Source organism: Clostridium sp. YIM B02551 (genome assembly GCF_022324735.1).
Classification (GTDB): Bacteria; Bacillota; Clostridia; order Clostridiales; family Clostridiaceae; genus Clostridium_T; species Clostridium_T paridis.
In genome coordinates this window covers 115,343-173,013 of sequence record NZ_JAKGTF010000005.1, presented here as the reverse complement: position 1 = coordinate 173,013, position 57,671 = coordinate 115,343, and the positions used below count along the sequence as shown (strand labels likewise).

The window sequence follows — 57,671 nt, the reverse complement described above, 5'->3', positions numbered from 1 at the left end:
AAAGCAATAAGCACAATATCTCAAGGTATGGAAAAGAAGGAAGATAAATTACATATGCTTTCAGAACGAGAAAAAGAGATAGCTAGGCTAATTGGAGAAGGGTTTACCAATAAACAAATTGCATGTGCATTATTTATATCAGATGGTACGGTGAAAAATTATGTTTCATCGATATATGCTAAAACAGGAATAGATGATAGGACTAATCTTGCACTATTTATAAATGATAAATAAATAAGTAACTGTGGTCATAGTTAAATATGACTACAGTTACTTATTTTAATTTTACACTTAATATAAAATTAAAATAAGAGTAGAAGAAGGGGGATGGATTTATGATAAAAGGTGAAGCATTAAATCACGTTTTTGATATAGGAAAACCAGGACAATTTCATGCTATTAAAGATATTAATATAACTTTTAACTCAGGTGAATTATATGGAATACTAGGACCATCAGGATGTGGCAAAAGTACACTGTTATATTTACTAAGTGGACTTAGAAGACCAACCTCAGGAAAAGTACTATTTGATGATATAAATATAGGAGAATTAAATGATAAAGAATTGTCTTCTTTCAGAATGAAGAATTTTGGATTTATATTTCAAAGACACTTTTTAGTGAATTATCTTTCAACTTTAGATAATGTATTAGTTCCAGTAGATAAAGAAGCAAACAAGTATAGAGAATTCGCCCAAGAAATGTTATGTGATTTAGGATTAAAAGAATTAATGAATAAGAAGCCTTATGAAATATCAGGTGGACAAAGGCAAAGAGTTGCTATTGCAAGAGCACTGATTAATAGGCCAAAAGTTATTTTTGCAGATGAACCTACAGCCTCGTTAGATCATCAGAATGCTCAGTCAGTAATGAATTTTCTTAGTAAGCATAAGAAAAATGCAACCGTAATAGTAGTTACACATGATGAAGCAATTTTAAGTAAAGATTATGAAAAGATTCATATTTGGGATGGAAAGCTAAAGGATGGTGATGAGTAGTGTCACCATTAAGTTCTATTAAATATTTAATGTCTCATAAAAGAAGAACTTTTAGTATAGCTTTATCAATAGCTTTATCTATCTTAATAGTATTTATATTTCAATTAGAAATACGAAATATGGTCGATGGTTTTTATTTATCATCTAATAGATTAAAAAGTTTTTCAGAAGTTAAAGCTTTAAATGGAAATGATGCAGAAAAGTTAGTAAATAAAATTGAACAGCAAGGGAATGTAGAAAAGATAATAAATACAGTAGAAAGAAGTAGCTCATATAGAACAGGAATAGGAACTGATGCCGAACTCATAGTTTATAATATGACAAATAAAGATATTGAGTATACTATGAAAAAATTAAGTCTAAAGCTTAAAGAGGGATATATAGATAGTACTAAAAAAGATGGATTAATAATTAGTGAGCAAGTAGCCAGAAATAAAAAAGTTAAACTAGGTGATAGAATTTCAAAGGATACAGATGACTTTTTTAGAATAGATGGAGAATATGAAATCCAAGGAATATATGAAGGGAATATTAATGTAGCGTTTATTCCAACAGATCAAAAAGAAATAGATATGATCCAAAATAAAAACTTTTTGTTGTACTTTAATGAATCAAATAAAAGTCAAATAAATTCTAGTTTACTATCAGAGAAAAGTAAAAAGTATACCGTAACTACCTATGAAACAGATATAAATGATATTGAGAGTTTCTTTTCATCCTTCACAATTATCACAAATATAGTAGTATTTATTTTGGTTATGGTACAAGGGATAATATTAGGATTTATAAATTACTCCGCTTATTATCAAAGAAAAAATGAATTTGGAGTATTAAAAGCTTTGGGATATAGTATAACGGATATATTTATAAAGATTATAAAGGAAATTTTTGTAACTACAATAGTTGGCGTGTTATTTGCAGTAGTTCTTATAATACTTTATGTAGTAGCAAGAAATATTCATGGTTTTTATAGTGGAATGCCGGCATACAGAGTAGAATTATCAGATTCATTAAAAATAATCCCTTTTCCAATGTTCATAACTTTATTTTCAATTTTCCCAATAATAAATCTAATAAGAAACGCAGATACAATAGCTATAATTGAGGGGGGAAGATAATGAATATATTTAAGTACTTTAGTAATAATATTGGAAGTCTCATATCTATAATAATATCAGTAGCACTAGGAGTTGCAAGTGTTTATCTGATTTTTGGCATTGGGGGAAACTTTATAAAAATTATTGATAGATTAAGTGTAGAACCAATAAAAAATCAAAGTTTTTATTATGATAGCAGTGAACATGATTCTAAACTTTATATAGATAAAATGTATACCGAGTTAACAAATTTAGATTCTGTTGATTATTTATTTAAGGGAGAATTAAATAATACATCAATGAGAACAATTTTAGGATCAATAGGTTCTAGAGTATTTGGAGTAAGTAGCCAAGATTTAATTAAAATAATGAAAGCTAAAGACTATGAGATTAGTGAAGGCAGAATGCCAGTAAATAATGATGAAATTATTTTAAACGAGGATTATGCAAAAGCTAATGGATATAAAGTGGGAGAATTTATAGGAAATGATGTAGATGATTATGAATCTCTTACTGGAAAGAAAAAAGTTACTGGCTTTATAAAAAGTAATGAGATAATAAACTACTATATAAATAATGATATAAAAGAAGACGCAAGAAATACTGGATATATTGTAATCTTTAATAATGAAGATGGGTTAAATAAGATTGTTGAAAAATATAAAAATAATATTCAAGCTATCGATGAAAAAACTTATAGTGGATTTGTTAATTCTTTTAATAACAGTTTTAAAGGATTAGGCATATTTATAATGATTTTCTTCATAATACTTGAATGGATAGTACTTGGAAACTTATTTTATATAAATATGTTATCAAGAAAAGAAGAGTTAGCACTAATGAATGCATTAGGAAGAAGTAAAAGTTGGATTATATTAAACCTACTCAAAGAAAACTTTTTGGTTGTAGTATGTGCATTTGTACTAGGCGCAATACTTGGCTTATTTGGCACTGTAGTAATAAATGAGGTGTATTTAAAAGCTCACGGACAAGGAATAGATATAGTAAATGGAAGGCATTTGTTCTATTCTAGTCTATTACCAATAATATTAGGATTAACAGTAATAGTACCTATAAAAAGATTTTTCCGAAAAGTTGATTTGATTGAGATTTTAGAAGGTAGATAATAGATGTATAAATCATTCTGACATTAGCTGCATCTTAAGATGATGATTAATAAAATTGTCCTCTCAAGATACAGCTTTTTAATATTATATAAACTTCATGTTAGGAAATATTTTACGTAAGTAAATATCGTTAAATTCTTTATCTAAATGTTTATAATATATATTGTTAGTTTGAGTAAATGAGGATCTTTCTACTGATCTAAGTATAGCTGAAACAGAAATAAATACATCAAAGCAAATATAAATAAAAAGAAGTGATGCTATTAGCTCCCCTTCAGGTCTAGGAATTAAGCAGATTAGCAGCGCTACGTTAGGATATAGATATCTGATAAACAATATTCCAGATAAAGTCCAGAAGAGGGAATACATAAGACATACTCTGCCGTTTATGTTAAAGGGAATATTGCTATAATCCCAGGAAACACTACCAAAAAATTTTTCTTGTAAAAAGCTAAATATATATTCAACTAAAGAACCATAGAAAAAACTACCTAGAGCTAATTTAAGTAGATTTGCTCTAAAGGAATTGAGTAAGAAGAGAAAAACAACAGCGCCAACACCATATATGGGGCAGAAGGGACCAAAGAGCAGTCCTTTTCTACTCTCTATATACCCATTTTTTATAAAACACCAAAAACTTTCTATTAAAAAACCACCGATACTAAATAAAATAAGAATCCAGAATAATTCATAAAGTTCGAAGCCTTTTACTTGCCTAGTCCATATAGATTTTGTTTTATCACTATCTTGATTAGAATAAAATAGAAGCATTTTACTATCAATTTTAATATTCTGCATTTTATAATCTCCAATACGCTTATTGCAATATGTATAGGATTTTTTATAGGAAGTTGAACTTAAAATCCTATAAAAGGTAAGCTTCTATAAATATATTATTTGAAAATATATTTAATGAATTAAAAATATTTTATCTCTACTATTTTATTAATGTGAAAATTGATGGATTTATTCAAAACATATGGATATAATTTAAATGTGAAATTACAGGTGCTAATAAAAAGTTAAAGGTGGAAACATATGAGAAACTTAAAAATATCATTACAATATGATGGAACAAGATATAAAGGATGGCAAAGACAGAAGGAAAATTCGCCAACTATACAAGAGAAAATTGAATCTGTTTTGTCTAAAATGACAGGAGAAGAAATTCAAGTAATAGGTTGTGGAAGAACTGATTCAGGAGTACATGCTGAAAACTATGTAGCTAATTTCCGTACAAATAGTAATATGTCTATAGATGAAATGCTTGATTATTTATATGAATATTTGCCAGAAGATATAGTTGTTAAAAGTATGAAAGATACAACAGAAAGATTTCATGCAAGATATAATGTCAAATCAAAAACTTATGTATATAGAATATATAATGGCAGGTTTAGAAATGTATTTAATAGAAAGTATACATATCATACAAATGAGAAACTAAATTTAGATGATATGAAAAAAGCATCAGAGTTCTTAATTGGGACTCATGATTTTCAAAGTTTTACAAGCTTAAAATCCAATTCTAAATCAACGGTAAGAACCATTAATTATATTAATATAACTGAGAATGATGGAATGATTGAGGTAGAGGTAAATGGTAATGGATTCTTATGGAATATGGTAAGAATAATTGTTGGAACCCTATTAGAAGTTGGAGTAGGAAAGCTTAATGTTAAGGATGTAGAAAGAATATTAGATGAGAAGAAAAGAGCAGAAGCAGGACCTATAGCTCAAGCCAAGGGATTATGCCTAAAAAGTGTTCAATACTAATTAAGATAAGAGGGCTAGTTAAAATCTTTTAAATAGATTTTAGCTAGCCCTTTAAAACATTACTTGCGTGGACTTAATTGTGTTAAGGTCTTGCTTAATTTTTTGAAATTATCATAAGAGTCCACAAATCTTGCTCTAACTATAAAAGTTTTATTTTTTTTATATTTAATTTTTATCCTATCTTTGTCAGCGATTATTTCTTTAATTTCATTTACGGTAAATTGCTTTTTTGAAATACCTATAGTATTTATTGTTATATTTGAGTCTTCTATAATAACAAACTCACAGTTTTTCCTTATAAGTACTCCAGAAGAACTTATTATTCCAGGAAGAAAAATGGCATAAATACCTAAAAGATAAAAAATAAAAAAGCTGCTTTTTGATTGTAGATAAAATATAATACTTAGCACTGTAAGTGCAATTAAACCAGATCCTAAAATTAAAGAATTTTTGGTTAATAAACTTTTATTATAATAAAAACTAGATTTTCTCATATAATTCGCCCCTTATACTTCAGAATATATAAATATGCTACTTAACTCATTATATATAATGTAGCATTAATGGCAAGTATAGTAAATATTAAAAATATACAAAATAAATTACAATTTTCATAGATTTTAATATTTATTTATAAAGATTAAAATTCATGAGAGTTGGCGAAAACAATAGAAAATCAAAGATAAAGATAGAAATTTTGCAGAATTCAAGAAATTAATAAATTGTAAAAATTACTATTGACCAATTATAATGTCGAAGTATATAATAAGTTGGAAGTTAAAACAATATAGTCTAGATAGAGGCGCGAAGTTTAAGAGTAAAATTGCTGAGGTAAGCACAATGAAGCAATTTGAAAGGAAACTTTGCCGAAGTGTACAACCGATGCTTTAAGGTTGTAATGCTGGGCTTGCATAAAATATATGCAAGACTGTCACAAAGTCGTTTGTGGAGAGCTATCACTGATGCGTGTTTAATATATTTTCGTATTTACCTTTATGTATGAATATATTGATGCCCTGAGTGAATGCTCAGGGTTTTTTTAATTTTTAAAAGAAAATTATTTTTAAGGAGGACAAAATGAGTAACTCAAATTCTCAAATAGAGGGAAACAATCAAGAACTTAAAAGAAGTTTAAAGGCAAGACATTTAAATATGATAGCCTTAGGTGGTTCAATTGGAACAGGTATATTTGTAGCTTTAGGAGCAACAATTAATCAAGCAGGACCAGGAGGAGCGTTAGTAGCTTATGGATGTATTGCAGTTATGGTATATTTCCTAATAACGAGTTTAGGAGAAATGGCAACTTTCATGCCTGTATCAGGATCATTTAGTGTATATGCAACTAAATTTGTTGATCCAGCATTAGGCTTTGCGCTTGGTTGGAATTATTGGTATAACTGGGCAATAACTGTAGCAGCTGAATTAGTTGCTGGATCGTTATTAATGAAGTTTTGGTTCCCTAACGTACCAGCAGTATTATGGAGTGCAATATTCTTAGTTATAATAGTTGCATTAAACATATTATCAGCAAAATCTTATGGAGAATCTGAATTCTGGTTTGCTGGAATTAAGGTAGTTACAGTAATAGTATTTTTAGTTATAGGAGTTGCAACTATATTAGGAATTCTTGGAGGAAATGCAGTTGGATTCAAGAATTTTACTGTTGATGGAGCACCATTTGTTGGTGGATTTAAATCAATATTTATGATATTCTTAATAGCTGGTTTTTCATTCCAAGGAACTGAGCTTATTGGAGTAGCAGCTGGAGAAAGTGAAAATCCAGAAAAAACTATTCCTAAAGCTATTAATTCTGTATTTTGGAGAATATTAATATTTTATATAGGAACAATCTTTGTAGTTGGAGCAATAATTCCTTATACTCAAGCTGGTGTTGATACAAGCCCATTTACACTAATATTTGAAAAAGCAGGAATTGCAGCAGCAGCATCATTAATGAATGCAGTTATATTAACTTCTGTACTATCTTGTGGGAATTCAGGTATGTATGCATCTAGCAGAATGCTATTTGCTATGGCAAAAGAAGGTATGGCACCTAAGTGGTTAGGTAAAGTTAATTCAAAAGGTGTTCCTATAAATGCAGTACTTTTAACAACATTAGTAGCAGCAGCTTGTTTCTTAACTGGTATATATGCGGAAAGTACAGTATATGTATGGTTAGTTGCAGCATCAGGTTTGGCAGGTTTTGTTGCTTGGCTTGGTATAGCACTTTGTCATTTCCGTTTTAGAAGAGCATATGTTGCACAAAAGCAAGATATGAGTAAGTTAAAATATAAAGCTAAGTTATTCCCGATAGGACCAATAATAGCATTAGCTCTATGTACCGTTGTTGTTTTAGGACAAGGAGTTAGCTATATTGAAGCCGAAAATATTGATTGGGGTGGACTAATTTCTTCCTATATTGGACTACCTTTATTCTTAGGAATATGGATTGTTTACAAATTGAAATACAAAACAAAGGTAGTAAAGTTAGAGGATGTAGAGTTCGATAATGTTGAACCACAGGAATTAGAAGAGTCCGTAGGATAAACTACTATAAATATTAAAATGTAATTAGAGCAGTAAGCAATAAATAATATGTAAACATAAATAAATATAATAGGTTTTAGGGGCATTGACGTCTCAGTATGCAATAATAGGCATGCTGAGACGTCTTAATTTATTTTAAAACAACAAATTTAAACACGAGTTGTGTAAATGTTTAAATTTGTTATATAATTTTTCTATTAGTAATATTTTTGAGAAAAATTCATTCATAGTAAGGGTGTATCATTTTATGAAAAGGATAGATAAGGTATATAAAACGTTATATGAGTTTTGTTTAAGGCAATATAAAAGTGGAGAAAATATAATAGGAATATCAGCCATAGAGCTTTCTAAAACTCTAGAGATACAAAGAACAAATGCATCTAGTGACCTTAATAAACTATATAGCCAGGGAAGAGTGGAAAAGATTGAAGGTAAGCCTGTATTATACAAGGTCTTAGATGAATCAATCTTTAAACATAGTGAAACAAGTATAGATGTATTTGAAAATGTATTAGGAGCAAGCGTATCTTTAAGAAACTCAATATTGCAAGCTAAATCAGCTATAGTATATCCGCCAGATGGGCTTCATACTATTTTGCTTGGAGAAACTGGCACAGGTAAGTCTATGTTTGCAGAAACAATGTTTAAGTATGCTAAAGAAATAGGAAAGTTTACGGAAGATAGCCCCTTTGTAACATTTAACTGTGCAGATTATTCTAATAATCCACAGTTGTTAATGGCTCAGTTGTTTGGGGTAAAAAAAGGATCATATACAGGTGCAGATAAAGACAGAGATGGACTAATTGAAAAAGCTAATGGAGGAATTTTATTTTTAGATGAAGTACATAGACTTCCTCCAGAAGGGCAGGAAATGCTTTTTTATATTATCGATAAGGGGGTATATAGGAAGCTCGGAGAAACACAAGTTGAAAATAGCATAAAGGTTTTAATTATATGTGCAACAACAGAGAATACACAATCTGGGTTATTAAAAACATTCACTAGAAGAATTCCTATGACAATAAAGCTGCCTTCGCTTAGGGAAAGAAGTCTAGAAGAACGATATGATTTGATAAAAACCTTTTTGAAAAATGAAGCCAAATGTATAAAGACAGATATTACTGTAACATCAAACACCCTTAAGGCATTATTATTATACGATTGTCCTAATAATATTGGACAATTAAAAAGTGATATAAAACTATGTTGTGCAAAAGCTTTTTTGAATAATATGCTAAATCGTGAAGAATCCTTATATATAAACAGTCAAGATCTTCCGGACTATATAATTAAAGGAGCTTTAAAATATAAAAACAATAAAGAAGAAGTAGATAAGTTTTTAAATGAAGATGCATTGAAGTTTACATCCAGTGGAATAAATACATGGGAGACAGAAGAAAAATCAAATTATAATTTTTATGATGCCCTTGAAGAAAAGAAAAAGGTTTTAGAGACAAAGGGAATGAATGAAAAAGATATTAAGCTTATCATGAGCTTAGATATGGATAGATACCTTAAGAAGTATATTTTAACTATAGGAAATGATAATTTAGAAGAATTATATAAAGTAGTGGACAAAAAGGTAGTAAGTATTATTGATAGGTTTCTTAAAGAGGCGGAGAGAAAACTAAATAGAAAGTTTAATAATAAAATATTATACGGACTATCTATGCATATTGTTAGTACAATTGAGAGAATTAAAACTGGAAGAAATATGGAGAATCATCAATTGGAGGACATAAAATATAATTATAAGAAAGAATTTGAAATAGCAAATGTTCTTAAAGAAAGCATTGAATGTTATTTTAATGTAATTTTATCTGAGGATGAAGTTGGCTTCATTACAATGTTTCTATGCATGGATAATAATGAAGTTGTTAAAGAAGAAAAAGTGGGTGTTGTAGTAGCTATGCATGGAGAATCAGCGGCTACATCAATTGTAGATGTAGCGAATAGGTTGCTTGGAGAAAATCATGCCATAGGGTATAACATGCCTCTTGATCAAAAACCAGAAGTCGCTTTAGAGAATTTAATGGATATTGTAAGAAATGCTAATAAAGGTAATGGAGTAATACTGCTTGTTGATATGGGTTCACTAGTTTTTTTTGGAGACATGATCAGTGAAAAAACTAAAATACCTATAAAGAGTGTAGATATGGTATCAACCTTAATAGTTTTAGAGGCAACAAGAAAAGCTTTGCTAAATTATTCATTAGAAGAGATTTATGATGCATGTACAAGCAGTAGTCCTTATAAAGGTAAGATATATAAAGAAAGTTATGAATTTAATGAGAGGTTAAAAAACAATGTAATAGTTACTGCTTGCATTACTGGACAAGGTGCAGCACTTAAGCTTAAAGATATTCTTGAGCAGAAGTTGAATTTAAGTAGACATAACATTGATGTAATTCCAATAGAAATAACAGATAGCACTAAGTTCAAGAGAAATATAGAAAAAATAAAGAAGAATAAAAATGTGATTGGAGTTGTTAGTGCAAGCAACCCTAAGGATAGAGAAGTAATTTATTTATCAACCTCAGATATATTTAAAGGGGAAAAGATAAATGATTTATCAGAAGTTATTGCACTTATACAAACTATTGATAGTATGCAGAAAGTGATAGAAGAAAATACTGATATTAATAGTAGTAAGTTTATAGAGGGATTTAGAAAGTTTATAATTATATTAAGAAATAACAATGTACAAATAGGTGAGAATCCTATGCTTGGACTAATATTGCATATCGCATGTGCTATAGAACGTGTATTAAAAAATGAAAAAATAATACACATTAATTCAAATGGAGATATTGTTAAGAAGAATATGGACAAGATAAATTTGATAAGAGATGCTTTAGAGTCTCTTGAAAGTAGCTTTGGTGTTAAGTTCCCTATAGAAGAGTATGCCAATATTGTGAAAATTGCGTATTATTTATAGATTTCTAGTGTATCATTTGTATATTATTTAACCAATAAAAAGATACACGTTGATACAGTTTGTTTGTGCCACTCTAGAACCCTCATTTTATAAGGGTTTTAGGGTGGTGTATTATTTTGGCATGGTAGTTGCTTTATAAAAATACGTAATTATATTTTAAGGAGTTGAGAAGTATGGAGAAATTCATGAAGTTTTTTGAAGCTAAATTGATTCCGCCATTAGTCAAGGTTGGTAATCAAAGACACTTAGTAGCAGTTCGTAATGGACTAGCAATCACTATTCCATTTATTATTGTGGGTAGTATTTTCTTAATAATTGGCAACTTACCATTTGATTGGTGGCCAGATTTTATTGGAGGATACGCTGATAAACTAAATGTAGTTGTTAACAGTTCATTTGGTGTATTAGGAGTATTGGCAACACTAGGTATAGGGTATAACTTAGCTAAAACCTACAAGCTAGATCCTATAACTGGCGCAGTTATATCGTTTTTTGGATTTTTAATAACTCAAATAACACCAGAATTTGCATTAGATACTAGTAAGTTTGGAGCTGAAGGTCTATTTACAGCAATATTAGTTTCAATATTTGCAGTGGAAACGTTGAAATTCTTCGTTAAAAGGGATATAGTAATTAAGCTCCCAGCAGGAGTCCCTCCAGCAGTAGGTAATTCATTTATAGCATTAACACCAGCTTTAGCAGTAGGAATTGTATTATGGATAATTAGGGTAATGTTAGGCTTTGATGTTACATCATTTATAACTTGGATATTCTCACCAATAGTATTCGCATTAAATACTTTACCAGGAATATTAGTGTATAGTGCATTAGTTACATTATTATGGTCAGCAGGAGTACATGGAGATATGGCTCTTGAAGGGATTGCAGATCCAATATTCCTTCAATTTTTAACAGTTAATACAGCAGCATTTGCAGCTCATAAGGAGATTCCTTATGTTACAGCATCAGGGTTCTATTCATTGTTTGTTAATGTTGGTGGAACTGGAGCAACATTAAGCTTAGTAATCTTAATGTTAGGGTCAAAAAGTAAACTATATAAATCCCTTGGAAAAGTTGCATTCCCATCTGCATGTTTTGAAATTAATGAACCTATAATATTTGGATTCCCAGTGGTATTAAATCCATTGGTTATAGTACCTTTTACTCTAGTACCATTAGTTCTTACAACATTAAGTTATATATTAATGAGTTTAAACATAATTGGAAGACCAGTTGCATTAGTTCCATGGACAATGCCACCAATAATAGGACCATTTATTGCAACAGGCGGTGATTGGAAGGCAGGAGTTTGGTCAGCATTAGAAATGATCATAGCAGCATGCATCTACTATCCTTTCTTTAAAAATGCAGAGAAACAACAGTTGCAAAATGAGGCAATTGAAGAATTAGAAGCAGCAACTATATAGAAAAGGTTGAAGGAGGAATTAAAATGAGAATTTTGTTAATGTGTGCAGCAGGAATGTCAACTAGTCTATTGGTTAGTAAGATGGAAAGTTGTGCAAAAGAGAGAGGAATTGAAAATATAATAATAAAAGCAGAGCCAGTAGAGGATTTAGATAAATTTGTTGATGATTATGATGTTTTTTTATTAGGACCACAAGTAAAGTTTAAGGAAAAGTGGGTAAAGGAAGTAGTTGAGAGTAAGGGAAAAAGATACGATAATATACCAGCTCAAGTTTATGGATTAGTTGACGGAAAAAAGACATTAGATATGGCACTAAAACTTTTAGATAAATAATGGAGGAGAAGTATATGGAGCTAGAAGAAATAGTATTTACAATAATAAGTCATGCAGGAAATGCAAAATCTATTTGCTTTGAAGCATTACATGAAGCAAAGAAAGGAAACTTTGAAGAGGCTCGTGTACTTATTAGTAAATCTAAAGAAGAATTATATAAAACTCATGATATTCAAAATGCAATGATACAAAAAGAAGCAAGTGGGAATAAGCAAGAAATAAGTTTGCTCCTTATGCATGCTGAAGATCATTTAATGAGTGCGATGCTGGCCAAAGATCTTATAGAAGAATTAATAGATATGTATAAAGAAAATTATAAATATAGAGAAATGTGCAATTCAAATTACAAGGAACACATTATTTAAAAAAATAGAATATAAAAAATCCAGCCTATAGGCTGGATTTTTTGTTTATTATAACTAACTAACAAACTCTAAAATATAAGAGCATTCAAAAGTTTTTCCAACTTCTAAAACTTCTACTCCTTCTTTATCTTTAAAGTCTCCCTTAAAATTTTCATAGTCTGCATGACCAAACCAAGGTTCAATACACACGAAAGGAGCACCTGTAGCTTTTGACCATAAACCTAGATATGGAAAACCAGTGAAATCCATTGACATATATTTATTATGATTTCTTGATCTTAAATATATTTTATTGGAATTTAAGTTTCTAAACACTAGAGCATCATTATTAAATACTTCTTTAGAAAGGGGAATTTTATTTTCATTATTTAAGAAAGGAATATCCTTCCCTGTATAAAGTCCAGTTATTGTTGATAGCTCCATTAATGAAGCATCTTCATTTTCACTAAACTCAAAGTAGTAATCATTAATAGTTTCTCCAGATTCTAGAGTACATGAAAATGCAGGATGAGCGCCTATTGAAAAATATATAGCTTCATCATCTAAATTAGTAACAATGTAAGAAACTTTTACATTGTTGTCTATAAGTTTATAGTTAACTTTTAAAGAAAACTTATAAGGATATACTTTTATAGTTTCAGAATTGAATTTTAATTCAAAGGTCAATGAATCTTGTGTTTGTTCTATTAATTCATACTCAGAAATTCTTCCAAAACCATGTTGAGGAAGTTCATAGGTTTTTCCTTGAACTGAATATTTATTGTTTGCCACTTTCCCTACAATAGGAAAAAGTATTGGTGCATGATATTTCCAATATTCTTCATTTCCATTCCATAAAAACTCAGTGGGATTATTTTTGGTTTTTATGCTATGAAGTTCAGCTCCATAAGTATCAGCTTCAATTTCTAAAAATTTATTTTCTATTTTATAATTCATAGGAATATCTCCCTTCAAAAATATTATACGAGTCTATTATATCATTACAATATGGTTAAAAATATTTTATTTCTATTTTTATTTGTGATAAAATGAGGTTTGTAACAAAAGTAAATTTAAGGGAGTTGTATTTAATGAATATTCCATTAATTGATTTAAAAGCTCAATATAAATCTTTAGAAAAAGAACTAAACGAGGTAACTATAGATGTTTTATCCTCAGCTAACTACATAATGGGTAAGAATGTATCAGAGTTTGAAAAAGAATTTTCTGATTATATAGGTGTAGAACATTCAATTTCAGTTGGAAATGGAACTGATGCTTTAGTAATTGCACTTAAAGCTATGGGAATAGGAGAAGGAGATGAAGTTATCACATCAACTTTTACATTCTTTGCATCAGCAGAAAGTATTTCAGCAGTAGGTGCAACACCAGTTTTTGTAGATGTTAAAAAAGATACTTTTAATATAGATCCAGATAAAATTGAAGAAAAAATAACAGATAAAACAAAAGCAATTATACCAGTGCATATATTTGGGCAATGTGCAGATATGGATGAAATAAATAAAATAGCTAAGAAACATAATCTCTATGTATTAGAAGATGCATGTCAAGCTATTGGAGGAGAATACAAGGGAAGAAAAGTTGGAACATTAGGGGATATGGCTTGTTTTTCATTCTTCCCAACTAAAAACTTAGGTTGCGCAGGTGATGGGGGTATGATAGTTACTAATAATCATAAACTTGCAACAATAGCAACTGCATTAAGAACTCATGGTAGTGGCGAAAATGGACAAAAGGCGTATAATCTTTTAAATAATATTCAAGAAGAAGTTAAGAAGGCTGAAGGAGCTAATGATACAGTATATAATCCATTAAAATACTATAATTATTTAATAGGTTTTAATTCTAGATTAGATGCAATGCAAGCAGCGATTTTAAGAGTTAAGCTTAAAGAAATCGATAAGTGGAATAATAAAAGAAGAGAAGTTGTTGATATATATAATGAAAATTTTAAGGGATTAAATGTTCAAACACCAATAGCGAGAGAGGATATAAAGCATGTATATCACATGTATATACTTCAAAGTGAGGAAAGAGAAAGTGTCTTAGAAGAACTAAAAGAAAAAGGAATAGCTACAGGAGTATATTATCCAGTGCCACTTCATCTTCAAAAAGTTTATAAGAACTTAGGATATAAAGAAGGGGATTTCCCTAATGCAGAATATCTTTCACATAGAACATTTGCAATACCTGTTTATCCAGAATTAACAAGTGATCAAGTAAATTATATAATTGATTCAGTAAAAAATTCATGCAAATAAAGGAGAAGAAAATGAGTAAGGATTATTTTTGTCATGAATCTAGCTATTTAGATGAGGGAGTAGTAATAGGCGCAGGAACTAAAGTATGGCACTATTCTCACATAATGGGTGGTTCAATAATAGGAGAAAATTGCAATATTGGACAGAACGTAGTTATTTCTCCAGGAGTAAAGTTAGGGAATGGAGTAAAGATTCAGAATAATGTTTCTGTTTATACTGGAGTTGAATGTGAAGATGGAGTGTTTTTAGGACCATCTTGTGTATTTACAAATGTAATTAATCCAAGAAGCTTTATTGAGAGAAAGAGTGAATATAAGCCAACAAAGATAAAAAAAGGTGCATCTATAGGAGCAAATGCAACAATAGTGTGTGGTCATGATATAGGAGCATATGCATTAATTGGAGCAGGTTCTGTTGTGACTAAGACAGTTCCAGACTTCGCTTTAGTTGTTGGAAACCCAGGTAGAGTAGTTGGTTATGTATGCAAATGTGGTGAAAAAATTCACTTTGATAAGGGTGAGGCAAAGTGCTCTGCCTGTGGTGAAGAATATATAAAAGATAATAATGGAGTTAAAGCTCTTGAAAAATAGGAGGTATCTTTATGAGCGAACTTAAAGAAACTTTACTAAAAAAAATAAATTCAAAAACTGCAAAGGTTGGAGTTGTAGGACTTGGTTATGTAGGGCTACCATTGTCAGTTGAAAAAGCAAAAGCTGGATTTGAAACTATTGGTTTCGATGTTCAGGATGAAAAAGTTAGGATGGTAAATGAAGGCCACAACTATATCGGGGATGTAGTAGATGAGGAATTAAATGATTTAGTTAAGGCAGGTAAGTTAAAAGCTACAAGCGATTTTTCATTTGTAGAAAATGTTGATACTATTTGTATTTGTGTTCCTACACCATTAGATGAATATAAGCAACCAGATTTATCTTATGTAGTAAGTTCTACAAGGAGTGTATCAAAATATCTTCATAAAGGAATGCTTGTAATATTAGAAAGTACTACTTACCCAGGTACTACAGAAGAAGTACTTAAGCCTATACTTGAGGAAAGTGGATTAGTTTGCGGGAAAGATTTCTTTTTAGCATTTTCTCCAGAACGAGTAGATCCAGGAAATAAGACATTTAATACTAAAAATACACCAAAAGTTGTTGGGGGATGCACAGAAGAATGTACAGAGCTTGCAGCTGCATTATATAGAAATGTATTAGATGGTGAAATTCATACGGTATCATCACCAGCAGTGGCAGAGATGGAAAAGATACTTGAGAACACTTTTAGAAATATAAATATTGCATTAGCAAATGAGATGGCAATATTGTGCAATAGAATGGGAATTGACGTTTGGGAAGTAATTGATGCTGCAAAAACTAAACCTTATGGATTTATGCCATTTTATCCAGGACCAGGACTAGGCGGACACTGTATACCACTTGATCCATTTTATTTAGAGTGGAAGGCAAAGGAATATGATTATCATACTAGGTTAATTGAGACATCTGGTGAAATTAATGATTCAATGCCTGAATTTGTTGTTGATAATGTAATGAAAATATTAAATAAACATAAGAAGGCTATGAATGGCTCAAAAATATTAGTGATGGGATTAGCTTATAAAAATGATATTGATGATTATAGAGAATCTCCATCATTTAAAGTTATAGAGAACTTAGAAAAACATGGAGCAGAAGTAATTGTAAATGATCCATATTGTCCAGAAGCTAAATATAAGAAAAAGATATATAAGTCAGTTGATTGGAATGAAGTAATAGATGATGCTGATGCTGTAATTATAACAACAAATCATAGCTGTTATGATTATGAAGAGATAGCACGTAGAGCAAAAGTAATATATGATACAAGAAATGCTACAAAGAATGTGAAAAATAATAGAGACAAGATATTTAAATTATAGTATACATTAAATTAGTATTATAAAGGCTTGTAAAAGAATCTAATTACAAGTCTTTTTTCATTTAGGTATAATATGTGATAAAAAAGTGTAAATATATAATTATGTAAGTAAAAGTTTCGTAGAAAAGTAATAGAAGGGAAGTGAAAGCATGAGTAAGATATATATAGGCAACACTTGGACACCATGGAAGTTTTGTAAAAGGCTTGTAACTAAAGTAAATGATGACGATATATTTGCACTTTCAGCTCAATTGGCCTACTACTTACTATTATCATTTTTCCCTTTTCTCATGTTTATAATGATAATGATCGGATTTAGCCAGCTTAAATCTGATGAGGTTTTAGTGTACCTATCAACAATATTGCCTCAAAATGTATATCAATTAGTTGAGTCTACAGTAGTAGAAGTAATTAATGGACAAAAAGGACAATTAATTTTACCTACAGCACTTTTAGCTATTTGGACTTCATCATCAGGATTTTCTGCAGTAAATAGAGGGCTTGATAAAGCATATGAAGTTAAAGAGACAAGATCTTATATCAAGAGGACAATTTATGGAATTATTGGCACAGTAGGTTTGGGAATAATAATAATACTAACATTGTTATTAATTGTCTTTGGGGGAGTAATAAGAGCATATTTAATAGCAAAGTTCCCATTTGACGATATAATAACCTTCGCATGGAACAGTGTGAGATTTGCAGTTATTATGTTAGTAATGATTTTTGCTTTTGCTGCCAGTTACTATTTTATTCCTGCAAAAAAAGTAATGTGGAAAGAATGTTTTCCGGGAGCTATAATAAGTGCATTAGGTTGGATTGTTGTATCTTCATTATTCTCTTTTTATGTAAATAATTTTTCAAATTATTCGAGGCTCTATGGGAGCTTGGGAGCTGTAATAGCATTAATGACTTGGTTATATATTTCTTCATTTATAGTCCTTTTAGGGGGAGAAATAAATGCTATCTTACTAGAATAGTTGATAAAAATAAGTTCATAATATAATGCAAAAATCTTTTTGGTTGTTATGGAAATAATGTATATTTCATTGAAATATGGTTAGAATTAACAATGAAGAATTTCAGGAGGTTGTATATATGAACAAAATTGTGTTAATGGGAAGAATAATAAAAGACCCTGAACTTAGAGTACTTGAGGAAAGCGAAAAGATGGTTACTAAATTTATTATCGCAGTTGAAAGGAACTTTAAAGGATCCGATGGTACCAGAAAGTCTGACTTAATTCCTGTAGTAATGTGGGGAAGAAAAGCAGAAGTTCTTTGTGAATATGGGAAAAAGGGTACTTTATTAAGTTTAAGTGGCAGATTGAGAACTGGAAGCTATGAAGACAAAGATGGGAGTAAGAAATACATAGCAGAAGTTATTGCTGAAGATTTTAAGTTTATTCAAAATAAGCCTATACCAGAGAGAGAATATGCAGATGATAAAAAATAATGATTTTTAAAAATAAATAATTGAAACAAAAAAATTAGAGATGAAACCATCTCTAATTTTTTTCATTTATTTAAGGAATGAGAACACTTCTGATTTTGTAATCTCTTTTGAAATACCTTCTATTATTTTTGAAGAGGTAGATAAATCACCAATTAATATTCCACCAATTAGTTTATGATTTTTAAAGAAGTATTTTGAATACTTAGCTTCCTCGTTACTTTTTACAGATAAATATTCTAAAGAAGAATCATTAAAATCAACTGTGCCAGCAGAGAAGATTTTTGTATTTAATGCATCAAATATTACTGAGGAAACAAACCCTTGAAATTCTAGTGAATCTCCTGCAGCATTTGCTCCTGCTATCTTACCCATTTCGATAGCAGCTGGCCAGTTACCATAAGATATTCCCTTTAACTCAGCTACATCTCCACAAGCATATATTCCATTTATATTTGTTTCCATCTTGTCATTTACAATTATACCCCTATCACAAAGAACTCCAGTAGCCTTAGCTAAATCTGTATTAGCTCTAATTCCTACTGAAAAGAGAACTATATCAGCTTCTATTTCTTCTCCTGTGTTTAATTCAACAGATTTTACTGTATTATTACTTGTTTTAATCTTATTTACAGATTCACCAAGCCTTAACTTTATATTAGTAGAGTTTATAGCTGTTTTAAATAGTTCAGCACCTTCATCGTCTAATTGACGAGGTAGCAGCCTTGAGAAAAACTCTACTACATTAACTTTTGCCCCAGATTTATTTATTTCCCATGCAGCTTCAAGTCCTAGAAGCCCACCACCTACTACAACAACTTTCTTTTCTTTACATAGATTCATTTTAAGTTTGTTAACATCTTCTATATCTTTTATTGAGTAGATTCCATTAATAGAGTTATAGTTAAAGGAGTTCAAGCTTATTATTTCTTTTTTATTATCTAAGTCAATAACCTCAACATTAGGAATGAAATTATGACTTCCAGTAGCTAAAATTAGTTTATCATAATTTATTTTAGTATTATCTTCAAAATTAATTACCTTTAAATCCTTATTTATAGAAGTAACTTTTTTACCTAGAATCTGATTAATTTTATTATCATCATACCACTTTGATGGTGCTATATAAAAAGTTTCTTCATCTATTTCTTGAGAAATTAAGTCAGATAATTGAGGCCTAAAATAAGAAGAAAGTTTTTCTTTAGATACTAATGTTATATTAGCTTTTTCATTTCTTTCTCTTATGGCTTTAGCAGCATAATATCCGGCAGCACCATTACCAATGATTACAAAGTTTTCTTCAGTATCATTCCTAAAACTTCTATTTTCTTTTACAACTTCAACAAATTGCTCTCTTCCTGCACCACATACTGGACAAATCTCTGGTGGAACAGTACCTTCAAAAATTTCTCCGCATACTACACACTTCCAATATTTAATTTCACCATCTGTAGATATTTGAGCTATTTCTTTATTATCTTTCACATTTTGCTTTTGTTCTCTACCTAAGATTTTTTCAGCAAAACCTACTCCAAATTCAAATGCTTCTTTTAAGTCATTATCTGAAGGTTTGAAGTTAATTCTTAACCCAGGAGAGAATAAATTCATATTTAATTCCTTGAGTCTTGCTTCTATTCTAGGAACAGCCTCTCCGCTCCAACCATATGATCCAAATGCACCAGCAACTTTTTTACCATGAATTATTGGATTAAGTTTTGATAATAAGTCACGTATAGGTTCCAATAACTCACCTACAATAGTTGGAGAGCCAAAAAGAATTCCATCAGAGTCAGATATATCAGATACAATATCATTCATTTGATTATGAATAACATTATATAGTTTTACTTCAATATCAGATACTGATTTTATTCCATCTGCAATTGTATTTGCTAGTTGTTCTGTGTATCCGTAAGCAGATACGTATGAAATTGTAACTTTTTTCTTATCATTGTTAACTGAAGGAGTGCTCCATCCCTTATAGAGATTAACAATTTTCCATGGATCTTCCCTTAATATAGGACCGTGTCCAGGACAAATTAAATCTATATCTAAATCCTTTATTTTATCTATTGCTTTAAGAACATATGGTTTAAAAGGTCCCATTATGCAATCATAGTAATATCTTAAAGATTCCATATATTCTTTTTCATTCGGAATTTTATCATTAAAAATTTCTTCAAAACAATAATGAGTACCAAAAGAATCACAAGTTATTAATGTTTTATCTTCGGGAATAAAAGTATATATTGTATCTGGCCAATGTAGAAATGGTACAGATAAAAATTTAAGAGTTTTATTTCCTAAAGATAGTGTGTCATTATCAGATACTATAATAGATTCAAATTCTCTATTAGCAATATTCTTTAAAAATCTAATAGCAGCAGCAGAGCCAACAACCTTTGCTCCAGGGGAAAGGTCTAATAACTTGGCCACGGAACCAGCGTGGTCAGGTTCTGTATGATCAACGACGATATAATCAATTTTTGATACATCTATATCAAGATCCTTTAATCTTTCAATATATTGATCAAAGAATTGTTCCTTAACAGTTTCAAAAACAGCAACTTTTTCACTACCTTTAACAACATATGAATTGTAAGTTGTTCCATAAGGGGTATACATTATAATATCAAAAATTCTTAGTTCAGGGTCAAGTGCACCGACCCAGTGTATGTCCTTTTTTACTTCTAAAGATCTCATATTTTCACCTTCCTTAAAATCATTCACCATTAAAAATTATTGCAAAATATAATTATTAGTTAATAATAATTATTAGTTATTGATTAAATTATACAACAAAAAAAATAAAAATAAAAGAGATAAAAGGCAAATTACTCTTAAATATTGTTAAAAATTTAATAATGTAATTTATAATATTATTTTAGAAATCACATAATACCATATTTTGGTTATATTTATTAGGATAAAATATTGCTAATTCCATCTTTGTTTAGAATTTTTTGAAGATTTTTCATAAATATGTTGATTTTTAATTTTCGTGTGTTATAATAAATTCATGGTATGGGAACGTATACAAAAAATTTCAACTATGGGATTATGGATTTATTGAGAGATTAAGAGAGCTAATTTAATTGGCTCTCTTTTCTTATTAATAAATAACATAAAATATGAAATTCCTACATAAAATAGTACCTGACACTAGTACTATTAGTATTCTTATGCATTTTGAAATATCTTTAGTTAATGTATAAATTAGGGAGGGAATAAAATGATTCACAAAATGTCTTCAAAAAGTTTTTATGAATTTGTAACATTAGCTGTTGCGAGAGAGTTAGAGTATTTTATAAATGAATCCAATTACACTGTAGCTTTTAATAGTAACATCAAAAATTTAGTTGATGAGTTAAAAGCTCTAGGGAAATTAAACATAGAATTCATGGTTCTATTTAATACTAGTGGTGAGATAGCACTTATTAATGAAGAAATAGTAGGTGGATATATTGCCGAACGAATGGTTAAACAATTAAGAGCTGACTATGGAATAAATGACGAAGAAGAAATTTTAAAAAAAATTATAAATGGTGAAAATAGAGAAAAGGAATTGTTTATATCAAACATCTATAAGTACTTAATTAAGATATTAAAGGAAATATATAAGGATATTAGATATAGAAAGGAAGTCTTAGAGAGTTATAAGAAGAGATATTCATTAAATAATATGGAGACAGAAGAAATGGCAGTGACTTTAGCATCAATTTTGATTATTGAAGATATTTGTGGATATTTATCTCTAGATGTTGAGTTAAAAAATATTATAATTCAAAATTTATAATATTTTTCTCAAGAAAGTAGATTTTTGTAGATAAAGAGAAGTTTGTATATAGTACAAAGTACATTTTAAGATAATAATGTCTATTTATGAGAGAAATTAATTTAAAGCTTGTTCATCTTTTGACAAGTTTTTTGAAACCCTTATGTTATGATTTTTTTATACAGTATTTTTATGCCGAAGGGAAAATTGTAAAGATTAAGGGGGATAAAAATGGTTATTTTGAAGAGTGAAAAAGCAGTGGAGGAAATTGACTTTGATATTAGGTATGAATATTCATACAGGCTAACAGAAAATTTATATGATAACGTTAAAGCATATGGTATTGAAGCTGAGCGCTTACTGTTTAAAGCTGAAGAGTTAAAGGATGTAGAGCGAGAAAGTATAAACCTAATTTCGCCAATTTATAGCAAGGTTGAAGAAATGTTAAACTTAATATATAAGCATAAAGTTTCTCCTGTTCATGTTATTGACATATTAGGAGAAAAGGTTGATGAATGTGTTCTAGATTTTTAGATTTATATTATGATCAAGTGATTGTGTAGGGATTGGCGCTTAATACTCATTTAAACAATTATTAGCCAATCCTTGCTAATTAAATTCTCCAGTTGTAGAATTTAGATATATTTATTAATTGGAGGAATACAATGATATATGGTGTTGGAGTTGACATAATAGAAATTGACAGAGTCGAGCGAGCAGTTAACAGAACTTCAAGTTTTTTAGCTAAAGTTTTTACTGAAAACGAAATACAATACTTTAAAAATAAAAACAATAATTATGAAAGCTTAGCAGGGAGTTACGCGGCAAAAGAAGCGTTCTCAAAAGCAGTAGGGTTAGGTTTTAGAGGATTCACTTTGGGTGAAGTTGAGGTAGTAAGAGATGAACTAGGAAAACCATCAATTGTGTTATATGGAAATGCTAAAGAGTTAGCGGACAAATTGAATGTAAGTAATATTCATTTAAGTATCTCACATAATAAAACAGACGCAATTGCATATGTTATTTTAGAAATATAAGGAGGAGTTATGATTGAAGTTTTAGGTTCAGAAGGTTGCAGAGCTATGGATAGAAAAACCATAGAAATTCTTAAAATGCCGAGTGTGCTATTAATGGAAAATGCAGTTTTCTCAATGGTAAAACATTTTTATCATCTAGATGACATTTTAATTATCTGTGGAGTAGGAAATAATGGTGGAGATGGGGTTGCATTAGCAAGACATTTATATTTTCTAAATAAGAAGGTAAGAGTAATTGTTGTAGGTTCCTTAGATAAAGCATCAGTGGATTTTATTTGTAATTATAATATATTAAAAAATCTAAATGTACATATTATATTAATTAATAAGGACGACTTAAATATTAAAACTATTTGTAGAAATACTAAAGTTATAGTCGATTGTTTATTTGGGACAGGACTCTCAAGAAACTTAAATGAGCAGTACATAAAAATAGTTGAAAGTATGAATTCTTCTTCAGCATATAAAGTTTCCATAGATGTGCCTTCCGGGTTAAATTGCGATACGGGAGAAGTTATGGGAGCATCAGTCAAGGCAGATAAAACTATAACCTTTCAGACAATGAAAAGAGGATTCTTAAACTATAAGGCTCTAAGTTATTTAGGGGAAGTAATAATAGAGCCTATAGGAATTCCAGAAAGCATTTTAAAAGAAGTAAGTGAAGGAATAGTTATGACGGAAAGAGCTGATATAAGCAGTCTTATTCCTAAGAGGGAAAGGTTCGGCTATAAAAGTGATTATGGTAGAGTTGCAATTATAGCTGGGAGTGAAGAATATTCTGGAGCAGCATACTTGACAGCACAAGCAGCTGTTAAAACAGGTTCGGGCTTAGTGAATTTATATACTCATAGAAAGATAAGGGATTCTATGAGGAATAAATTAAATGAAGCTATGGTGGGAGAGTATCATCTAGAAGAGGAATTAGGGGAAAAAATAAATTCAGCGAAAGTAGTTGCAATTGGTCCAGGGTTAGGAACAACTCCAGAAGCCCACAAACTAATTAATTGGGTAATCACTAATTATGCTGGAAAGATTGTTATAGATGCTGATGGATTAAATGTATTAGCTAGTCAATTGGATATATTAAATAAGTGTAAGGGTGACATAATTGTAACGCCACATTTGGGCGAAATGGCAAGACTCACCGGTAAAGGGATAGACGATTTTAATATAAACAGAATTGATATAGCAAAAGAATTCTCAAATAAATATGGAGTAACTGTATTATTAAAGGGATTGTATACGGTTATTGCAGGAGCGAATCAGGTATATGTAAACCCTACAGGAAATAGTTCTATGGCATCAGGAGGTATGGGGGATACACTGACCGGAATAATTGCATCACTTATTGGACAAGGGATAAATATCCTTGATGCAGCTAAATTAGGGTCATATATTCATGGGTATATAGGAGAGCGTTTATCTGAGGAGATGTATTCAGTTAGTGCAACAAGTATAATAGAAAAGATTCCAAGCTATTTAAAGGAATTATCCGGTGGATAATTTCCTTAACAATTTTTACTCTTGAGGAGCTTATAATATTTTAGGCTCAGGATAACATTATAAGTTTCCTATAAAAAGGCTATGGATTTACCTAAAGAGTAAAAAATAGAATTAGTCGCCTGCCAGTTTTTCCTCACATTCGTTTGGAAAGGCAGATGCGAGTAAAAAATCGACGGCTCATAATCGCCTTGACGATTTTTTATAACTTAAATTATGAATAATTAAATTCATTTAATAATAGTATTAGTGTAGAGCAAATAACTTTGGAGGAAAAATGAAAAAAAAGATTGCACTAAGCATGTTATTATTTGTAATAATTTTATCTTGTATTTCTATTATTTATATGAAAATTTCCAGTTCACCAGAGAGGGTTTTGAAACTATTAAGAAACATTAAGAGTTATGAATGTAATGTAGATTATAAATTTTATAATTCAATGGGAGAAAAAGAAGAAACCACTAAGCAGTATTTTTTGAAGGAAAAAGGTAATAAAGTGGTCTTTGGAGACAATAGAATTCAGGTGTATAATAATGAGGGACAAGTTGTAGGTGGAAATGATAAAGATGGAGAATTATTTGAAACTTCTAAGGAAAACTATGACTTCTATGAAGCTTCATTTATAAACAACTTATCAAAGTATTTAAATGATGAAAGAGCATTATCATTTGAGTATAATAAGGAAATTGGAAAAGGATATTATAAAGTTAGCATACCACTAGATATTAATAATCCTAATTTGGATGTAGGGATTTTATATATAAACATTCCAGATAAAGTTCCAGAACGATTTGTCATATTAAATAAAAAAGGCGAAAAAACATTTGAGGCTAGGTACACTGACTTCCAGATTAATCCTAGACTTGATGCAGGTCTTTTGGAAATTAAAAGCAACTAAGAGGTGGAATTAATGGATGAAAGCATAAGACCAGTTTGGGCAGAAATTAACCTGAATTCATTGGAAAATAATATGAGACAGATTAAAAATTTAGTAAAGGATAAAAAAATTTACGCAGTAGTAAAGGCTGATGGATATGGCCATGGAGCACTAGATGTCGCACCAATTTTTCTGGAAAATGGAGCTACAGGACTAGCTGTAGCGGTTATTACAGAAGCACTAGAATTAAGGAGATCTGGGGTTAAGGCACCTATCCTAATTTTAGGATATACACCACTAACATTTGGTGATAAGATGGCTCAATATGATATTGAACAAACTGTTTATGATCTTAATTATGTTAAAGAACTTTCAGATATAGCAATAAAAGAGAAGAGAAATATAAAAATTCATATAGCATTAGATACAGGAATGGGGAGAATTGGAATATTACCAAATGAAGAGGGATTAGAAATTGTAAGAAAGATAAGCAAGCTTCCCAATATAATATTGGAGGGCATTTTTACTCATTTCTCCACAGCAGATGAAACTGATAAAAGTTATACTAAATATCAATTAAAGCTGTTTTATGATTTTACTAATAGATTAGAACAAGAAGGAATTAAATTTAATGTTAAACATGTATCTAATAGTGCAGCTATAATGGATATGGAAGAAACTTATTTTGATGGAGTAAGGCCAGGCATAATAATGTATGGGTATTATCCATCAGATGAAGTTCTTAAAGATAAGCTTAATCTAAAACCTGCATTGACTTTGAAAACTTCAATTGCACATTTAAAGACATTGCCTCAAGGTATGTATATAAGCTATGGAAGAAAATTTAAAACAGAACGAGAAAGTATTATAGCAACACTTCCAGTAGGATATGCAGATGGGTATACAAGAGCTCTTTCAAATAAGGGGAAAGTTATCATTAATGGGAAATTAGCTCCTATAGTTGGAAGGGTATGCATGGATCAAGTCATGGTTGACGTTACAGATGTTGGAGAAGTAAGTGTTGGTGATGAGGTTGTTCTATTAGGAGAACAAGGAGAAGCTAAATTTAATGCTGATGACTTAGCTGAGATTCTAGATACTATCAATTATGAGATAATCTGTATGATAGGCAGAAGAGTTCCAAGAGTTTACATCAGAGATGGAAAAATTGTCAAAATAAGAAACTATGTGTAGTATTTGAAAAAAATAAATAGAGAAACAAAGGTCGAAATCTTTGACAACGTGACATAATTTGTAATATAATTAATACATAATCTCTTTTTCTACCTAGGAGGAATGGTTATGTCTCTATCAAAGAAAAATTTAAATTTATCCGTAAATATTGAAAAAAACTGTAAATATACAGATGGTAATCTAATATTATATATTGAAGGCAAAGAAATGATTTATTCAGAAGCAGAGCTTTCAAAAGGCTATGGTGAAATGGCCGAAATTAATTTAGAACTAGCCGAGACTTGTATTAGAGGTTCACTAGAAGAAACCGATTATTACGAGAATTGGTTATGCGGAGTGTGATAGACATATGACCACAATGGTAGTAAAAAGAGGAGATGTGTTTTATGCCGACTTAAGTCCTGTTATAGGTTCAGAACAAGGTGGTATAAGGCCAGTTATAATTATACAAAATGACATTGGGAATAAGTATAGTCCTACAGTTATTGTAGCAGCTATTACTTCTCAAATTAATAAAGCTAAGTTACCTACTCATGTAGAAATTTCTTCAGAAGAATATGGCTTAAATAGAGATTCAGTTGTTTTACTTGAACAATTACGAACCTTAGATAAGAGAAGATTAAAAGAAAAGATAGGGCATATGACAGATTCTGATATGGACAAGGTTAGCAAGGCATTAGTAATAAGTTTAGGGCTTATTTAGAAGATTATAATAAAAATTAAACAATATACAATGAAAAACTCAGTTTAGGCTGAGTTTTTTTGCTATTTAAGAATTTATAGCATTTTGAGCTTGAGGATTTTTTATCTAAAGGGAGAAAAATTTAATCTACATATATTAATATACTTGAGGAAAAATTATATATATAGCTACATAAAGTTTTAATATGATAAAAAAATCCTTTTTTCTATAATATAAAGATACATTATTTGTTTTTTTAGATACTCAGAAGCAATGATAAGGTGTGTGTTTGGATTATAGTATTTTTAAATAGTATAGCACATATAAATAAAAGGTATAAAAAACATAGCACATATACACTAATATTATGTACAAAGAAAAAATTGTATGATATAATGACTTAGGAAAAAAGGTAATCTTTATTAAGTTAATTTTTTTAATCAGGAGGGCAAAAATGAGTAATAAAATATCAGAATTACAGAGTATAGCCAAAGAAATAAGAAAAGATATAGTAACTATGTTAACAGAATCAGCATCAGGACATCCAGGTGGTTCACTATCAGCAACAGATATAGTTACAACATTATTTTTTAACGAAATGAATATAAGTCCGGAAAATCCAAATAATCCAGATAGAGATAGATTTGTATTATCAAAAGGTCATGCAGCGCCAGTTTTATATTCTGCGTTAGCAAGAAAAGGATATTTACCAGTTGAAGAATTAAAAACATTAAGAAAGATTGGTTCAAGACTTCAAGGTCATCCTAATATGAATGACTTACCAGGAATAGATATGTCAACTGGATCACTTGGTCAAGGAATATCAGCTGCTGTTGGAATGGCTATAGCTGGAAAACTTGATAATAAAAATTATAGAGTATTTGCACTTTTAGGAGATGGAGAATTAGAAGAAGGACAAGTGTGGGAAGCAGCTATGAGTGCAGCTCATTACAGATTAGATAACTTAACTATATTTATAGATTACAACGGATTACAAATAGATGGAGATGTACATCAAGTAATGAATCCAGCTCCAATTGATAAAAAATATGAAGCATTTGGTTGGAAAACAATAATAATCGATGGACATAACTATGAAGAAATATTAGCAGCTATTGAAACTGCTAAAAAAACAAAAGGAGCACCTACTGCAATTATATGTAAAACAGTTAAAGGTAAGGGTGTTTCATTTATGGAGAACGAGGCAGCATGGCATGGAACAGCTCCAAGTGTTGAACAATGTGAAAAAGCATTAAAAGAAATTGGAGGAGAAAAATAATGAGTAAGAAAATTGCTACTAGAGAAGCTTATGGAAAAACATTAGCAGAGATAGGACAAAATAATAAAAATATAGTTGTATTAGATGCTGACCTTTCAAAATCTACAAAAACAGCAGATTTCCAAAAAGTTTGTGCAGATAGATTTATAAATATGGGAATTGCAGAAGGAAATATGATGTCTGTAGCAGCTGGAATATCAACTTGTGGCAAAATTCCTTTTGTAAGTACATTTGCAATGTTTGCAGCAGGAAGAGCTTTCGAACAAATAAGAAATTCAATATGTTATCCTAGATTAAATGTTAAAGTATGTGCTACTCATGCAGGATTAACTGTTGGAGAGGATGGAGCATCTCACCAAGCAATTGAAGATCTAGCATTAATGAGAAGTATTCCAGGAATGACAGTTATTTGCCCTAGTGATGCAGTAGAAACTGATGCTGCAATAAAGGCAATTGCAGAGTTTAATGGACCTTGTTATGTTAGATTAGGAAGAGCAGCAGTAAATATAATAAATGATAATGCAGATTATAAATTCCAAATAGGAAAAGGTGTGACATTAAAGGACGGAAAAGACGTTACACTTGTTGCAACAGGAATAATGGTTGATGTAGTACTTGAAGCAAGAGAGATTTTAGAAGCAGAAGGCATTAGTACAAGAGTAATTAATATTCATACATTAAAGCCAATAGATAATGAATTATTAGTAAAAGCAGCAAAAGAAACAGGAGCAATAGTTTCAGCTGAAGAACATAATATAATCGGAGGTTTAGGTTCAGCTATATCTGAAGTAATCTCAGAAGAAGTTCCAGTTCCAGTAATTAAAGTTGGAGTTAAAGATACTTTTGGAGAAAGCGGAAAACCAGACGAATTATTAAAGGCTTATGGATTAACAGCTGAAGAAGTAGTAAAAGCAGCTAAAAAGGCATTAAGTTTAAAAAAATAAATTGGATTATATAGAAATAAGCAGTATAGCATGTAAATTTTGCTATACTGTTTTCAATTTTTAAGCTAAAATATTAAATGCTGGATATTTTTTAGTTATATCGTATTTATAAAAAGCTAAAAGAGTAAAATAATAAATAGAATAAGTATAAATTACAAACACTACTGCCATAGGAGGTTATTATGAATAAAAATATATTAAAAGACTATTTTTTAATTACAGTAGGTATACTATTAGTTGTTTTTTCGCTAGAGTATTTTTTTATCCCAAATGATATTGCAGCTGGAGGAGTAACAGGTATAGCAATAGTTCTTACTAAATATGTGACTTGGCTAAAAACAGGTACTGTAGTATTCATATTAAATCTTATATTATTTGCAGTAGCATTTTTATTAATTGGTGGTAACTTTGGAGCTAAAACAATATACGCCAGTTTTGGGTTATCGTTTATTATGTGGGTAGTAGAAAGGTTTTTAAAGCCTACAGCATTAACAACAGACTTAATGTTAGCAGCTATTTTTGGAACCATAGTTACATCCTTGGGAATGGCAATGATTTTTAATGTTAATGCTTCAACTGGAGGAACTGATATAGTAGCTAAGATAATTAATAAATATATAAGCATAGATATTGGGAAGTCATTATTATCAGTAGATTTTTTAGTCACCTTAGCAGGTGCAGTAACTTTTGGAGTGAACAGAGGGCTTTATGCACTTCTATGCGTTATATTTAACGGATTAGCAATTGATAGAGTAATAGAAGGATTTAAGAGTTGTAAAGAAGTTACTATAATTAGTGATAAAAACAAAGAAATAAGCCAATTTATAATTAAAGATTTAGATAGAGGATGTACATTTATTCAAGGAAAAGGTGGCTTTTCAGGAAATGATACAGCTCTTTTATATACTGTGTTAGGTAGAAATGAATTTATTAAATTAAAGAATTATATAAAAGAAATAGATAAAGCAGCATTTATAACAGTAGGAGAAGTTCATGAAGTTTTAGGAGAAGGTTTTGGGGAGTTACAGTAAATTGTAGTAGAGGGGGCATTGCAGTTTGAAAAAATATTTTAAAGAAAACTTATTAATTACTATAGGAATATTACTTACAGCAATATCATTAGAATACTTTTTTTATCCAAACAATATAGCTGCTGGGGGGATCTCAGGTCTTGCATTAGTTCTAAACAAAATATTTGGGATATCTCCAGGACTAATACTAATAATTGCTAATATTATATTGTTTGCTTTAGCATTTATATTAATTGGGGGAAATTTTGGTGGTAAAAGTATTTATGCATCCTTTGGACTTTCACTAGTTTTATGGCTTATAGAAAAATATCTAGCGCCAACTGCAGTAACACACAATCTTGTATTAGCAACAGTAGCTGGTAGTGTTATATCATCATTAGGAATAGCTATGGTTTTTTCTCAGAATTCATCAACAGGTGGAACATCTATTATAGCTAAAATAATAAACAAATATCTTCATTTAGATATTGGAAAGTGCTTGTTAATAACTGACTTTATAATTACAATCCTTGCCATCTATACTTTTGGTGTTGATTTAGGAATGTTTGGGCTCATCAGTGTATTTCTTATTGGAAGTATGGTTGATAAGTTTATAGAAGGATTTAATGTTTGTAAGCAAGTCTTTATAATTAGCTCAAAAGGTGAAGAAATTGTAAAATATATTTTAAATGAGGTTGATAGAGGATGTACGGTGCTAGATGGAACAGGTGGATACTCCAAAGCAAATAATCAAATTATATTTACAGTGGTAAATAGACGTCAATTTATTAAGCTTAAATTCAAGATAAAAGAAATAGACCCAAGAGCATTTATAACGGTTAATGATGTTAGAGAGGTGCTAGGAGAGGGATTTACCATGCTTGAGGGCTAAAAAAAGTAGGTACATATGTAAATTGAATATTTATTTTGAACGGATCTGAATTCAAAAATGACTTTAATGAAGAAGTCGTTTGGGGGTTCAGATTTTTTATACAGTATAACAAAGTTTTGAAGTAATGGTTTTAATTTCAAACAAAATACACCAAGTTTAGTATGAACTTTTTCGTAATATTATTAAATATGACAAAAAACTTTAAAAAATTGGATTTTATAATGGATTTTAACTATGTTATAATAAAAAAGTGTTTATGTTTTTTATAGTGAAAATAATAATCATAGTAAAAAATCACACAAAAAAAATTGAGGAGTGTTTTTATGATAGAATTTAAGAATGTAAGTAAAATTTATAATAACAATGTAAAAGCCTTAGCTAAAGTTAATATAAATATAGAGACAGGAGAATTTGTATTCCTAGTTGGTCCTTCTGGGGCAGGTAAGTCAACATTTATAAAAATGCTTCTGAAAGAAATAGACCCAACAGAGGGAAAGATAACAGTAAATGGGACAGATTTATCAAATATAAAGAGAAATCAAATACCTTACTATAGAAGGAAAATGGGAATGGTATTTCAAGATTTTAGATTAATACCAACTCTTAATGTATATGAAAATGTTGCATTTGCTATGAGAGTTGTTGAGTCTTCTCCAAGAGAAATAAGAAGAAGAGTACCTATGGTACTTTCATTGGTAGGATTATCGCACAAATATAAAATGTTTCCTACTGAATTATCAGGAGGAGAACAACAAAGAGTTTCATTAGCAAGGGCCATAGTAAACAATCCAGCAGTTTTAATAGCGGATGAGCCTACTGGAAATTTAGATCCTGAAACTGCGACAGAAATAATGAATTTACTAGAGGATATAAATAGGGCAGGAACAACAGTGTTAATGGCAACACATGCTAAAGATATTGTTGATACTATGAAGAAAAGAGTTATAGCCATTGAAAAAGGGCAAATAGCTAGAGATGAAATGAGAGGTAGGTACGAAGATGAAATTAAGTAGTATTAAGTATTTTATAGTAGATGCATTTAAGAGTATAAAAAGAAATAAAACTATAAGTTTGGCTTCAATGGCAACTGTATTAATGACTTTACTAATATTTGGTGTATTCTTGTTAGCAGCACTAAATGTTGGAAAAGGTGTGCAAGATATAGAATCAAAAGTAGAAATTAAAGTATTCTTAAAAGATGACATAACTATGATGGACCAAAGAGATGTTCAAATTAAGTTGAAAGAACAAACTGGGGTTAAAGATGTAAATTATGAATCCAAGGAAGAAGCTTTAGATAAATTTAAAGATCAATTAAATGAATATAAAGATTTACTTAATGGATATAATAGTGATACAAATCCATTACCAGCATCTTTTTTAGTTACACTTGAAAAGCCTGAATATGCTAAAGATGTAGCAAATTCAGTAAGTAGTATGACTGGTGTAGAGAATATTGGAAACGACCAAGATGTTATAAATAAGATTTCTTCATTCACTAAAGCAGTAAGATGGGTAGGTGTAGTTTTATTTGTAATATTAGTAGCAGTTTCATTATTCTTAATAATTAATACTATAAAGTTAACAGTTTTCTCAAGAAGAAGAGAAATTGGTATAATGAAATTCGTAGGAGCTACAGATTGGTTTATAAGATGGCCATTTATCATTGAAGGTGTGATTATTGGATTAGTGGGAGCTATATTCTCAAACATAGTATTGTTTTTTTCATACAAGGCACTATTCTCATTATTATCTAAACAATTAATTACAGTAAGTTTAGTTAGTCCATTCTATGTTTTAAGCACTATGTCATGGGAATTTATATTAGGTGGAATTCTTATAGGTGCCTTTGGTAGTATAATTGCCCTAAGAAAGTTCTTAGTTGTATAAGATTAAAAAAATTATTAATTTTATACATATTATGCCCCATAATGAAAATATAATATAAACCTGGGTATAATTTAAATTAGGGTTATGAATGGAGGCACAAGATGGAAGATAATCATAATAATGAAAGAAGAAGTTCTAAGACTTTTAAGATCACTGCTATTGCTTTACTTATAGTTCTATTTATTGGAAGTAATGCTTTATCTTTATTCTTAGGAAATAAGATGGCATTTAGAGGTATATCACTTCCAGGAGTAGGCGGGAGTTTAGCTAAAGATTTTCAGAATATAAATGATATAGACAAATATAAGAAACTTTTTGCCATTAGAGATGAGTTATACAAAAAATACGATGGACAAATTGATGATGATAAGCTTCTTGACGGAGCCATTAAAGGTATGACAGCAGCACTAGAGGACCCATATACAGTATATATGACTAAAAAGGAAGCAAGTGACTTTATGGGAAGTATGCAAGGGAATATTTCTGGTGTTGGAATTGAATTAGATATAAAAGATGATAATCTTGTTATTGTTGCTCCGATTGAGGGTTCGCCTGCCGAGAAGGCTGGAGTTATGAAAGGTGATATAATTCTTAAAGTTGATGACAAGGATGTTACGGCAAAAGAATATGATAAAGCTAAAGCAATGATAAGAGGAGAAAAGGGAACTAAAGTTAAACTTACCTTAAGTAGAGAGGGTAAGGGAACCTTTGACTTAACAATAACTAGAGATACTATTTCAGTGAAATCTGTTAAAGGTGAAATAATTGAAAATGGAATTGCATTAGTATCTATATCCTCTTTTGATGAACATACGGATCAAGAATTTATTGACACCTTAAATTCCTTGAAGTCTAAGGGAATGAAAGGGATAATACTAGATCTTAGAGGCAATCCAGGTGGATACTTAAATACAGCAGTTAATGTAGTTTCACAATTTATTGATAAAAGCAAAGTAATAGTATCTACTAAGGATAAATATAATAATGAAGAAAAATCTGTATCTAAGGGTGGTAATTTTATCAATACTCCTTTAGTTGTACTTACAGACGAAGGAACGGCTTCAGCAGCTGAAATAGTATCAGGTGCACTTAAAGATTATAAGGCAGCAACTTTAGTTGGTACTAAAACTTTTGGGAAAGGTGTTGTACAGAGTCCAATAGAATTGAATGATGGTACTCTATTAAAAGTAACAATATCTAAATGGTATACTCCTAATGGAAACAATATTCATAAGACAGGTATCATGCCAGATATTCAAGTGGAATATCCAACAGAGTTGCAAACAAGCCCATATAATAGAAGCAAAGATCCTCAGTTTGAAAAAGCTTTGGATGTAATTAGAGAAAAACTTAAATAGGAGGATTGAAGACTATGGATCTAACTATGTATACATTGAGATCTGTAGCTTATGCAATATTTGGGCCTTATATGTTTTTTGTGCTCATATTACTCGGGGTAATGTTTTATTTTAAAAATAGAAAAGTATCATTGATGCAAAAAATGATAATAGGGGAGAGTATTAACTCTCCCCTAGAACTTACATTGTCTCAGATTGTACTTGGAATTTTTGCAGGAGCTATTGGCAGTTTAATATTAAGCTATTCAGGTGTATTATTTGGTGAAAAATCAGGAATTGAATGGGTATTTTTACTATCTATCTTATTGATGATTTATAGACCAAAGTTTGTATGCTTTTCATATAGCGGTTCAATATTAGGGATAATTAGTATTATACTTTATCAAATATATGGAGATAAAGCTCCGATAAATATAAGTATAATTAATCTTATGATTTTTGTGGGTATACTTCACATTGTTGAAGGATTACTGGTTATGTTTGATGGTAGCAGAGGTGCTATCCCAGTGTTTACTAATAAGAGTGGGAAAATATTTGGTGGATTTGCACTAAATAGATATTGGGCTTTACCTATAGCTATTTTTATGATTATTACTAGTTCCACATCTCAGTTTGGTACTGAATCTATTAATACGCCAAATTGGTGGCCGCTTTTAAATCATAATTCTACACTAGAGTTTTTGAAGAAAGCAGTAGTAGGGTTATTCCCTTTTTATGGGATGATAGGATATTCGTCTATTACTTTCACTAAGAGCAAACGAAAAAAAGCAATGATGTCAGGAATATTCATTTTATGTTATGGAATGATTCTGGTATTAGTATCTCAGCTTTGCAGGGTAGGTCTAATTGGAGAGATTATTGTGGTTATTTTTGCTCCGTTAGCACATGAAGCTATGATAAGACTTTCGAATATTATGGAAGCAAAATCAGCGCCTATGTACATAAGTGATGATCAAGGTATATGTATTCTTGAGGTTTCGCCTAGTTCTCAAGCTTCTAAGCTAGGAATAAGAAGCGGAGATAAAATTATAAAAGTCAATGAAGAATATATCCAAAGTGAACTTGATATTTACAAAATAGTAAGGGAAAGTTATTTGGATATAAAATTAAAAATAAAGAAACTGAATGGAACTTTTCAAGACTTTACAATTACGCCTGATGAAAATAGGAGAATAGGAGTAGTTTTAGTTCCAAAGATGGTAAAAGAAGAACAAGTGGTTAAATTAAATAATGATTTTCAAGAGATATTAGAAAATATAAAAAAGAAAAAAGATGATGAGTAGTTAAAACTAATAAAAGTAGTTTGTGTAGGCTTGAAGTATGTGGTATAGGGTTTTTTATAGGAAACTTAAAACCCTTTAGTATTATTTTAAGCTTACATTTTTTATTTAAGTACATCATTTTATAAGTTGACTGGCAATAATTAAAAGTATAAAATATATGTATACAAACAAATGTTCGTAGGAGGCGGTTATGGGAAAGTTTAAAATAGAATCAAAATTTAAGCCGACAGGAGACCAGCCAGAGGCTATAGATAGTATAGTTAATGCATTGAATAATGGTGATAGGGGACAGACGCTTCTTGGAGTAACTGGATCAGGAAAAACTTTTACAATGGCAAACATAATAGAAAGGGTACAGAGACCTACCCTAATATTAGCTCATAATAAGACATTAGCTGCTCAACTTTGCGGAGAGTTTAAAGAATTTTTCCCAGATAGCATAGTTGAATATTTTGTATCCTATTATGATTATTATCAGCCTGAAGCATATGTCCCACAAACTGATACTTTTATAGAAAAGGATGCTTCAATAAATGATGAAATAGATAAGCTGCGTCACTCTGCGACTTCAGCACTCTTTGAGAGAAGAGATGTTATAATTGTTGCTTCAGTTTCATGTATATACGGATTAGGAAATCCAGAGGAATATAAAACACTTACCATTTCATTAAGAACTGGAATGGAAAAGGAAAGAGATGAAATAATAAGGAAGCTTATAGAGATTCAATATGAAAGAAATGATATAGATTTTGCAAGAGGAACCTTTAGAGTAAGGGGAGATTCATTAGATATTATTCCTGCATCTTCCTCTAACAAGGGCATAAGAATAGAATTTTTTGGCGATGAGATTGACAGAATTAGAGAATTTGATGTTCTTACAGGCAAAATTTTAGGTGAGAGAAAACACGTATCTATATTCCCTGCATCCCACTTTGCTACATCATCTAGTAAGTTAGAAGTTGCATTAGGAATTATAGAACAGGAATTAGAGGAAAGATTAAAAGTACTAAATGCAGAAGGAAAGTTACTTGAAGCCCAAAGGTTAAAGCAGAGAACAAATTTTGATATAGAAATGATAAGGGAAATGGGATATTGTACAGGAATAGAAAACTATTCTAGAATTTTGGATGGAAGAGCACCTGGAACTTCACCTAAAACATTAATAGATTATTTCCCAGAGGATTATTTATTATTCATAGATGAGTCACATGTAACACTTCCTCAAGTAAGAGCAATGTATGCAGGGGATAGAAGTAGAAAAGAATCCTTGGTGGAGTATGGGTTTAGATTGCCTTGTGCTTATGATAACAGACCATTAAAATTTGAAGAGTTCGAAGAAAAAATAAATCAGGTTGTATTTGTATCGGCAACTCCTGCAGCTTATGAAATTGATCATTCAACTAATATAGCAGAACAAATAATAAGACCTACTGGATTATTAGACCCTGTAGTTGAAGTAAGACCTGTAGAAGGACAAATAGATGATCTTTATGCCCAAATTAATGAAACTATAAGTAAAGGCTTTAGAGTTCTGGTAACAACACTAACAAAGAGGATGGCTGAAGACTTAACTAAGTATATGAAGGATTTAGGCGTTAAAACTACTTATATGCATTCTGATATAGAAACGATTGAAAGAATGAAAATCATAAGAAGTTTAAGACTAGGAGAAGTGGATGTTCTCGTAGGTATTAATTTATTAAGAGAAGGGTTAGATATACCTGAAGTTGCCTTAGTGGCAATATTAGATGCTGATAAAGAAGGATTCCTCCGTTCAGAAACTTCATTAATACAAACCATAGGAAGAGCTGCAAGAAATTCTGAATCAAAGGTTATTATGTATGCAGATAGAATAACAAATTCTATGGATAAGGCATTAAAAGAAACTAATAGAAGAAGAGAAATTCAAATGAAGTACAATGAAGAACATGGAATTACTCCTCAAACTATTATTAAAGATGTTAGAGATGTTATTGAAGCAACTAAGAGTGCAGAGGAACAAGAAACTTATAGCATAGCAGCATTATCTTTAGAGGAAAGAATAGAAGATCCAAAGAAACTTATTAAAAAATATAAAGCTGAGATGGCAGAGGCAGCTAAGAATCTTCAATTTGAAAGAGCTGCTGAACTAAGAGATATGATAAAAAAATTAGAGTCAAAATAGATAAAAATGGAAGGGTTACCTTCCATTTTTTATATGCTAACTATTTTAATTAATGTATTTTAAGAATGAGAGTTGCTTAATGATAAATGTAATCCTCCTTCAGGTAAAACTCCTTTAAATAATGTTTTTGTTACACTATATTTATCAACTACATAAGTAAATAACAATGCGAAGCCTAAGCCAGCAACAGTGAAACTTATCCAGCCTAAAGAAGGAATTTTATCCAAAAGTAAATTACCAACTGGACGATGTAGATACATTATAATTAATGAGTTTTTGCCACAGTAATTAAGGAATCTTTTTAATCGACCATTATATAAATTATTACTAAATGCTAGTATAAATATTGTGAAGCATAAAGGATATATTAAATCCCATTGGATAGATTTAAAATAAGAATCCTTAATATTCATATAATAATAAATATTTTGAGTAGAATTTATGTGAAATAATATGAAACACATGATTCCGCTAATAATCATTGAGGATTTTGTAACTAAGTATTGTAGGATATTCTTAGAATAAAAACCTATGGCGTAATATGCTAATGCAATAGGAACTACGTCCATGTCTAAGGGGTACCAGTACTTCTCAGTTATATCTGTTATTTCATTTGGAATAACTTTTATTGAATATATATGAGCAGCTATGTATCCAATAGAGATTATTGCAATAACATAGGGTGTTTTAAAATGGGTTTTTAATTTTGAAAATATAAACTTACTTATTAATAAAACAGGTATAAACCAAAAAACTCCCCAGGCAGCTTTACCGCTATATATATGATTATTAAAAGATTGAATAAAGTTACTAAATGAAGCCATATCAGGAGAAATTAAAAAATCAAAGACTATATCAATAGCTGAAAAGCAAAGATATGGTATATAAAATTTCAGAAATTGAGTTTTGAAGTTAATTCCATCCCTATAAAGTAATCCGCTAATTATAAAGAATGCAGGCATGTGAAACCAATACATATATTGGGCATACTCGAAAGGGCTATGAGATAAAATTACTGTAATTATTAATATTCCTTTTGCAATGTCTAAATACTCAATTCTCTTATTCATAAAATATCCTCCTGTATTATATCTACAAAAAAGTATAATCGTTATTTGTTTCATTTCTATGTCAAAAGTTATAGTAGATAAAATTAAAATCCGAAAAAATTATCATGCTAATAATAGACAAGAACATAATAGTTTAAAGATATGAATTTTATGTGAAGAGAATATGAAAATAGAATAAGAAATATAAAGACCTTTAAAAATAGTATTAAATAAAGAAATCAGAAATATACAAAAAAGGCCATGGTATGTTAAAATGAGTTAAATATTAAACTTTTTTCAAATAACAATAATTTATAAATTCCAGGAGGAGATTATGGGATTTTATGTACGTATAAAGCAATATGCAACAGAGTTTACTCAGGCAGAACAAAAAATAAGTGATTATATATTACAGAACCCTGAAGAAGTAATTAACTTCTCAGCGCAGCAATTAGCCGAAAGAACAGAAACATCTGCGGCCTCTGTAGTAAGGTTTTCTAGAAAACTTGGTTTTGGTGGCTTTGGAGAGCTTAAAATAGAAATTGCGAAAACAATTACTAATAACTATGATGATAATTTTGATGCGATTATATCTTCAGAGGATTCAATTATAGATATCACTGATAAATTAGTTAATAAAGCTGTTACATCAATAAAGGAAACCCAAGGATTGATAAATTTCAAGGATTTAGAAGAGGCTATAGAGATTATACGTAAAGCTGAAAACGTATATCTATTTGGAGTAGGAGCATCTTCATTAGTAGCTATGGACTTTATGTATAAGCTTGCAAGAATAAATAAAAGAGTGGTTTATTTTATGGATAGCCATTTGCAATTAGCATCATCAGTTCATATTACAGAGAAAGATGTTGCTATCGGAATATCTTATGGAGGAAAAACAAAGGAAGTAAACGAAAGTATATCCATAGCTATTGAAAAAGGAGCAAAAGTTATAGCAATTACTAGCTGCAATAAAAATCCTCTTTCAAGTATGAGTGATATATCATTAAAGGTACCTAATGCTGAGAAACAAATTCGTTTTGGTGCAATATCTTCGAGGGTGGCCCAGCTTATAATAACAGATACATTATTTTTAGGGGTCGCAATTGATAATCTAGATAAAGTTGAAAATAGTCTTCTAGAAACTCGAAAAGCAGTTGAAAAATTGAAATAATATTTCAAAAGCATCTTCAGAAATTAAACTGAAGGTGCTTTCTTTTTTACATAACGTAAAATAAAATTTCAAAAATAAATAAAAATACTTGAAATAATATTTCAATAGTATATAATTATAAATGTAAACAGTAAACGGGGGTGAAAAAAATGAGTGATATTAACTTAGAAATACTTGTAACAGAAAAAAGAAATGAAAATACTAAGAAAATAGATTCAGTAACAACATTAGAAATGCTTAAATTAATTAACGATGAAGATAAAACAGTCCCATTAGCAGTAGAAAAGGAATTAAATAAAATTTCAGATGCAGTTGATTTAATCTCCAGTAAGGTTAAGGAAGGCGGACGTTTTATTTACTGTGGTGCAGGAACTTCAGGACGCTTAGGAGTTTTAGATGCTTCAGAATGTTTACCAACCTATGGGGTCGGTGATGGCGTAATATTAGCACTAATTGCAGGTGGAAGAGATGCAATGTTTAAGGCTAAAGAGGGAGCCGAAGATTCTAAGGAACTTTGTGTAAAGGATTTAAAAGATATTGAACTTACAGATAAAGATGTTTTAGTAGGAATTGCAGCATCAGGGAGAACTCCATATGTAATTGGAGGATTAGAATATGCAGGAAGCATAGGTGCTAGCACTATTTCAATTTCTTGCAATCCTAATTCACCAATGGCAAAGATATCTGATATTTCAATAGCACCAGTGGTAGGTCCAGAAGTTGTAACTGGGTCAACTAGAATGAAGGCTGGTACAGCCCAAAAACTAGTATTAAATATGATATCAACAGGAGTAATGATTAAGATGGGAAAAGTTTATGGAAATCTTATGGTTGATGTAAACCCATCTAATGAAAAGCTAGTAGAACGTGCAAAAAGAATAGTAATGCAAGCCACTGAAGTTGGTAGAGAAAAAGCTGAGGAAGTACTTCAAGAAACTAACTATAATGTTAAGCTTTCAATTATGATGATTATTTCGAACTTAGAAAAAGAAAAAGCAGAAGAGCTATTATTACTAAATTCAGGCTACATAGCTAAAGCAATAGAATCATTAAATTAAAAAAAGGTTTTTGAATATAAGCAAGATTTATATTCAAAAACTTCAAAAACAATTAAAGAGGGGAGTGTAAAAAATGACAAATTTAGAACTTGCAATGGAGATTCTAAAGAAAATAAACGGAAGTGGGAATGTAGATAGTTATGCAAATTGTATGACCAGATTAAGAATTAAAGTTAAGAACCTTGAAAAGGTGGATTTTGATGGGTTGAAAAAAATTGATGGTGTTCTTGGAGTTATACAAAATGAAACTGTTCAAGTCGTAATTGGCCCAGGAAAAGTTAAAAAGGTAGCAGATGAATTTGGAAAACTAGTTGAAATGAAAGGTGGCACAGTGGAGGAATCATCTGATGTGAAACATGCTGCATTAAATGAAAACCTTGCCAAGGAAACTAAAGATAAATATAAGAAAAAGCAAAATACAAAGGTGCATGAAATATTAAAAATAGTAGGAAATATATTTGTTCCATTAATTCCAGGATTCGTTTCATCAGGATTAATTTTAGGTATTTCAAATGTTATAGCAAATATGGCTACAGCAGGAGTAATAGATAAAGGTGTTATTAATGCATCTTGGTTTATATTATTAAAAACTATTGGAGGACTATTATTTGGAGCTTTAGGAGTATTTACTGGTATAAATGCAGCTAAAGAATTTGGTGGAACTGGTGTAATTGGAGGTATTGCTGGTCTACTTATATATTCACCTGCATTAACTCAATTAAAAACCTTTAGTATATTCGGATTCAACTTACAAATTGCTACAGGTTTAGGCGGAGTATTAGGAGTTATTCTTGCAGCTTATATATTTAGTGTAATAGAAAAGTACTTAAGAAAGTATATACCAGATTCACTAGATTTAATGATAACACCATTAGTTACTATATTAGTAGGATCATTTATAACAATCGCAATTATTATGCCTTTATCAGGATTTATTATGAATGCTATTACTTGGTTCCTTGTAGATTTCTGCTTATATAAATTAGGTGCTCTTGGAGGATATATTTTAAGTGCAACTTTCTTACCACTTGTAACTGTTGGACTACATCAAGGATTAACTCCAGTTCATTTACAACTTATTGAAAAAGATGGATTTACAACATTACTTCCAGTATTAGCAATGGCAGGTGCTGGCCAAGTTGGTACAGCTATAGCTATCTATGTAAAAACTAAAGATAAGTCATTAAAGAATAGAATAGCAAGTGCTCTTCCAGTTGGATTTTTAGGTATTGGAGAACCATTAATATATGGAGTTTCTCTACCTCTTGGAAGACCATTTATATCAGCATGTATAGGTGCAGGCTTTGGTGGAGCTTGGTGTGCAATATATAAGCTAGGAGCTATAGCAGTTGGACCTTCTGGACTAGCGTTAATTCCTCTTGTTGCACAAAATAAATATTTAGCATATTTTATAGGTCTTTTGATCTCTTATGTAGCAGGTTTTATAATAACTTACTTCTGGGGATTTAAAGAAGAGATGGTTGAAAGATTATATGACTAATTAATAAAATGTAAGGATGAATGGAATTTAACTATTCATCCTTATAAATTTATAGTTAAGATTTCAGAAATAGGAGGGTGAATATGCTTGGAATTTCTATATATTTAAGTGAAAATGAACTGGATAATATGAGAAGAATTGAAGATGCATCAAAATATGGGATAGATAAAATTTTTACTTCACTACATATACCAGAGGATGGGAATAAGGAGGAGCAACCAGATTTATTTAAACGGCTATGTGAATATGCAAAGAAGCATTCTATGGAGGTATATGGGGATTTCGGACCAGATAGTTTTAAAAGAATGGGATTAGATATTAATGATATTAAAGGCATATATGATATAGGCATAAGTGGAATAAGAATAGATTATGGATATGATGATGAGATAATCGCTGAAATATCTAAAGGTATTAGAATATTCTTGAATGCTAGTACATTAACAAGAGAGCAGATAGTAAATTTAAAAGAATTAGGAGCAAATTTTAATAATATTGAAGCTTGGCATAATTTTTATCCTAGACCGGAAACAGGGCTTGATAAGGTGTACTTTATTGAGAAGAATAAAATGATTAAAAGTTTTGGAATAAAAGTATCAGCTTATGTGGTAGGAGATAAGCTTAAAAGAGGCCCACTATTTTTAGGACTACCAACTCTTGAAAGCCATAGATATGAGAGTACGTATAATAGTGCAGTTGAACTTTTATATGAGTATGATGTAGATGATGTGTATATAGGAGATATAGAAGCATGCGCAGAAACCCTAGAAAGAATGGCATATCTTAAAGACAATATAATTGTTCTAAGATATAATAAAGAATTCGGTGCTGAAAGATATAAGGAATTACTAAATAAAACTTATACAAGCAGGGGAGACGAATCAAGAGATGTAATTAGGGCTGAAGAGTCTAGAAGTTATGCAGGAAGCAATAGTACAATAATAAAAAAAGAAAATACTATTGAAAGATATAAAGGAAGTATAACAATAGATAATGAAGGTTATAAAAGGTATATGGGAGAACTGCAGATAACTAAAGATGATTTAAGTGCTAATGAAAATGTAAATGTCCTAGGAAAAATAATAAATGAGGATAAAAATCTTATTAACTTTATAAAAGGGCGAGTAAGATTTAAATTAATAGAAGCTTAACTATAAAAAATGCATTCGTTTTTATGACTAATCATATAAGTGGATGTGTTTTTTATTTTTTTATAATTATTGACTAATAAGTTTTAAACATATAAAATATTAATTATACGAACAAGTGTTCATATTCAAATGAATTGAATTACATAATGACTTTAGGCAAGAATACAAAAAGATAGATATATTTCAGGAGGAAAAAATGAAAGACAAGATAATTATAAAAGGAGCAAAGGTACATAACTTAAAGAATGTAAATTTAGAGATACCTAGAGATAAATTAGTTGTTTTTACTGGGCTTTCAGGTTCCGGAAAGTCATCTTTAGCCTTTGATACTCTTTATGCGGAGGGACAAAGAAGATATGTAGAATCATTATCCGCGTATGCAAGGCAATTTTTAGGCCAAATGAATAAACCGGATGTAGAATATATTGAAGGGTTATCGCCAGCAATTTCTATAGATCAGAAAACTACCTCCAAGAATCCTAGATCAACTGTAGGAACAGTTACAGAGATTTATGACTATTTAAGACTGCTATATGCTAGAGTTGGAGTACCTCATTGTCCTAAATGTGGTAAGGAAATATCTCAGCAAACAGTAGATCAGATAGTTGATAGGGTAATAGCATTAGGCGAAAAAACTAAAATTCAAGTATTAGCTCCTTTAGTTAGAGGAAGAAAAGGAACGCACGAGAAAGTATTAGAACTAATTAAAAAGAATGGATTTGTTAGAGCAAGAATAGATGGTAACATTTATGACTTAACAGAAGAAGAAGTAAAGCTTGAGAAGAATATAAAGCATAGCATTGAGGCTGTAGTTGATAGACTAGTTATAAAAGATGACATTGAGAGAAGATTAACTGATTCTTTAGAAATGGCACTTAAACTAGGAGATGGACTTGTTCTTATAAATATGGTGGGTGGAGAAGATATATTATTCTCTGAGAAATTCGTTTGTCCAGATTGCGGAATAAGTATAGATGAATTAGAGCCAAGATTATTTTCATTTAATACTCCTTTTGGAAAATGTGATTATTGTGATGGATTAGGAACATTATTAGAGATTGATGAGGACTTAGTTATTCCAGATAAGTCATTATCAATAATGCAGGGAGCTATAGCATCTTGGGGAGAAGGAAGATTAAAAGAGGATGCTTGGACTTTTGCAGTTTTAAAAGCATTAAGTGAAAAATATGATTTTAGTCTTAATACTCCAATAAAGGATTTGCCTAAGAATATTGTTGACCTTCTGCTTTATGGAACAAAAGGCGAAAGATTAAAAGTGGAATATGTTAAGGATGGAGTTAAAGGAATATATTCTCATAGTTTTGATGGTGAAATAACTTCTTTAAAGAGAAGGTATATGGAAACAAACTCTGACTTAATAAAAGGCGAAATAGAAAAATATATGAGCAATAATCATTGTCCTAAATGTAAAGGGGCAAGACTTAAGCCAGAAGCATTAGCAGTTACTGTTGGAGATAAAAATATAAATGAATTTACAAAGTTATCAGTAAAGGATGAGTTAAAATATATTGATTCCATAGAATTATCAGAAAAGAATAAGGTCATTTCTGCACAAATTCTTAAGGAAATCAAAAGCAGATTACAATTTCTTAAAGATGTTGGCTTAGATTATCTAGATTTAGCAAGAAACTCAGGAACCTTATCAGGGGGAGAAGCACAGAGAATAAGACTTGCTACCCAAATTGGATCGTATTTAATGGGAGTTCTATATATTTTAGATGAACCAAGTATAGGACTTCATCAAAGAGATAACGATAAATTAATCTCAACCTTAAAGAACTTAAGAGATGTGGGAAATACAGTAATAGTTGTAGAGCATGATGAAGATACTATTAAAGAAGCAGATTTTATAGTGGATATTGGGCCAGGAGCAGGAGAGCATGGGGGAAATATAGTTGCAGCAGGACCTCTTAGTGTAATTGAGACTTCTAAGGAATCAATTACTGGACAATATCTTAGAGGTGAAAAGAAGATTGAGGTTCCAAAAGAAAGAAGAAAAGGTAACGGTAATTTTATAACTGTTAAGGGAGCAAAAGAAAATAATCTTAAGAATGTTAATGTGAAATTCCCACTTGGTGCATTAACTATGGTTACAGGAGTATCAGGTTCAGGAAAAAGTACATTAGTAAATGAAATTTTATACAAAGGTTTGTATAAGACTATTAATAGATCTAATATAGTACCAGGAGAGCATAAAGAAATACTAGGATATGAAGCAATTGATAAGATTATTGATATAGATCAAAGTCCAATAGGAAGAACTCCACGTTCAAATCCAGCAACTTATACAGGCGTTTTTGATATAATCCGTGAGCTATTTGCTCAAACAACGGAATCAAAGATGAAAGGATATAAGGCTGGTAGATTCTCCTTTAATGTTAAAGGTGGGAGATGTGAAGCTTGTTCTGGGGATGGAATAATAAAGATAGAGATGCAGTTCCTTTCAGATGTATATGTTCCATGTGAAGTATGTAAAGGGAAAAGATATAATAGAGAAACTTTAGAGGTAAAATATAAGGGCAAAAATATAGATGATGTTTTAAATATGACTGTAGAAGAAGCACTAAAGTATTTCGAAAATTTACCTAGAATAAAAAACAAACTTCAAACTTTACATGATGTAGGATTAGGGTATATCAGATTAGGGCAGCCTTCTACGCAACTTTCTGGAGGAGAAGCACAAAGAATCAAACTTGCTTACGAGCTTTCAAAGAGAAGTACAGGAAAAACTCTTTATATTCTTGATGAGCCTACAACAGGATTACACATAGATGATGTTAGTAAGCTAGTGGAGATACTTCAAAGATTAGTTGAGGCAGGAAATTCTGTGGTTGTAATTGAACATAATCTTGATATGATTAAGTGTGCAGATTACATTGTAGATCTAGGACCAGAAGGTGGAGATGGCGGAGGTACAATAATTGCAACAGGTACGCCTGAACAAATAGTGAAGGTGGAAGAGTCTTATACTGGTAAGTATTTGAAAAAGTATCTATAAGTAATCAAAGATTTATTATTTAGGAATATAGAATTTTAATGAAATACATCAATAAGGGTATCCTATTTATATGTAATATACCGAAATAATTAGGATATCCTTATTTTCTTTAGATTAATTTAATAAATATATCATTCGTTCTACAATGTTAGGGCAATTTTTAGTGTATAATCATAAATATAATCATAAAAATGTTTTAAAATCAATAATTAAGAAATATTAATAGATTATATAATAATTTTTAAGTTTCGCATTATATAACATTGAAGTAATTAAATAGGGGTGAGTACATGAATTTTCAAAAACTGATAGCGGGGGCCTTCGCAATTTTATTTATTATAATATTATATATTATTATTTATTATGCACTGAAGATTATGAATAAAGATATAAGAGGTGGAAATAAAAGACGAGGTGCTTCAAAAAAAGGACAAAAATCTTATGGAATAGAAGTAGAGTCATCAGGAGATAATCCAAATTTAAAGCAAGGGACTCTTATTCATATTAGAGACACAGTTTCTATAGGTAGAAGAGACGATAATTCAATAGTTTTGACAGATTCATTTGTATCAGGATATCATGCAAAGTTATTTATAAGAAATAATAATTTTTATGTAGAGGATTTGGGAAGTACTAATGGTACTTTCTTAAATGGCTCAAGAATTGATGGCAGAGCAAAACTAAATGTAAATGATGAATTAAAAATAGGATCTGTAGTTTTCAGGGTTATTTAATTGAGGTGAGTAAATGAATACAGTAAGAGATGAAAGAAAATTACTATTTATGACATACTTTTTGACAATAGCTCTTTTTGGTGATTTGGCACTATTAAAAGATCCTATTGATATAGGGGCACTTATAATGGGAGGCGTAGTATTATTACTTATAGCATATGCACACTTTGTTGTAAGAAAGTTTTTCCCAGATGGAGATAAGTTTTTATTGATATTCTCAGTGATATTATCAGTAATTGGTATAGCTGTACTATATAGGCTGAATACTGAAACAGCTATAAAACAAGTTATATGGTTCGTATTGGGTATAACTTCTTTTGTATTAATTACAGTTTTATTACCTGACTTTAAGCGCTTTTATAAATATAAGTACTATTATTTGGGTGCAGTAGCAGTTTTTATGCCTATGGCTTTATTAATAGGAAAGGTACAGTATGGAGCAAAGAACTGGGTAATAATTGGACCAATAAGTATACAGCCATCAGAGATTGGAAAGATATTCCTAATACTATACTTAGGAACATCTCTAAAGGATTATGTAGATAAGAAAAACTTAATAGGAGATGCCAAACAATTAATAGAGCCGGCACTTGTTAGTATGGCATCTATTGGCTGTATGGTGCTCCAAAGAGATTTAGGTTCTGCACTCTTGTTTTTTGGAATCACAGTAACGATGCTTTATGTAGCATCATCAAAAGTTAAGTATGTGTTAATATGTCTAGTACTATTTGCAGCAGGAGCAGTAGCATCATATTATTTGTTTGGGCATGTAAGAGAAAGAGTTATTATATGGCAGAATATATGGCAATACGCCAATGATGAAAGTTATCAAATAGTTCAAGGACTATTTTCTATTTCTTCGGGCGGAATGTTTGGTACGGGGCTTGGACAAGGCTATCCAGCATTTGTTCCAGTAAATACTTCTGACTACATTTTTGCAATTATTTGTGAAGAATTTGGAATGGTTTTTGGTATAGGAATATTAATAATATATTTCTTATTATTTTATAGAGGAATGAGAGCGGCTATTAAAGTAGAAGATAGATTCTCTCAACTAGCAGCAGTAGGGTTTTCCGCAATGATAGCATCCCAAGTATTGGTTATAATTGGAGGAGTATTCGCAGTTATTCCACTTACAGGAATAACCCTTCCGCTTATAAGTGCTGGAGGAAGCTCAATGCTTACAATTTTCTTGGCATTAGGAATGCTTCAGAAAATATCAGAGGAGGGTTAAAGGATGAAGGATACACAAGCAAGTATAAAAAAAGTAATGATAGTGTTCGCTTTCTTACTTTTAGCCTTAATAACATATATTGCATACTTTCAGGCATTTAAGGCACCTGCAATAGCTGAGAAACCTGAAAATCAGAGATTATGGGCGGAAAGAAATAAGGTTCTAAGAGGAACCATTTATGATAGAAATATGACAGCTCTTACTGAAAGTAAGAAGACCGGAACATTAACTCAAGAAAGAAAGTATGTATATGGATCTTTATATTCACATGTTTTAGGATATTCAAACGAGAAATACGGGTTAAGCGGGTTAGAATATTTATATGACAAAGATTTAAGAAGTTACGATAAAATATCAGCGTCAATTAATAGTATTTTAAGTAAACTAAACATTAAGGAAGTATTTAATAATCGAACTAGTCAAGGAGAAGAAGCTATAGGAAATTCGCTTGTTACTAGCTTAGATACAAAGATTCAAACGACAGCATGGCAAGCATTAGGAAACCGTAAAGGAGCAGTTGTTGTACTAGATCCAAAAACAGGGGAAATAGTTGCATCAGTTTCTAATCCTACTTTTGATCCTAATAATCTAGATAAAGCAATGCAAACTGCTAATTCGGGAGCTAGTTCAGGTTTCCCCCTAATAAATAGAGTTGTTTCAGGAATGTATGCGCCAGGGTCTACATTTAAGATAATAACATTAACATCAGCATTGGAAAATATACCTGGAGTTACAAGTAGAACATTCCAGGATACTGGGAAAATAGATTTCCCAGATGGAAGCAAGCTTTGGAACTTAGACCATAATGTTTATGGTTCGCTTTCATTAAAAACAGCTTTAGCGTATTCATCAAACGTAGTATTTGGAACACTAGCTATGGAATTAGGGAATGATAAGCTTAAGAAAACTGCTGAGGATTTTGGATTTAATAAATCACTGCCTTCAGATGGAATTGCATTTAATAAAAGCTCTTTTCCAACATTAAATGCAAGTGAAAAGGGGAATATAGCACAAACAGGTATAGGTCAAAGTTCAATTTTAGCATCTCCACTTCAAATGGCATTAATTGCATCAGCTGTTGCAAATAATGGAATTATGATGGAACCTAAATTAGTAAATAAAGTTGTAGATAAGAATGGAAAAACTGTGAGAGAAATTCAGAGCAAACAAATTGCAAATCCTATATCAAGTGGGGATGATGCAATTATAAAAGATTATATGAAGAGCCTAATAGATGGAAGAATAAATAGAGATTGGGGCGTTTTCAGAGGCTTAAATGCTGCAGGTAAAACAGGAACAGCAGAAACAAGTGTGGAGGGAACAGACCCTCATTCATGGTTTATTGGGTTTGCGCCTGTAGATAATCCAAAGTATGCAATAGCAGTAATTGTAGAAAATGGAGGTGCTGGTGGCGGAGTTGCTGCACAGATAGCGGGTTCAGTATTGAAAGCTTCACTAGGACAATAAACGGAAGAGGTGATTTCTATATTTGACTTTGAGTATCATTTAAAAAACCTTCCTGACAAACCTGGAGTTTATATTATGAAAAATTCCTTGGGAGAAGTCATTTATGTTGGGAAGGCAAAAGTCTTAAAAAATAGGGTAAGACAATATTTTCAAAGTAATAAAAATCATTCAGAGAAAGTAAGAAAAATGGTGAGTAACATAACTGAATTTGAATATATTGTTACAGATTCAGAAATGGAAGCATTGTTATTAGAATGTAATCTAATAAAAAAATATAGTCCAAGGTACAATATTGCGCTAAAGGATGATAAATTTTATCCGTTTATTAAAATAACGACAAATGAGGATTTCCCTAGAGTGTATGTAACAAGAAATTATGCTAAAGATGGGAATAAGTATTTCGGACCATATGTAAATGCCACATCAGTTTATGAAACCATAGATTTAATTAAGAAGATATATCCCTTAAGAACATGTAAGAGATCCATAATAGAAGGAGGAGAAAAAACTAGGCCTTGTTTGAACTATCATATAAAGCTATGTAAAGCTCCTTGTGCAGGATATCAGACTAAAGAAGATTATGGAAACATGATTAAGGAAATAATTGATATATTAAATGGTAAGGATACAAAGATCATAAAGGATCTTAAAGAACAAATGCAGGTAGCATCAAGTGAATTAGAGTTTGAGAAGGCTGCAGAGCTTAGAGATAGAGCTTTAGCTATAGAGAACATAATAGAAAGACAAAAGATGTTTACGGTAAGAGAAGGAGATGAAGATTACATCAACCTTTACTGTGATGGTAAAGATTGTTGTGTTCAAATTTTCTTTTCAAGAGATGGCAAGATAAGTGGAAGAGAACATTTTGTTTTTGAAGACAAAGCAGACTATAACAAGAGTGAAGTACTATATCAGTTTATTACTAGTTTTTATGGTGGAACGGCACAAATACCAAAAAATATTTATCTACCTGAAATTGAAGAGTTAGAATTATTAGAAGAATTTTTAACAATAAAAAGAGGTTCTAAAGTTTGGATCAAGATACCAAAAAAAGGTGAGAAACTAGAACTTTTGCAGATGGTTGAAGAAAATGCTAAAATGACATTAGAGAAATTTAAGGATAAGATTTTAAGTGAGAAAGAAATAAATAGGATTTCCTTGGAAGAATTAAGAGAACTGCTTGATTTAGATGAACTGCCTATGAGGATAGAAGCTTATGATATATCTAACATACAAGGAGTAGATTCTGTAGGAACTATGGTAGTTTTTGAAGAAGGAAAGCCTAAGAATAGTGATTACAGAAGATTTAAAATTAAAACTGTACAGGGACCAAATGATTATGAAAGTATGAGAGAAGTCTTATCAAGAAGATTTAGTCATGGGTTAGATGAAGTAAAACAGATTCAAGAAAGAAAGCTCACATTAGCAGGGGGAAAGTTTTCAGTTTTTCCAGATTTGATTCTTATGGATGGAGGAAAAGGGCAAGTTAATATAGCACTTCAAGTATTGGATTCATATGGAATTGAAATTCCTGTATGCGGATTAGTAAAAGATGATAAGCATAATACAAGAGGTCTTATTTATAATAATGAAGAAATTATTATAGCAAGAAGAGGAAATTTGTTCCATATGCTAACAAGAATACAGGATGAAGTTCATAGATTTGCTATAACCTATCATAGATCATTAAGAGATAAAAGAACCCTTCATTCCATTTTAGAGGATATACCTTTTGTAGGAGAAAAGAGAAGAAGGAATCTCCTTATGAAGTTTGGAAGTGTAGACAATATAAAAAAAGCTTCAATAGATGATCTTTTAGAAACGCCTGGAATAGATAAAAAAGCAGCTGAAAGTATAAAAAAGTACTTTAGTGGCAATTAAAATATAATAGGAACCTTAACACAAGTTATAACAAAACCGTATAATGTATTTAGAGAGAAATACAAAACGCATAATATAAAACTTGTTAAAATTATAAATATTAATTATACTTATATATTGGAGTATTACTAAACAAGAGGAGTTTTGAAATGAATCAATACCATAACCTATTAAGTTCGCTGGAGAAAATATTAGACAAATCTGATATTGAAATAGATGCACCAATGAGTGAACACATTTATTTTAAAGTTGGAGGACCTGTAGACTTTTTAGTTAGTCCAAGAAAAAAAGAACAAGTTGCAGAGATTGTTAAATTATGTAGTTTAGAAAAAATTCCATATTATATAATTGGAAATGGCTCAAACCTATTAGTAAAAGATGGTGGAATAAGAGGCGTAGTTATTAAACTTACTGATCTTAAAGACATAAGAATAGAAAATAATTTAATATATGCAGATTGTGGAGCTTTATTAAAAGATGTTTCAAAACTAGCACTAGATAACTCCTTAACTGGTTTTGAGTTTGCTTGTGGAATCCCAGGAAGTGTTGGAGGGGCTGTGTTTATGAATGCAGGTGCCTACGATGGTGAGATTTCTAATGTAATTAAATGGGCAGAAATTATTGATAATAATTTCAATATAATAAAGCTAAATAAGGAAGATTTAAAGCTAGGATACAGAAGTTCTATTGTAATGGAAGAAGGAAATGTAGTCTTAGGAGCATGTTTTGAACTTGCTAATGGTGATAAAGATAAAATAGAAGCTAGAGTGAATGAACTTACGTCAAGAAGAGAAGAGAAGCAGCCATTAGAATATCCTTCAGCGGGAAGTACATTTAAAAGACCAGAAGGTTATTTCGCTGGAAAGTTAATTCAAGATTCAGGTCTAAAGGGTTTTTCAATAGGAGGAGCTGCAGTATCTGAAAAACATTCTGGGTTTATTATAAACAAAGATAAAGCAACAGCTCAAGATATCATTGATGTTATACATCATGTTCAAAAGACTGTGAAGGAAAAATTTGGGGTAGAACTCCATACAGAAGTTAGGATATTAGGTGAAGATAAATAGCCTAAAATAATACTAATTTATAAATAAAAACTAGAGAGATTGAAGTGTTTTATTAAGTCTCTCTAGTTTTTATTGTTTTAAAGTATAAATGTCATCTTAGTTAATATAAATATAACTACAAAGAACTCTAATTATGATATAATTTTATACAAGAAAATCTTTTGAGAAAGGACGGTGAATTCCTGATTTTTAATTAGTGTAAAAGAAATCAGGAGGCTTATGAGATTTGTAATTGTAACAGGACTGTCGGGAGCAGGAAAAACCGAGGCTACTAGAAATCTTGAAGATTTAGGATATTTTTGTGTTGATAACTTGCCACCTAAACTTATTCCTAAATTTGCTGAAGCATGTGTACAAAGTGAAGGAAAAATAGATAAGGTTGCATTGGTTATAGATATAAGAGGTGGAGTATTCTTTGATGATATCTTTGAAAGTTTGAATTACTTGAAAAGACAAGAATTTAAATATGAAATCCTCTTTTTAGACGCATCAGATGATGTCCTAGTAAAAAGATTTAAGGAAGCAAGAAGAAGCCATCCATTAGCTCAAAATGGAAGAGTAATTACAGGAATAAATCTAGAAAGAAATAAACTAATTGAAGTAAAGCATAGAGCTGACTTAATAATAGACACATCTAAGTATGCAATCAAAGACTTAAGAGAAAAGATGAATGAGTATTATGGAACTGGAAAAGAAGTTGAAAGACAGCTTTCAACTACAGTACTTTCCTTTGGGTTTAAGTATGGAATACCAGTAGATGCAGATTTGGTGTTTGATGTTAGATTTCTTCCTAATCCATTCTATATACCAGAATTAAAACCATATTCAGGCATAGATAAACCAGTAAGAGATTATGTAATTAAACATGAAGAAACAAAAGGTTTTTTAGAGAGACTAGAAGATATGATAAAATTTCTAATACCGAATTACATAAAGGAAGGAAAACGACAGCTTATCATCGCTATAGGTTGTACTGGTGGTAGACATAGATCAGTAGCAATAGCAAATGAAATATATGAGAGATTAAATAAATTAAATTATAAGGCATCAATCGAACATAGAGATATACATGAAGATGTAAATAAGGGAGCAAAGAAGCTATGAAGTTTTTAGATTGGCTTAGGCCAGGTATTAAGGTGAAAAGGTGGATACTATTTGGTATCTTTGGGGTACTACTTATTGCCTTTGGATTTACTGAGTTAGCATTTCATAGAGCATATTATTTTTACTATAAAGTATTTTATATATTCTTAAATATAACTGGAATATTTGTTTTGTATGTATCTGCAACAGAGGTAATGAGAGGGATAATAGCATTAATTAATAAAGGATATATAAAAGTTTCATTAGATTCTCAGAAGATTGAAAACTTAATTTATGAAAAGAGACTATTGATTAAGGGTCCTAAAATTGTTGTAATTGGAGGAGGTACTGGACTTTCTACAATGCTTAGAGGATTAAAGTACTACACTTCTAATATAACTGCAATTGTAACAGTAGCTGACGATGGGGGCGGTTCTGGTGATTTAAGGGAAGATTTAGGAATTCTTCCTCCTGGAGATATAAGAAACTGTATACTTGCATTAGCAGATATGGAACCTCTTATGGAGAATTTACTACAATATAGATTTACGGATGGAAGACTTAAAAATCAAAGTTTTGGAAATCTATTTCTAGCTGCAATGGATGGTATATCTGATAACTTTGAGGATGCCGTTCAGAAAATGAGTTCTGTACTCGCAGTTACTGGTAAGGTTGTGCCAGTAACTCTTGAGAATATGAGATTAAAGGCACTCTTAGAAAATGGAAGCATAGTTGAGGGAGAATCGCAAATTCCAGAAGAGGCATTAAAACAAAATAGTAAAATTAAAAAGCTTATGATAGAACCAGAGGATGCAGAGCCTTTGAAGGAGGCCATAACAGCCATCAGAGAAGCGGATGCAATTATAATGGGCCCTGGTAGTTTATATACTTCTGTTTTACCAAATTTATTGGTGAAAAAGATAGCTTCAAATGTTAGAAGAAGTAGTGCGCTAAAGATATACATTTCAAATATAATGACTCAGCCAGGAGAAACGGATGGGTTTAAAGTATCTGATCATTTAAAAACTTTATATAAACACTGCGGAAGAGATATAGTAGATTATGTAATTGCAAATGTTCAGAAATTACCTAAAAATCTTTCGCCTAAATATAAAGAGGAAGGTTCTGACATAGTTGCACTAGATAAAGATGCAATAAACAAAATGGGAATAGAAATAATAGAAGCAAATTTAATTAACTACACAAATGATGTTGTAAGACACAATCATGAAGAATTAGCAAGAGTAATAATGACTACAGTTATGGAAAAATCACTTCTATTTGATAAGAAGAAAATCATTGAATATATGTATCTATCTCAACGTTTGAAGGAAGAGAGCAATAAAAAAATATAATTATTAAACCAAGGGGACGTGTTGTTTGCCGTGGCAAACAATACGTCCCTTTGATTAAAATTTTTAAAATGAGAATTCCTTATTAAAATCCTCTATGCTATAATAAAATATATTTTTGTGGTTAAAAATAATATTTTGAAAGGAGAGACTATGTCATCATTTTCATCAAAAGTTAAAGGCGAAATATGCAGATATCAAGATATTACAAGAGAAGAAGCGTTGGCAGAACTTTCAGCTATTATGAAAGTAAGTGGTACTTTAGCTTTTAGCGGAAGACAAATAAGCTTTAAGATTACTACAGAAAATCCAGGCGCAGCAAGGTTGATTTTTTCTCTTCTTAAGGAGCATTTTGATATACACTCAAAACTTATGGTAAAGAAAGGGAATGCTTTAAAGAAGAATAATATATATATGATTGTAATGACAGAAGAGATGGGAGTAAAGGACTTGTTGTATGAAACAGGAATATTTAAAGAAGTAGACTCTGTTATGTCATTAAGCTATGGAATAGAGCAAGAAATGGTTAATGAGGATGAGAAGGCAAGAGCATATATTAGAGGTGCATTCTTAGGCGGTGGAAGTATATCTAATCCTGAAAAGACTTATCATCTAGAATTTGTTACACATAGTGAAGAATATGCTAAGGACTTAAGTAAATTAATTAATAGGTTTAGCTTAAACTCTAAAGTTATACAAAGAAAAAACAGCTTTATTGTATATATAAAAGAAGGCGAGCAGATTGTAGACCTCCTTAATATACTAGGAGCACATACCTGCTTGTTAGAACTTGAAAATATAAGAATAATGAAAGAAATGAGAAACAATGTAAATAGACTTGTAAACTGTGAAACAGCAAATTTAAGTAAAACAGTTAATGCGGCAGTGAGACAAGTGGAGAGTATAAAATTAATTCAAAATCAAATAGGACTACAGAGATTACCCCAAAATTTAAGAGAAATTGCTGAGCTTAGATTAAATTATCCAGATGAATCCTTAAAGGAATTGGGAGAAATGCTTGATCCTCCAGTTGGAAAATCTGGAATAAATCATAGACTTAGAAAAATTGAAAAGATAGCAGAAGAGTTAAGAGAAAACAAATCTTTTTAATTGATTAATATTAAGTTTTTGTTGAAAAATGTTACGCTAAGTTAAATAAGGTTAAAAGTGCATAATTTACATGCACTTTTTCTTTTTTTCATTGTACAATCTAGGAGAATCAAATGAAAATATAAATAATTTACTCTGGTAATTTATTATGTATAGCTTGGGGGATGAAAAATGAGACTTGGCAAAACTATAAAAGTACAGCTTCTTGTTCCAATTATGACAATTATAATTTTATTAGTACTTGGATTATCGTATATTGCTATGAGTGAATCAAAGAAGAATATTAGTGAAAATTCTAAAAGATATTTGCAAGTATTAAGTAAAGAAAAGACTAATAGTATCAATAGCTTAATCAATGAGAATCTGACTAATATGTGGGGAATAAGCAATAATAAGATATTGAAGGATGGAGATTCTTGGGAGCTAATTAAGAATCTTTTAGAGTCTCAAAAGAAATCAAAAGATCATATTTCAATTGGAATAGCAGACTTAAACGGAAAAGTAACTTTTAGTGATGATACCACTGGACAAATAGATGACATGGATTTTTTTAAGGGAGCATTAGGTGGACAAGGAGTAGTTAGAAAAGCGGGAGTAGACTCAGAAGGAAAGATAATATTTCAATACATAGTACCAATTGTGGCAGACGGAAGTATTTCTAAAGTTTTG

At 30.5% G+C, this 57,671-nt stretch carries 51 protein-coding genes and 1 riboswitch (2 of these 52 running past the window's edge); of the genes, 46 read left to right on the top strand and 5 right to left on the bottom strand.

Features of this window, described 5'->3' with window-relative positions:
• The 4 genes from L1S47_RS07910 to L1S47_RS07895 form a co-directional block, all read left to right on the top strand.
• A protein-coding gene (locus L1S47_RS07910; protein ID WP_238883067.1) for a response regulator transcription factor crosses the window boundary here: on the top strand, window positions 1-234 show its end. 405 nt of this gene lie to the left of the window's left edge; only the last 234 of its 639 coding nucleotides appear in the window; the start codon falls outside the window, past its left edge; it ends in the stop codon at window positions 232-234.
• Window positions 235-335: 101 nt separating this feature from the next.
• The gene (locus tag L1S47_RS07905; RefSeq protein WP_238883066.1) at window positions 336-998 is read left to right on the top strand and encodes an ABC transporter ATP-binding protein; all 663 of its coding nucleotides are present in this window, start codon (window positions 336-338) and stop codon (window positions 996-998) included.
• Entirely contained in the window at window positions 998-2,116 is a 1,119-nt protein-coding gene (locus L1S47_RS20710; protein WP_238883064.1) for an FtsX-like permease family protein, read from the top strand. Before L1S47_RS07905 ends, L1S47_RS20710 begins: the two co-directional genes overlap by 1 nt.
• On the top strand, window positions 2,116-3,222 hold the full coding sequence (locus L1S47_RS07895; protein ID WP_238883062.1) for an FtsX-like permease family protein: 1,107 nt from the start codon (window positions 2,116-2,118) through the stop codon (window positions 3,220-3,222). The genes L1S47_RS20710 and L1S47_RS07895 overlap by 1 nt, the downstream gene beginning before the upstream one ends.
• Before the next feature lie 84 nt (window positions 3,223-3,306).
• On the opposite strand, the gene L1S47_RS07890 is transcribed toward L1S47_RS07895, so the two are convergent.
• Window positions 3,307-4,020 carry a putative ABC transporter permease gene (locus tag L1S47_RS07890; protein ID WP_238883060.1) on the bottom strand — a complete coding sequence of 238 codons (714 nt, stop codon included), beginning with the start codon at window positions 4,018-4,020 and terminating at the stop codon, window positions 3,307-3,309.
• A 240-nt stretch (window positions 4,021-4,260) separates the two neighbouring features.
• Between L1S47_RS07890 and truA the strand changes: the two genes are divergently transcribed.
• Window positions 4,261-4,998 (top strand): tRNA pseudouridine(38-40) synthase TruA, encoded by a 738-nt coding sequence (gene truA, locus L1S47_RS07885; RefSeq protein ID WP_238883058.1) that lies wholly within the window; start codon window positions 4,261-4,263, stop codon window positions 4,996-4,998.
• A 59-nt stretch (window positions 4,999-5,057) separates the two neighbouring features.
• Here truA and L1S47_RS07880 read toward each other — a convergent pair whose 3' ends face one another.
• Window positions 5,058-5,492, bottom strand: coding sequence for a hypothetical protein (locus L1S47_RS07880; RefSeq protein ID WP_238883056.1), 435 nt, complete (start codon window positions 5,490-5,492; stop codon window positions 5,058-5,060).
• 295 nt (window positions 5,493-5,787) lie between these two features.
• Window positions 5,788-5,962, top strand: a riboswitch (Lysine riboswitch).
• Window positions 5,963-6,075: 113 nt separating this feature from the next.
• On the opposite strand from L1S47_RS07880, the gene L1S47_RS07875 reads away from it, so the two are divergent.
• From L1S47_RS07875 to L1S47_RS07855, 5 genes are all read left to right on the top strand, one after another.
• On the top strand, window positions 6,076-7,545 hold the full coding sequence (locus tag L1S47_RS07875; protein WP_238883054.1) for an amino acid permease: 1,470 nt from the start codon (window positions 6,076-6,078) through the stop codon (window positions 7,543-7,545).
• Between the two features lie 247 nt (window positions 7,546-7,792).
• Complete coding sequence (locus L1S47_RS07870) at window positions 7,793-10,483, top strand: sigma 54-interacting transcriptional regulator (protein WP_238883052.1); 2,691 nt, start codon at window positions 7,793-7,795, stop codon at window positions 10,481-10,483.
• A 173-nt stretch (window positions 10,484-10,656) separates the two neighbouring features.
• Window positions 10,657-11,910 (top strand): PTS sugar transporter subunit IIC, encoded by a 1,254-nt coding sequence (locus L1S47_RS07865; protein WP_238883050.1) that lies wholly within the window; start codon window positions 10,657-10,659, stop codon window positions 11,908-11,910.
• A gap of 23 nt (window positions 11,911-11,933) precedes the next feature.
• Complete coding sequence (locus tag L1S47_RS07860; protein ID WP_238883048.1) at window positions 11,934-12,242, top strand: PTS sugar transporter subunit IIB; 309 nt, start codon at window positions 11,934-11,936, stop codon at window positions 12,240-12,242.
• Window positions 12,243-12,256: 14 nt separating this feature from the next.
• Window positions 12,257-12,607: a PTS lactose/cellobiose transporter subunit IIA gene (locus L1S47_RS07855; RefSeq protein ID WP_238883046.1), complete on the top strand. Its 351-nt coding sequence runs from the start codon at window positions 12,257-12,259 to the stop codon at window positions 12,605-12,607.
• A 54-nt stretch (window positions 12,608-12,661) separates the two neighbouring features.
• Here L1S47_RS07855 and L1S47_RS07850 read toward each other — a convergent pair whose 3' ends face one another.
• Entirely contained in the window at window positions 12,662-13,543 is an 882-nt protein-coding gene (locus tag L1S47_RS07850) for an aldose 1-epimerase family protein (RefSeq protein ID WP_238883044.1), read from the bottom strand.
• Window positions 13,544-13,677: 134 nt separating this feature from the next.
• Here L1S47_RS07850 and L1S47_RS07845 point away from each other — a divergent pair, with 134 nt between their 5' ends.
• The 5 genes from L1S47_RS07845 (at window position 13,678) to L1S47_RS07825 (ending at window position 18,240) form a co-directional block, all read left to right on the top strand.
• Window positions 13,678-14,868 carry a DegT/DnrJ/EryC1/StrS aminotransferase family protein gene (locus L1S47_RS07845; protein WP_238883042.1) on the top strand — a complete coding sequence of 397 codons (1,191 nt, stop codon included), beginning with the start codon at window positions 13,678-13,680 and terminating at the stop codon, window positions 14,866-14,868.
• 11 nt (window positions 14,869-14,879) lie between these two features.
• Window positions 14,880-15,458 carry an acyltransferase gene (locus L1S47_RS07840; protein ID WP_238883040.1) on the top strand — a complete coding sequence of 193 codons (579 nt, stop codon included), beginning with the start codon at window positions 14,880-14,882 and terminating at the stop codon, window positions 15,456-15,458.
• 11 nt (window positions 15,459-15,469) lie between these two features.
• Window positions 15,470-16,786, top strand: coding sequence for a nucleotide sugar dehydrogenase (locus tag L1S47_RS07835; protein ID WP_202766908.1), 1,317 nt, complete (start codon window positions 15,470-15,472; stop codon window positions 16,784-16,786).
• A 148-nt stretch (window positions 16,787-16,934) separates the two neighbouring features.
• A complete protein-coding gene (locus tag L1S47_RS07830; protein WP_238883039.1) occupies window positions 16,935-17,765 on the top strand; it encodes a YihY/virulence factor BrkB family protein in 831 nt (276 codons plus the stop codon).
• 118 nt (window positions 17,766-17,883) lie between these two features.
• Window positions 17,884-18,240: a single-stranded DNA-binding protein gene (locus tag L1S47_RS07825; protein WP_238883037.1), complete on the top strand. Its 357-nt coding sequence runs from the start codon at window positions 17,884-17,886 to the stop codon at window positions 18,238-18,240.
• 66 nt (window positions 18,241-18,306) lie between these two features.
• Here L1S47_RS07825 and L1S47_RS07820 read toward each other — a convergent pair whose 3' ends face one another.
• Window positions 18,307-20,940, bottom strand: coding sequence for an FAD-dependent oxidoreductase (locus L1S47_RS07820; protein ID WP_238883035.1), 2,634 nt, complete (start codon window positions 20,938-20,940; stop codon window positions 18,307-18,309).
• A 529-nt stretch (window positions 20,941-21,469) separates the two neighbouring features.
• Between L1S47_RS07820 and L1S47_RS07815 the strand changes: the two genes are divergently transcribed.
• The 17 genes from L1S47_RS07815 to uvrB all read left to right on the top strand — a co-directional run bounded on the left by L1S47_RS07815 (window position 21,470) and on the right by uvrB (window position 38,122).
• A complete protein-coding gene (locus L1S47_RS07815; RefSeq protein WP_238883033.1) occupies window positions 21,470-22,033 on the top strand; it encodes a hypothetical protein in 564 nt (187 codons plus the stop codon).
• 210 nt (window positions 22,034-22,243) lie between these two features.
• Window positions 22,244-22,546 (top strand): DUF6514 family protein, encoded by a 303-nt coding sequence (locus L1S47_RS07810; protein ID WP_202766913.1) that lies wholly within the window; start codon window positions 22,244-22,246, stop codon window positions 22,544-22,546.
• A gap of 131 nt (window positions 22,547-22,677) precedes the next feature.
• Window positions 22,678-23,049, top strand: a complete 372-nt coding sequence (gene acpS / locus L1S47_RS07805; RefSeq protein ID WP_238883031.1) for a holo-ACP synthase — start codon at window positions 22,678-22,680, stop codon at window positions 23,047-23,049.
• 9 nt (window positions 23,050-23,058) lie between these two features.
• Window positions 23,059-24,552, top strand: a complete 1,494-nt coding sequence (locus L1S47_RS07800; RefSeq protein ID WP_238883030.1) for an NAD(P)H-hydrate dehydratase — start codon at window positions 23,059-23,061, stop codon at window positions 24,550-24,552.
• Window positions 24,553-24,826: 274 nt separating this feature from the next.
• Entirely contained in the window at window positions 24,827-25,447 is a 621-nt protein-coding gene (locus L1S47_RS07795) for a germination lipoprotein GerS-related protein (protein WP_238883028.1), read from the top strand.
• A 12-nt stretch (window positions 25,448-25,459) separates the two neighbouring features.
• Window positions 25,460-26,620, top strand: coding sequence for an alanine racemase (gene alr, locus L1S47_RS07790; RefSeq protein ID WP_238883026.1), 1,161 nt, complete (start codon window positions 25,460-25,462; stop codon window positions 26,618-26,620).
• A 108-nt stretch (window positions 26,621-26,728) separates the two neighbouring features.
• Window positions 26,729-26,962, top strand: a complete 234-nt coding sequence (locus tag L1S47_RS07785) for a hypothetical protein (RefSeq protein WP_202766918.1) — start codon at window positions 26,729-26,731, stop codon at window positions 26,960-26,962.
• A 7-nt stretch (window positions 26,963-26,969) separates the two neighbouring features.
• The gene (locus L1S47_RS07780; RefSeq protein ID WP_274228687.1) at window positions 26,970-27,323 is read left to right on the top strand and encodes a type II toxin-antitoxin system PemK/MazF family toxin; all 354 of its coding nucleotides are present in this window, start codon (window positions 26,970-26,972) and stop codon (window positions 27,321-27,323) included.
• A gap of 433 nt (window positions 27,324-27,756) precedes the next feature.
• A complete protein-coding gene (locus L1S47_RS07775) occupies window positions 27,757-28,581 on the top strand; it encodes a transketolase (protein ID WP_202766919.1) in 825 nt (274 codons plus the stop codon).
• Entirely contained in the window at window positions 28,581-29,525 is a 945-nt protein-coding gene (locus L1S47_RS07770; RefSeq protein ID WP_238883024.1) for a transketolase family protein, read from the top strand. Before L1S47_RS07775 ends, L1S47_RS07770 begins: the two co-directional genes overlap by 1 nt.
• 182 nt (window positions 29,526-29,707) lie before the next feature.
• The gene (locus L1S47_RS07765; protein ID WP_202766921.1) at window positions 29,708-30,556 is read left to right on the top strand and encodes a YitT family protein; all 849 of its coding nucleotides are present in this window, start codon (window positions 29,708-29,710) and stop codon (window positions 30,554-30,556) included.
• Window positions 30,557-30,581: 25 nt separating this feature from the next.
• Window positions 30,582-31,427 (top strand): YitT family protein, encoded by an 846-nt coding sequence (locus L1S47_RS07760; RefSeq protein WP_238883022.1) that lies wholly within the window; start codon window positions 30,582-30,584, stop codon window positions 31,425-31,427.
• A gap of 323 nt (window positions 31,428-31,750) precedes the next feature.
• Window positions 31,751-32,440 carry a cell division ATP-binding protein FtsE gene (ftsE, locus tag L1S47_RS07755; protein WP_202766923.1) on the top strand — a complete coding sequence of 230 codons (690 nt, stop codon included), beginning with the start codon at window positions 31,751-31,753 and terminating at the stop codon, window positions 32,438-32,440.
• Window positions 32,427-33,317 carry a permease-like cell division protein FtsX gene (gene ftsX / locus L1S47_RS07750; protein ID WP_238883020.1) on the top strand — a complete coding sequence of 297 codons (891 nt, stop codon included), beginning with the start codon at window positions 32,427-32,429 and terminating at the stop codon, window positions 33,315-33,317. The genes ftsE and ftsX overlap by 14 nt, the downstream gene beginning before the upstream one ends.
• Window positions 33,318-33,418: 101 nt before the next feature.
• The gene (locus L1S47_RS07745) at window positions 33,419-34,675 is read left to right on the top strand and encodes a S41 family peptidase (RefSeq protein WP_238883018.1); all 1,257 of its coding nucleotides are present in this window, start codon (window positions 33,419-33,421) and stop codon (window positions 34,673-34,675) included.
• A 14-nt stretch (window positions 34,676-34,689) separates the two neighbouring features.
• Window positions 34,690-35,958: a site-2 protease family protein gene (locus L1S47_RS07740; protein WP_238883016.1), complete on the top strand. Its 1,269-nt coding sequence runs from the start codon at window positions 34,690-34,692 to the stop codon at window positions 35,956-35,958.
• A 190-nt stretch (window positions 35,959-36,148) separates the two neighbouring features.
• Window positions 36,149-38,122 carry an excinuclease ABC subunit UvrB gene (gene uvrB / locus L1S47_RS07735; RefSeq protein WP_238883014.1) on the top strand — a complete coding sequence of 658 codons (1,974 nt, stop codon included), beginning with the start codon at window positions 36,149-36,151 and terminating at the stop codon, window positions 38,120-38,122.
• Between the two features lie 59 nt (window positions 38,123-38,181).
• On the opposite strand, the gene L1S47_RS07730 is transcribed toward uvrB, so the two are convergent.
• Complete coding sequence (locus L1S47_RS07730) at window positions 38,182-39,192, bottom strand: acyltransferase family protein (RefSeq protein ID WP_238883012.1); 1,011 nt, start codon at window positions 39,190-39,192, stop codon at window positions 38,182-38,184.
• Between the two features lie 313 nt (window positions 39,193-39,505).
• Here L1S47_RS07730 and L1S47_RS07725 point away from each other — a divergent pair, with 313 nt between their 5' ends.
• The 14 genes from L1S47_RS07725 to L1S47_RS07660 all read left to right on the top strand — a co-directional run.
• Window positions 39,506-40,345, top strand: a complete 840-nt coding sequence (locus L1S47_RS07725; protein WP_238883010.1) for a MurR/RpiR family transcriptional regulator — start codon at window positions 39,506-39,508, stop codon at window positions 40,343-40,345.
• A 149-nt stretch (window positions 40,346-40,494) separates the two neighbouring features.
• Window positions 40,495-41,403: an N-acetylmuramic acid 6-phosphate etherase gene (gene murQ / locus L1S47_RS07720; protein WP_238883008.1), complete on the top strand. Its 909-nt coding sequence runs from the start codon at window positions 40,495-40,497 to the stop codon at window positions 41,401-41,403.
• Window positions 41,404-41,476: 73 nt separating this feature from the next.
• Window positions 41,477-42,904 carry a PTS transporter subunit EIIC gene (locus L1S47_RS07715; RefSeq protein WP_238883006.1) on the top strand — a complete coding sequence of 476 codons (1,428 nt, stop codon included), beginning with the start codon at window positions 41,477-41,479 and terminating at the stop codon, window positions 42,902-42,904.
• A gap of 83 nt (window positions 42,905-42,987) precedes the next feature.
• On the top strand, window positions 42,988-44,055 hold the full coding sequence (locus L1S47_RS07710) for a DUF871 domain-containing protein (protein WP_238883004.1): 1,068 nt from the start codon (window positions 42,988-42,990) through the stop codon (window positions 44,053-44,055).
• Between the two features lie 196 nt (window positions 44,056-44,251).
• Window positions 44,252-47,074: an excinuclease ABC subunit UvrA gene (gene uvrA, locus L1S47_RS07705; protein ID WP_238883002.1), complete on the top strand. Its 2,823-nt coding sequence runs from the start codon at window positions 44,252-44,254 to the stop codon at window positions 47,072-47,074.
• 290 nt (window positions 47,075-47,364) lie between these two features.
• Entirely contained in the window at window positions 47,365-47,808 is a 444-nt protein-coding gene (locus tag L1S47_RS07700) for an FHA domain-containing protein (RefSeq protein ID WP_238883000.1), read from the top strand.
• 13 nt (window positions 47,809-47,821) lie between these two features.
• Window positions 47,822-49,042, top strand: a complete 1,221-nt coding sequence (locus L1S47_RS07695; RefSeq protein ID WP_238882998.1) for an FtsW/RodA/SpoVE family cell cycle protein — start codon at window positions 47,822-47,824, stop codon at window positions 49,040-49,042.
• A gap of 3 nt (window positions 49,043-49,045) precedes the next feature.
• Window positions 49,046-50,509, top strand: a complete 1,464-nt coding sequence (locus L1S47_RS07690) for a penicillin-binding protein 2 (RefSeq protein ID WP_238882996.1) — start codon at window positions 49,046-49,048, stop codon at window positions 50,507-50,509.
• 18 nt (window positions 50,510-50,527) lie between these two features.
• Complete coding sequence (uvrC, locus tag L1S47_RS07685) at window positions 50,528-52,390, top strand: excinuclease ABC subunit UvrC (protein ID WP_238883131.1); 1,863 nt, start codon at window positions 50,528-50,530, stop codon at window positions 52,388-52,390.
• 149 nt (window positions 52,391-52,539) lie between these two features.
• Complete coding sequence (murB, locus tag L1S47_RS07680) at window positions 52,540-53,457, top strand: UDP-N-acetylmuramate dehydrogenase (protein ID WP_238882994.1); 918 nt, start codon at window positions 52,540-52,542, stop codon at window positions 53,455-53,457.
• A 219-nt stretch (window positions 53,458-53,676) separates the two neighbouring features.
• Complete coding sequence (rapZ, locus tag L1S47_RS07675; RefSeq protein WP_202766938.1) at window positions 53,677-54,561, top strand: RNase adapter RapZ; 885 nt, start codon at window positions 53,677-53,679, stop codon at window positions 54,559-54,561.
• Window positions 54,558-55,895, top strand: coding sequence for a gluconeogenesis factor YvcK family protein (gene yvcK, locus L1S47_RS07670; RefSeq protein ID WP_238882992.1), 1,338 nt, complete (start codon window positions 54,558-54,560; stop codon window positions 55,893-55,895). Before rapZ ends, yvcK begins: the two co-directional genes overlap by 4 nt.
• A gap of 150 nt (window positions 55,896-56,045) precedes the next feature.
• Window positions 56,046-57,002: a DNA-binding protein WhiA gene (gene whiA, locus L1S47_RS07665; protein WP_238882990.1), complete on the top strand. Its 957-nt coding sequence runs from the start codon at window positions 56,046-56,048 to the stop codon at window positions 57,000-57,002.
• A gap of 171 nt (window positions 57,003-57,173) precedes the next feature.
• Window positions 57,174-57,671, top strand: the 5' portion of a protein-coding gene (locus L1S47_RS07660; protein ID WP_238882988.1) for a methyl-accepting chemotaxis protein. Its footprint extends 1,479 nt past the window's final position; only the first 498 of its 1,977 coding nucleotides appear in the window; it begins with the start codon at window positions 57,174-57,176; the stop codon falls past the right edge of the window.

What these genes read in the sequence shown, in the direction of transcription:
- rapZ (WP_202766938.1), top strand. Translation starts at nt 53,677, where the DNA reads ATGAGATTTGTAATTGTAACAGGACTGTCGGGAGCAGGAAAAACCGAG.
- L1S47_RS07820 (WP_238883035.1), bottom strand. Translation starts at nt 20,940, where the DNA reads ATGAGATCTTTAGAAGTAAAAAAGGACATACACTGGGTCGGTGCACTT.
- alr (WP_238883026.1), top strand. Translation starts at nt 25,460, where the DNA reads ATGGATGAAAGCATAAGACCAGTTTGGGCAGAAATTAACCTGAATTCA.
- L1S47_RS07895 (WP_238883062.1), top strand. Translation starts at nt 2,116, where the DNA reads ATGAATATATTTAAGTACTTTAGTAATAATATTGGAAGTCTCATATCT.
- L1S47_RS07785 (WP_202766918.1), top strand. Translation starts at nt 26,729, where the DNA reads ATGTCTCTATCAAAGAAAAATTTAAATTTATCCGTAAATATTGAAAAA.
- L1S47_RS07800 (WP_238883030.1), top strand. Translation starts at nt 23,059, where the DNA reads ATGATTGAAGTTTTAGGTTCAGAAGGTTGCAGAGCTATGGATAGAAAA.
- L1S47_RS07875 (WP_238883054.1), top strand. Translation starts at nt 6,076, where the DNA reads ATGAGTAACTCAAATTCTCAAATAGAGGGAAACAATCAAGAACTTAAA.
- L1S47_RS07700 (WP_238883000.1), top strand. Translation starts at nt 47,365, where the DNA reads ATGAATTTTCAAAAACTGATAGCGGGGGCCTTCGCAATTTTATTTATT.
- murB (WP_238882994.1), top strand. Translation starts at nt 52,540, where the DNA reads ATGAATCAATACCATAACCTATTAAGTTCGCTGGAGAAAATATTAGAC.
- L1S47_RS07775 (WP_202766919.1), top strand. Translation starts at nt 27,757, where the DNA reads ATGAGTAATAAAATATCAGAATTACAGAGTATAGCCAAAGAAATAAGA.
- L1S47_RS07840 (WP_238883040.1), top strand. Translation starts at nt 14,880, where the DNA reads ATGAGTAAGGATTATTTTTGTCATGAATCTAGCTATTTAGATGAGGGA.
- L1S47_RS07850 (WP_238883044.1), bottom strand. Translation starts at nt 13,543, where the DNA reads ATGAATTATAAAATAGAAAATAAATTTTTAGAAATTGAAGCTGATACT.
- ftsX (WP_238883020.1), top strand. Translation starts at nt 32,427, where the DNA reads ATGAAATTAAGTAGTATTAAGTATTTTATAGTAGATGCATTTAAGAGT.
- L1S47_RS07690 (WP_238882996.1), top strand. Translation starts at nt 49,046, where the DNA reads ATGAAGGATACACAAGCAAGTATAAAAAAAGTAATGATAGTGTTCGCT.
- L1S47_RS07740 (WP_238883016.1), top strand. Translation starts at nt 34,690, where the DNA reads ATGGATCTAACTATGTATACATTGAGATCTGTAGCTTATGCAATATTT.
- L1S47_RS07865 (WP_238883050.1), top strand. Translation starts at nt 10,657, where the DNA reads ATGGAGAAATTCATGAAGTTTTTTGAAGCTAAATTGATTCCGCCATTA.
- L1S47_RS07765 (WP_202766921.1), top strand. Translation starts at nt 29,708, where the DNA reads ATGAATAAAAATATATTAAAAGACTATTTTTTAATTACAGTAGGTATA.
- L1S47_RS07815 (WP_238883033.1), top strand. Translation starts at nt 21,470, where the DNA reads ATGATTCACAAAATGTCTTCAAAAAGTTTTTATGAATTTGTAACATTA.
- truA (WP_238883058.1), top strand. Translation starts at nt 4,261, where the DNA reads ATGAGAAACTTAAAAATATCATTACAATATGATGGAACAAGATATAAA.
- L1S47_RS07780 (WP_274228687.1), top strand. Translation starts at nt 26,970, where the DNA reads ATGACCACAATGGTAGTAAAAAGAGGAGATGTGTTTTATGCCGACTTA.
- acpS (WP_238883031.1), top strand. Translation starts at nt 22,678, where the DNA reads ATGATATATGGTGTTGGAGTTGACATAATAGAAATTGACAGAGTCGAG.
- uvrA (WP_238883002.1), top strand. Translation starts at nt 44,252, where the DNA reads ATGAAAGACAAGATAATTATAAAAGGAGCAAAGGTACATAACTTAAAG.
- L1S47_RS07855 (WP_238883046.1), top strand. Translation starts at nt 12,257, where the DNA reads ATGGAGCTAGAAGAAATAGTATTTACAATAATAAGTCATGCAGGAAAT.
- L1S47_RS07715 (WP_238883006.1), top strand. Translation starts at nt 41,477, where the DNA reads ATGACAAATTTAGAACTTGCAATGGAGATTCTAAAGAAAATAAACGGA.
- L1S47_RS07835 (WP_202766908.1), top strand. Translation starts at nt 15,470, where the DNA reads ATGAGCGAACTTAAAGAAACTTTACTAAAAAAAATAAATTCAAAAACT.
- L1S47_RS07905 (WP_238883066.1), top strand. Translation starts at nt 336, where the DNA reads ATGATAAAAGGTGAAGCATTAAATCACGTTTTTGATATAGGAAAACCA.
- L1S47_RS07870 (WP_238883052.1), top strand. Translation starts at nt 7,793, where the DNA reads ATGAAAAGGATAGATAAGGTATATAAAACGTTATATGAGTTTTGTTTA.
- L1S47_RS07795 (WP_238883028.1), top strand. Translation starts at nt 24,827, where the DNA reads ATGAAAAAAAAGATTGCACTAAGCATGTTATTATTTGTAATAATTTTA.
- L1S47_RS07745 (WP_238883018.1), top strand. Translation starts at nt 33,419, where the DNA reads ATGGAAGATAATCATAATAATGAAAGAAGAAGTTCTAAGACTTTTAAG.
- L1S47_RS07695 (WP_238882998.1), top strand. Translation starts at nt 47,822, where the DNA reads ATGAATACAGTAAGAGATGAAAGAAAATTACTATTTATGACATACTTT.
- L1S47_RS07830 (WP_238883039.1), top strand. Translation starts at nt 16,935, where the DNA reads ATGAGTAAGATATATATAGGCAACACTTGGACACCATGGAAGTTTTGT.
- L1S47_RS07770 (WP_238883024.1), top strand. Translation starts at nt 28,581, where the DNA reads ATGAGTAAGAAAATTGCTACTAGAGAAGCTTATGGAAAAACATTAGCA.
- L1S47_RS07845 (WP_238883042.1), top strand. Translation starts at nt 13,678, where the DNA reads ATGAATATTCCATTAATTGATTTAAAAGCTCAATATAAATCTTTAGAA.
- L1S47_RS07860 (WP_238883048.1), top strand. Translation starts at nt 11,934, where the DNA reads ATGAGAATTTTGTTAATGTGTGCAGCAGGAATGTCAACTAGTCTATTG.
- L1S47_RS07710 (WP_238883004.1), top strand. Translation starts at nt 42,988, where the DNA reads ATGCTTGGAATTTCTATATATTTAAGTGAAAATGAACTGGATAATATG.
- yvcK (WP_238882992.1), top strand. Translation starts at nt 54,558, where the DNA reads ATGAAGTTTTTAGATTGGCTTAGGCCAGGTATTAAGGTGAAAAGGTGG.
- ftsE (WP_202766923.1), top strand. Translation starts at nt 31,751, where the DNA reads ATGATAGAATTTAAGAATGTAAGTAAAATTTATAATAACAATGTAAAA.
- L1S47_RS07880 (WP_238883056.1), bottom strand. Translation starts at nt 5,492, where the DNA reads ATGAGAAAATCTAGTTTTTATTATAATAAAAGTTTATTAACCAAAAAT.
- L1S47_RS07725 (WP_238883010.1), top strand. Translation starts at nt 39,506, where the DNA reads ATGGGATTTTATGTACGTATAAAGCAATATGCAACAGAGTTTACTCAG.
- uvrB (WP_238883014.1), top strand. Translation starts at nt 36,149, where the DNA reads ATGGGAAAGTTTAAAATAGAATCAAAATTTAAGCCGACAGGAGACCAG.
- L1S47_RS07825 (WP_238883037.1), top strand. Translation starts at nt 17,884, where the DNA reads ATGAACAAAATTGTGTTAATGGGAAGAATAATAAAAGACCCTGAACTT.
- L1S47_RS07730 (WP_238883012.1), bottom strand. Translation starts at nt 39,192, where the DNA reads ATGAATAAGAGAATTGAGTATTTAGACATTGCAAAAGGAATATTAATA.
- whiA (WP_238882990.1), top strand. Translation starts at nt 56,046, where the DNA reads ATGTCATCATTTTCATCAAAAGTTAAAGGCGAAATATGCAGATATCAA.
- murQ (WP_238883008.1), top strand. Translation starts at nt 40,495, where the DNA reads ATGAGTGATATTAACTTAGAAATACTTGTAACAGAAAAAAGAAATGAA.
- L1S47_RS07810 (WP_202766913.1), top strand. Translation starts at nt 22,244, where the DNA reads ATGGTTATTTTGAAGAGTGAAAAAGCAGTGGAGGAAATTGACTTTGAT.
- L1S47_RS07890 (WP_238883060.1), bottom strand. Translation starts at nt 4,020, where the DNA reads ATGCAGAATATTAAAATTGATAGTAAAATGCTTCTATTTTATTCTAAT.